The organism is Streptomyces sp. NPDC003248 (assembly GCF_055563235.1).
This window is the reverse complement of record NZ_JBVHDT010000015.1, coordinates 113,326-170,826: the sequence shown is the minus strand read 5'-3', so window position 1 is coordinate 170,826 and position 57,501 is coordinate 113,326. Positions and strand designations below refer to the sequence as shown.

Below are 57,501 nucleotides of genomic sequence, written 5' to 3'. Positions count from 1 at the left end.
CTGCTCGGTGAGGGCGGCCTCGTCGGGGCCGAGCCGCCAGGCGCTGGGGTGCACCTTGACGGTGGCACCGTGCTCGGCGAACGCCTCGCAGGCGACGGTGACCGCGTCGGGGCCGAGGAGTCCGCCGCGCCGCTGGTGCTCGTTGAAGGCGGCGGCGATCTCGTCGTCCAGGGGGTCGTGCGGGGTCAGTTCGACGCGGCCGGCGACCGACAGGGTCAGCAGGGCGGGGCAGCCGGCACCCGCGCAGGCCGCGGCGAGGGTCTCGACCTCGTCGCGGGTGAGGACGTCGAGCAGTGCCGAGGCGGTGACCAGCGAGGCGCCGACCAGGGCGTCCGGGGTGAGCCGGGCGACGTCGCCGCGGCGCGTCTCGACGGTGACGCGGCTGCCGTCGGCGGCGGCGCGCGGGGAGGCGACGGCCGCGAAGTGCAGCAGGTAGGGGTCGCGGTCGTGGAGGATCCAGTGCTGGGCGCCGTCGAGGCGGGGCGCCAGCCAGCGTCCCATGGAGCCGGTGCCGCAGCCCAGGTCGTGGACGGCGAGTCCGCCGCAGCGGCCGGGCAGGTTGGCGAGCCGGATCCGCAGCGGGTCCAGCAGGTCCACCGACCGCGCGGCGGCGTCGGCGGGCTCGCGCAACTGGAGCCATTCGGGGGCGTAGCGGGGCGGCTCGTCGGCGTCGTCGTCCCCGCGCAGCCGTACGGTGGGCCGCTCGCCGGGGCGGGCCACGGGCCCGGCGCCCTCGATGACGGCAGACGGGCCGGCGCCCTCGCCCACAGCCGACGAGCCGGCATCCTCGACGACAGCCGACGGCCCAGAGCCCTTCCCCACGGCCGGGGGCCCGGCGTCCCGGGTGTCGTTCCTCGGGCCGGTGTCGTTCCTCGGGCCGGTGTCGTTCCTCGGGCCGGGCTGGGCCGGGATGTGTCCCACCACGCGCGCCACGTCCGCCGGGGTCGCCGTCGTCTTCCTCATGCCGCCCTCCGGGGTTCGCCGGGAAGCCGGCCGAGGACGCCGGCCAGGCTCTGGGCGGTGGACGCCCAGCCGTTGAGGGCCGCCCGGCGGCCGCGTGCGGCGGCCTTCAGCCGGCGCCGTACGTCGGCCTCGCCGAACCAGCCGCGCAGTTCGGCCGCGAGGGCGGCCGGGTCCTCCGGCGGGACGAGGATGCCGGGGACACCGCCGTCGGGGGCGCGGCCGACCGCCTCGGGCAGCCCGCCGACGTCCGTCGCGAGGACGGGGATGCCGCGCGCGAGGGCCTCGGTGACCGCCATGCCGTAGGTCTCGGCGTAGGAGGTGAGGACCATCAGGTCGGCGTCGGCGTAGGCGGCGTCGAGTGCGGCGCCGGTCTTGGGGCCCGCCAGCTCCAGCCGGTCCTGGAGGCCGTAGCGCTCGATGAGCGCGCGCAGACGGGCGACGTACGCGGGGTCCTGCCCGAGACCGCCGACGCACACGCAGCTCCACGGCAGGTCGGTCACCGCGGCCAGGGCCTCCACCAGCCGGTGCTGGCCCTTGCGCGGGGTGACGGAGGCCACGCACAGCAGACGGGAGACGCCGTCGGTGCCGGAGGCGAGCGGGGCGATGTCGGCGCCGGGGGCGGCGACGTGGACCGTCTGCGGGGCGAGGCCGTGGTGGGAGACGAGGCGGCGGACCGCCCAGTCGCTGGTGGCGATCACGGCGGGGACGGCGCGCAGCACTTCGCGTTCCCTGGCGTCGAGTTCGGCCGCCACCTCGGGGGCGAGGCCCCGCTCGTCGCCCAGCGGGAGGTGGACGAGGACGGCGAGCCGCAGGCGCTGCGCCTCGGGCACGACGACCTCGGGGACGCCGCAGGCGACGAGCCCGTCCATGAGGACCACGGTGCCGTCGGGCAACGCGGCCAGGGTGCGGGCGAGTTCGGTGCGGGCGGCGGCCCGGGGGCGGGGCCACTCACCGGTCACGAGGTGCTTGTGGACCTGCCAGCCGAAGCCGGGCAGGTCCAGGCAGACACGCCGGTCGTAGGCGTTGCCGCCGCTGGGGTTCGCCGGGTCGTCGACGCCGCCCGGCATGACGAAGTGCACGGAACGCAGGGACATGGGGATGATCCCGCCGATCTGGGGGACCGCCGCCCGTGCGGGCGCGGTCTGCGCGGGCACGTACGCGAGCGGGGTCTGAGTCTGCGGCACGGTCTGCACGGTCTGCACGGCTTTCTCCAGGGTCACGTCGGTCACAGGGCACGCTCGTAACTCGCCCAGGCGACGTGCGACTCGTGCAGGGTGACGGAGAGGGAGGCGATGCCCCGGGCGCCCTCGCCGAGCGCGCCCTGGTGGATCCGCTCGGCGAGCCGGTCGGCGATCACCCGGGCGAGGAACTCGGTGGAGGTGTTGATCCCGGCGAAGTCGGGCTCGTTGTCCAGGTTCCGGTAGTTCAGCTCGCCGGTCACGGCGCCGAGTTCCCGGGTGGCCAGTCCGATGTCGACGACGATGTTGTCGTCGTCCAGCTGCTCGCGACGGAAGGTGGCGTCCACCAGGAACGTCGCTCCGTGCAGGCGCTGCGCGGGTCCGAAGACCTCGCCGCGGAAGCTGTGGGCGACCATGATGTGATCGCGGACGGTGACACTGAACAACGGACGACCCTCCAGGTGCGGCGCGTCTGGTCCCCCGGCCGTCTGCCGCCGGAGGATGCCGTGTAGTACGGCTCTTCGCTTCCCCGTGTTCAGACGGCTCGCACTCTTTTCTCAGGTCAGGCGCTCCACCGCGGGGAGGGTGACCGGTTCGCGGGCCACGGGACGGTGGCCGGGTCAGTGGGCCGCAGGGACGGTGGCCGGTCAGTGGGCCGCGAGGACGGTGACCGGTCAGTGGGCCACGGGGACCGCGACCGGTCAGTGGGTCTCGGGCGCGTACCGGACGCGATGGCAGAGCGCGGGCAGCTCACCGGAGGTCAGCTTCGGCATCACCTCGGGGAGTTCCTCGAACGCGCTCTCCCCGGTGACGAGGGCGTCGAGCGCCGGATCGGCGAGCAGGTCGAGGGCGAGGGCGAGCCGGTCGGCGTACGTGCGGTGGGCGCGGGCCGGGGAGACGGTGCCGACCTGGCTGCCGCGGATGACCAGGCGCCGGGAGTGGAAGGCCTCGCCGAGCGGCAGGGAGACCCGCCGGTCGCCGTACCAGCTCAGTTCGACGACGGTGCCCTCGGCGGTGAGGAGTTCCAGGGAGCGGGCGAGTCCCTGCTCGGTGGCGCTGGCGTGCACGACGAGGTCGCAGCCGCCCGACGCCTCCTCGGGGCCGGCGAATCCGACGCCGAGCGCCGCGGCGACCTCCGCCCGCGCCGGGTCGGCGTCGACCAGCTGCACCCGTACGCCGGGGAAGCGGGCGAGCAGCGCGGCGACCGAGCAGCCGACCATGCCGCCGCCGACCACCGCGATCCGGTCGCCGACCAGCGGTGCCGCGTCCCACAGGGCGTTGACGGCGGTCTCCACCGTGCCGGCCAGGACGGCCCGTCCGGCGGGCACGGCGTCCGGGACGACCGTCACGGCGGAGGCCGGGACGACGAAGCGGGTCTGGTGCGGGAAGAGGGAGAACACCGTACGGCCGGCCAGCGCGTCCGGGCCCTCCTCCACGACGCCGACGTTGAGGTAGCCGTACTTCACCGGCGCCGGGAAGTCGCCCTCCTGGAACGGCGCGCGCATCGCCGTGTGCTGGCTGACGGGCACTCCGCCGCGGAAGACGAGGGTCTCCGTGCCGCGGCTGATGCCGGAGTACAGCGAGCGGACGACGACCTCGTCGCCGGCGGGGTCCGGCAGGGTGACGTCGCGGATCTCGCCGTGACCGGGCGCACCGATCCAGAACGCACGTGCGGCGCGGTTCATCGGCCTCCTCCTGAACGATCGGGGAACTGCTCACGTACCGAGGTGCACAGGCCGCGCACAGTACGCGGCACTGATCGACTCTGTCACCAGGCCGGAGGATGTGCGGTGGCCCTGAACGACTTTCACGACGCTCACGACGCGAGGCCGGTCCAGCAGGAGACCGCTGTGGGAGCGGGCGTGCAGATCCTGGTGCTGGCCCTGCTCGGCACGGCGATCGGCATGGGGCCGGCGGGCTGGGTGACCGGGCTCGTCTTCGCCGTCGCCCTGTGGGCGGTGCTCGCGCGGGCGCTGCACCGCTCCGGGCTGCGGTCCTTCGGTCCGGCCAACCGGGTCACCCTCGGCCGGGCCACCCTGGTCGGCGGGGTGACGGCGCTGGTCGCGGACTCCTTCGCGAGCGCGCCGCCGGTCTCGCTGCTGGTCGGCCTGACGGCGGTGGCGCTGCTGCTCGACGGTGTCGACGGCAAGGTCGCCCGCCGCACGGGCACGTCGACGGCGCTGGGCGCGCGCTTCGACATGGAGGTGGACGCGTTCCTGATCCTGGTGCTCAGCGTGTACGTGTCGACGGCGCTGGGCCCGTGGGTCCTGCTGATCGGCTCCATGCGGTACGCCTTCGTCGCGGCGGCCCGTGTCGCCCCCTGGCTGAACGCGCCGCTGCGGCCCAGCACCGCCCGCAAGACGGTCGCCGCGCTCCAGGGCGTCTGCCTGCTCGTCGCGGGCGCGGACCTGCTGCCGTACGCGGCGAACGCCGGCGTCGTGCTGTTCGCCCTGGCCCTGCTGGTGTGGTCCTTCGGCCGGGACGTCCTGTGGCTGTGGCGGACCTCGCGGACCGGAACGCGGCCGGCGCCGGTGGCACCGGTGCCGGCACTGGAGCTGGAGCTGGCGGGCCGCTGACCCTGACTCCGGGGCGGGACGAGCGGGTTCAGGAACGGCGGTCGGCTCGGCTGCCGACCCCGGGACAGGCGGGCTCGGGGACGGCGGTCGGCACGGCTACCGGCCCCAGGACAGGCGGGTTCAGGGACTGCGGTCGGCACGGCCACCGGCCCCGGGACGGGCAGGTTCAGGGAACGGCCCTCGGCTTGGCCGCCGGCCGGGACGGTCCGTCCGCCGGTCCGCCGGTCCGCCGCCCGCCGGACCAGCCGCCGGTCCGCCCACCGGTCCGCCCGGCATCTGAGCCGCCAGCTCAGCCGCCAGCTCAGCCGCCGGCTGGGCCGCCGGTCGGGCCGTACGCTGCCATGGCCGCCCCGGCCGCCCCGGCCACCACGGGCGTCACGGCCGCCACGGCCCCTTCCGGACCGCCGGCCGCGGGGACCCCCACCGCCCGGCGCCCGCCGCGGAGACGGCGAGGGCGCCGAGCAGGGCGAGGACGGCGGCCGGGGCCAGGACGGCCCAGGGGGCGCGTTCGGCGTAGGGCTGGTTCTCGGAGAGCAGCAGGCCCCACTCGGGGGAGGGCGGCTGGGCGCCGAGGCCGAGGAAGCCGAGGGAGGCCAGGGCGAGGGCGACGCCGGGCAGCCGCACCAGGGCGTGGCGGGTGACGGGCGGGAGGACGGCGGGCAGCAGTTCGTTCCTGAGCAGGTACCAGGGGCCGGCGCCCAGCGCGCGGGTCGCGGTGAGGTGGACGGTGGCGCGTTCCTGCCGCAGCAGCGCGGAGGTGTGCGCGGCGAGCGGCGCCCAGGCCACGACGGCGACGGCGACGACGGGCGTGGCGGTGCCGCTGCCGAGGACGGCGGTGACGAGGAGGGCGGCGAGGACGGGCGGAACGGCGTTGACGGTGTCCACGAGCGGGCCGGACAGCCGGGGCAGGCATCCGAGCAGCACCCCGGCGGCCAGGGCGGTCGCGCTGATGGCGAGGGCGAGCAGCAGGGTGTCGAGGGCGCCGTGCGCGACCCGGGCGAGCACGTCCCGGCCGAGCGCGTCGGTCCCGAAGGGGTGCGCGGTGGACGGCGGGCGCAGGCGGGCGCCGGTGTCGAGGGCGAGCGGGTCGCGGGGCAGGCCGAGGGCGATCACCGCGCACAGCAGGAAGGCGTGGACGCAGGGGGCGATGGTGCGGGCGGGCGGCGTGGGCCGGTGCAGCGTGTGCAGGGCGCCGTCGCGCAGGGCGGGGCCGATGAGGCGGCGGGCCGTGAGGCGGGCGGCGCCCGTGGCGACGGCGGCGAGCGCGACGAGGAGGAGGGTGCCGGCCTGGAGGACGGGCAGGTCCTGGGCGATCGCGGCCTGGAGGGTGGTGCGGCCCAGGCCGGGGATGTCGTAGATCTGCTCGACGGCGACGGAGCTGCCGGTGAGTCCGACGACGAACAGCCCCAGGTTGGGCAGCAGTCCGGGCACGCAGCGCCGCAGCGCCTGGCGGGCGACGCGGCGGCCGGTGAGTCCGCGGGCGGCGGCGGCCCGCGCCCAGGGTTCGGCGAACGCGCCGGGCAGCTGGTCGTCGAGGAGCCGCCCGAGGACCGCGCCCGCGGGCAGCCCGAGGGCGAGCGCGGGCAGCACGATCCACTGGGGGCCGTACCAGCCGAGCGCGGGCAACCAGCCCAGGTGCACACCGACGACGGTGGCGAGGACGGAGGCGGTGAGGAACTCGGGCAGCGCGGCGAGCACGGCCGAGCCCGAACCGCCGGCGGGCCGGTCGCCCAGGCGTCGGCGGGCGCCGAGGTACAGGGTGCGGGCGCACACGGCGGCGGCCGTGCCGGCGGCGACGACGAGCGCGACCGCCATCAGCAGCAGGGAGACGCCGAGGGCTTGGAGGACGGCGGGCGCGACCTCGGTGCCGGAGAGCCACGACCGTCCGGCGTCCCCGCGCGGCAGCCTGGCGAGCCACTGCCCGAGCAGGTGCAGGGGGCCGTCGTCCAGGCCGAGTCCGGCCCGGATGTCGGCGAGCACCTCCGGCGTCGGATCACGGTCGGCGGACCGGGACTTGAGGACGGTGAGCGCCGGGTCGGTGTGCGAGAGCCACGGCAGCAGCCCGGTCCCGCACACCAGCAGCGCGGCCAGTCCGGCACGCCACAGCAGCGCGCCCACCCTGCGACCCATGGATCAGCGCCGTGTCCCGGTGCCGACGAGGGTGCGCTCGTAGGGGTCGAGCGGCACGCCGTCGACGGAGGCCGCGACGCCGGTGACGACCCGCTGGTGGACCAGGGGTACGACGGCGTCGGTGCCGAGGATCGCGGCCTCGGCGGCCATGGCGGCGTCCTGCCGCCCGTCGGTGTCGGCCACCGCCTGGGCCTCGGCGACGGCCCGGTCGACTCCCTTGTCGCACAGCAGGGCGAGGTTGTAGCCGCCGTCGCAGGTGAAGTCGCTCGCGAGGAGGGAGACGGGGTCACCGGTGTCGAGGAGGCTGTTGCGGGCGCCGATGAAGGCGTCGAACCGTCCGGCCAGCGCGTCGCTCTCCAGCCGCGCGTACTCGCGCACCTCCAGTGTCACCTCGAACCCGGCCTTCTCCAGCTGCTGCTCCACCACCTGGGCGACCTCGGGGAGTTCGGGCCGGTTGTCGTAGGTGGCGAGGGTGATCGAGGCGCCGTCGGGCTTCCCGGCCCTCGCCCGCCCGGTGGGCTGGACGCGCTTGCCGTCGGCCCAGGTGACGGCCGGTCCGTAGATACCGGTGCCGGCGTCGGCGTGTCCCTCGTAGACGCCCTCGGCGAGGGCGGAGGTGTCGAGGGCGGCGCGGGCGGCGGCGCGCAGGGAGGCGTCCTTGAAGGCGCCGGACCCGGTGTTGAGGAGCAGGCTGGTGGTGCGGGTGGTGGCGGTCTCGCGGCGGATGCCGGCGTCGAGGGATGCGGCCTGGGAGACCGGGATCGCCTCGGCGATGTCGACCTCGCCGGTGCGCAGGGCGTTGGCGCGGGCGGTGCCGTCGGAGACGAAGCGGGCGTCGATGCCGGAGGCCTGGGCGCGGCCGCCCCAGTAGTCGTCGAAGCGGTCCAGGCCGGCGCTGGTGGTGCCGTCGACCTCGGTGAGTTCGAAGGGCCCGGTGGCGGTGCCGACCGGATCGACGGCGTCCTTCTTCTCGTACGCCTTCGGGGAGAGGACGGCGAGGCTCGGGCTGGACAGGCGCAGCGGCAGGACGGGGTCGGGCGCGCCGGTCGTGATCCGGACGCCGGTGCCGCCCTCCGCCGTCGCGGTGAGGGTGACGCCGGAGAGGGCGGCCGGGGCGGGCTCGGCCTCGGTGGCGTGGGTGAGGGCGGCGGCGACCGCCGCCGGGGTGACGTCCGTGCCGTCCTGGAACTCGGCCTCCCGCAGGGTGAACAGCCAGGTCCGGTCGTCCTCGCGGCGCCAGGAGGAGGCGAGCGCGGGGGTGGCGGCGCCGTTGGCGTCCAGGGCGGTCAGGCCCTCGGTGACACCGAGACGGCTGAGGAGGGTGGCGTCGGCGCCGTACGGGGAGAGGTTCTCGGCGGGCGGGAAGGCGAGGGCGACCCGCAGCCGCGAGCCGTTCTCGGCGTCGGCCGTCCCGCCGCTGTCGCCGCCGGAGGCGAAGCAGCCGGCGAGCAGCGGGGTCAGCAGGAGGGCGGGAAGGAGCCGCGGACGGCGGAGGAAGGGCATGGGGGGCTTACCGGCCTATGAGGTGGGGGGAGACGGCGGAGGGGAGGAAGGCGTCGAGCGGGACGTCGAAGTGCACGACCCCGATCCCCTGCCCGCCGCCGGGATCGTCGCGCTCGTCGTGCACGACGGTGCCGACCGACCGCCAGAACCCCTCGGCGCCCTCCACGGCGGGGTCGGTGTGCAGGTACACGGCCCGGTATCCGCCGTCCGCGACGGCGAACGCGAGCAGTTCGGCGACCAGCCGCCGGGCGATCCCGCGCCGGCGATGGGCGGGGCGGACGTAGATCCGGCGCAGTTGCGCGGTCGCACCGGAAGGGTAACGCTCGGCCACGTGTCGCGGGTTGGGCGGGTGCAGCGGACCCCGCGAGTCCAGCGCCCCGGTCCCGACCACCTCACCGTCCTCGTCGACCGCGACCAGCAGCGTGTGCCGCTCCGGCACCAGGTACGCGGCGGCCGGATCGATGATGTCCCCGTGCCAACGGGGCACGTATCCGGTGCCGAAGTCGTGGTAGACGGTGTCCAGCATGACGGCGCGGGCGGCGTCGAGGTCGTGGGGGCGGGCGGGCCTTACCCGATACTCGCGATACTCATGCACCTGCACATCATATGCATTAAGCCGACTGCCTTGATCACCTCCGTTGCGCCCGCGGATATGACGGTGACCACACCTCGTCTCACCCATGTAAGCGGCCGGCCGGCCACCCGATCGAGTGACGACGCCGTTCGCGGGCGGCCCCGGCCTGGCTAGCGTGGTCCCGTTCCGGACGCCGAGGACACGCCAGGAGGCACGCACGTGGGCTGGGATCCGCAGGAACTGGCAGAGGGGTGGCTCGCGTCGGTCACGTACCCCGAGCGCGTGCGCGGCGCGTACCGCGCGAGCACGTCCGACTGGCTGCGGACCTGCCGTCACACGCGTCTCGCATGGGACAAGGTGGCCGCCCAGCACATCGCCCTGTGGGCCCACCGCCCGGGGGCACCGCACAGCGCCACCGCGCGCCGCGTCTCCGCCGTGCGCTCCTTCTACGCGTACGCCCTGGCCCACGACGCGGTCGTCTACAACCCCGCCGCCCGCCGCCCCCGCCTCACCAACGCCGCCCAGCTCACCCCCAGCGGCCTGGACCCCTGGCAGACGGCCGTCCTCCTGGCCGCGGTGGACCGACGGACGAGCCAGGACCGCGCCTGCGGCTACCTGCAACTCGGCCTGGGACTGCGTTCCGGCATGCTCGTCACGCTCACCCTGGACGACCTCGTCTCCGACCGGGACGTCGCCCACGGCCCCGACACCCTGCGCCTGCCGGAACCGGGGGGCGGCCACCGCCTGGTCCCCCTCCCGCCCGTCGTCCGTGACGCCGTCGCCACCTACCTGACACGCCGCCACCCGCCCCGCGACAGCGCCCGAGGCGGCCCGCTCTTCACGGCCCGCGCCGGGACCAGGGTGCCGCGGCGGTATTTTTCGGATCTGCTGCGGGGGGTGGCTGAGGAGACGGGGGTGCTGCGGACGGCCATCACCACGTGGCCACACCGAGGAACCGATGTGATGTGTGATCGGTGACCGGGCGGGTTCCCGACCGCACAGCCACCGGTGGGGTGGGCAGTGGATGCCGGCGCCCGTGGCGGCCGACTCACCAACCGGGGTAGCGACTCCACCAGTGCGGGTCCCAGCCCGGGACGTACTCGCTGCCGCTGGGCGAATCGGTCAGCTCGGTCAGCAGGTCGCGGGCCAGGGTGTCCAGCACCCACGCCAGTTCGTGGCGGCTCACCAGGCCGACGGGCAGTGCGTCGGCCCCGTGGAGGGCGCCCAGCAGCGCGCCGGTCACACAGGCGACGGAGTCGCCGTCCGGGGCGGCCGCCGCGAAGTGCAGCGCGGCACCGATGTCCGCGCGGGCGGGGAAGGAAGCGGCGGTGTAGAGGCCGCCGAGCACCGCCGAGGGCGCGGTGGGGTCCGGTGCGAGCCGTGCGAGCCGGGTCAGGTCCGCGGGCCGCTCGACGGCGTCCCGGAACGCCGCCGCCAGACGGGCGAGACCGTCGCCGTCGTCCGTCCCGCCACCGGACGGCAGCCTGGCGATGCCCGCTTGCAGTACCGCCGTCGTGGACGGCTCAAGAGCACCCGGGCGGTCACCCTCCTCGGGGGTGTGGGTGAGGCAGTGGTGGAGCAGCGTCGTCGCGTGAACGGTGGCGGACCGCGCGGCCGGATCGCCGTGCGTGAGGCCGGCGATCTCGCCGGCCTGCGCGATCGCTCCCGGCCCGACCGCGGCGAGCGGCAGGGACCGGGTCAGCGCGTGGCAGCCCCTGCTCCCGGTGGCCATACGCTCCTGGCCTTCCTCGATACGGGACAGGGCCGCGACCGTCGCCGGTGCGCTGCCGCGCCGCTCGGCCAGCGCGGGCACCCCCGACAGCCAGCCGTCCGGCCACGCCTTGTCGGCGGCGCCGACGGTCCAGCGGCGGCGCATCCTCTCCGTCTCGATGCCCTGCAGTGCCGCCCAGCGGCAGTAGGCGTGCAGGAGCACCGAGGGCGGATGGCAGATTCCCTTGTGGCTTCCGCGTACGATCGCGCGGATGCTGCCCTCGACGGTGAAGCAGGCCAATTGGGTGCTGACCCCGGCCCTCAACGGGCCGTCGGCGGGCACCTTGCCCCCAGCCGTTCCCAGGGTGTCCCCGATCGCCAGACCGAGCAGCATCCCGCGCACCCGGGACTGCCGCGTGAGGAATCTCCTCTGACGATCCTTTTCGGGGGGCAAGGCAACCGCCTCTCTCGTCGGGACTTGCCAGAGACAAGCGCCAGAGAAACCGGAACACGTTCTGTGCAAGGGTATCCGGAGCCGGCCGACCGGTTCGCTCGTGAGACGTCGGCGGTCGGCAAGCCGCGGGCCTCCCTGGGGCCACCGTCAGACGCCGCGCATCAGTTCCGCGTTGACCGCGTCCACCCGTGCGTACAGGGGTCCTTCGGTGACGATGCCCTCACCCGTTCCCCGGCGCCACGCATCCACCTCGATGACGGTCACGAGCGCGTTGCCCAGCCCGACCACCACCCACCAGTGCCGCTCGTCCGCCCGCACTCGCCAGGTCGACTTCACCCACCTGCCGGTGTCGGTGCGCACCTCGGCCGACACCAGTTCCCAGCTCGCCGGGTCGAAGCGGGTCAACGCGTCCAGCGGCGCGCCCCGTTCCCGCAGCCGCTCGGTCACGTGCTTGCCGTGCGCCTTCAACTGCACCGGTTGGCGCAGGATGTAGCGGACTCTGGTGAAGAGAGCGTCCGGGCCCGACTGGACGTGGAAGCGGGCGGTCTCGAAGCGGGGTGACACGGTGAACTCCTCGAAGTGGTCCGGAGGCAGCCGGAGGGTACGTGATCAGCGGTGTCGTCGGCCTTGGGGGACCGCACCGGCGAGGCCGGCCCGCCACTCGGGGGCGTCCGGCTCCTCGTGGAACTCCAGAAGGTGCTGCCCCGCGTGACGGGCGAGGGCGTCGCGGACCTGGACCGGGGTGACGTGGAAGAACTCGCGCCGGGCGTTGATCCGGTTGACCCGCCGGTCCTCGAACTCCTGGTGCAGGGCGCGTTCCAGACCGACGGCGTCGTCACTGTAGATCAGGGCGTGCACGTCGAAGCGGAACGGCACGGAGGCGTCGCCGAGTTCGTTGACGCGGTCCATGGGGTCGAGGCGGCGGGTGAGGCCGATCTTGACCATGGACTCGCCGAAGGCGCCGATGTTGGAGATGACGTACACGTATCCCGCGCGGCGGTTGGCCTCGCGCCGGTCGATGGCCTCCTCCTCCGCGTCGATCTCCCGGAGCTTGCCCTCCAGTTCCGCGATCTGGGCCGGGTCCGCCTGCCCGGCGGCGCGGGCCCGGTCCAGGGCCAGGACGAGGCGGTTGCGCTCCTTGTCGAGGCGGGCGCGTTCGCGGGCGATCTCCCGTTCCAGGCGCTCCTCCTCGCGCTGCCGCGCCCGCTCTTCGCGGCGCCGCTCCTTCTCCTCCTCGATCTTGGCCAGGTGGTCGGCGGTCAGCTCCAGTTCGCGCACCCGCAGCCGGTGGTACTCGTCGGTGACGCGGATCTGCATGGTCTTGCCGAGCCTCGCGATGGTCTCCCGTGACTTCGCCAGCCGGTCGACGAGGGAGGCCAGGCGGTGCGGCTTCATGCCCCGTACGGCGGCGTCGGCCTCGGCGTTGTAGGCGCGCAGCATCAGCTTGGAGAAGTCGCGCACCATGCGGCGTCCCTCGGCTGCGGAGCCGTTGACCGTCCACTCGGTGACCCCGACGACCGCCCGCCCGTTCTTGGTGAGCGTCTTGGCCTGGTCCTTCAGGCGGTCGAGTTCGGCCTTGTAGGCCACGGCGTCCGCGAGCGGGTGGCGGTACTCGTAGATGCCCGCCTCCTGCAACAGTGCCAGGTCGTCGGTGACGACCAGCCCGCTCCTGGCGGCGGCCAGCCGGCGCTCGGCCTCCTGCGCCTGCACCTCCATGGCGTGCAGTCGCTGTCGGGTGCCGCTGAGCTCGGTCTCGGCGCGTTCGGCGGCCGCCTCCACCTTCGCGTCGAGGACGGTGTCGATGCGCTGCACCTCGGCCAGGTGCTCGGCGTGGGTGCGGCGCAGGCGTTCGGTCTCCTGGACCAGGCGGGCCGCGTCCGCGCCGGCGAGAGCGGTCAGTTCGGCGAGCAGGCGCTGGTTCTCCGCCCGCAGAGCCTCGGCGTCCGCGGCCCTGGCGTGCAGTTCCTCGCTCAGCCGGGCGGCTTCGGCCTCCGTCTCCCTCCGGCGGCGGCCGAAGAGTCCTCCTCCGCCGGAGGAGGACGGGGCCGAGGGCTGCGGCGCGGGGGCGGGGGCGGGCAACGGCTGCGCGGGAACGGGGGCGTGACCGGCGAACGGCTGCGTCGGGACGGGAGCATGACCGGGCAACGGCTGCGTCGGGACGGGGGTGTGGCCGGTGAACGGCTGCCCTGTGGCGGGTGCGGGTCCGGCGAGGGGCTGCCCTGATCCGGGGTGAGCGGCCTGGCCCGTCTGCTGCGCGTACCACTGGCGCCAATGCTGCAAGCGGTCGGCGAGGGCTTGGCCGTCACGTTTGTCCATGTTCTTGAACTCGGCCGCCCACCCCGCGACGGACAACGTGAGGGTTCCCTGGCCGAGCCCGCCCGTCCAGCGCAGGTCGGTGATCTCGCCGAGGGCGTGCGACACGAGCCGTTGGCCGGCCCAGCCCTGCGCGCGGAACAGTGCGCGGCGGTCGGTGAGCACGAGCACGCCCAGGACGCCGTCGTGATGGGCGACGGCGAGGGCCTGCACGGTTTCGTCGGGGCTCAGCACCTCGGGAAGGCTCTTCACCGTACCCTTGACCGGGAACCAGATGCCCTTGAGCGCAGTGGCTGCCGCGTCCACGTCGGGTCGGGCGGAGTGTACGGACAAGGAAGTTCCCTTTCTGTCGATCGTGGTCGTGCTCACGGGGACGAGCGCCTCAGGCCCCGCTCCGGACGAAGGCGTGCGGGGCTACGGGCACGCTGGGGCTGTAGCGAGGCAGCGGGGCCGTGAGGGCCGGATCCGGGTCCGAGCTCCGGAATCCGGGACGGATTTCGCGGACCAGGTCCACGATCCTCCGCACTGCGGCGGAGACCTTCTGCGTCCGGCCCATGAACACCCCCTCCCCTGCACTGCTTCCGGCAGGCCCCCCGTCACCGCACCGCTCCGGCGCTCTACCCCCAGGGAACCCCACAGCAACTGCACATACCTGTGGTAGCGGCGATGATATCCGCATCCAACGGACGAAAAACCGGCATCCTGTCGGATATGCGGGCGCCCGGCATGGGGCGGCGGCTCAGTCCACCTTCTTCCATTCCTGGCACCGGTTGGTCTTGAAGTACTCGCCCTTGCCGAGGGTCACCCGTCCCGGCCCGTTGAGGTTGTTGTTGGCGATGATCGAGTCGAACTCGCCGCTGGCGTCCGTGGCCCGCTCCCAGTAGCAGCCGAACTCGTCCTCGGGACCGGCCGTCTTGTACGTCCCGGCCTTGATGTCCTCTCCGACGAGGTACTCGCCCTCGCCCGAGAACGTGGTGGCGGGACCGGCCGGCTCGGTCTTCTTCGGCTGAGCGGTGACCGTTTCGGTGACCGTGGGAGCGGGGGCCGCCTCACTCCTCGCCGCCTCGGTGACGGTCACCGTCGGGCGGGGTCCCGCCTTGGCGGCGGTGGCACCGTCGGCCTCCGACTCGCCTCCACCGGCACCGATTCCGATGCCGACGAACAGGGCGACGGCGGCGGTGGCACCGTACTTGATCCGCTGCTTGTGGCGGACCGGCGGCTTGGGCGCGGACTGCGGGAACGGCGGTGTCGGGCCCCAGGCGTTCTGCGGGGCGTGGCCGTGCCGCGGGTCAGGGGTCGGCGTCGTCATGAGGTACTCCGTTCGGTGATGCCCGTCCGCACCCGGTGGTCCGGGCCGAGGCGGTGAGGTGTGTGGGTGGGCGCGATGCCATGGGGGGCTGTCCGTCGTCGGCGGGCGTGCTCCGCGCCCCCGTGCGCCGCCGGGGTCACGGAGCGCCCGCTCAGGCCGACAGGCCCCGGATCTTCCGTCCGGCCTCGGTGGCCGGGTAGAGGATCGCGTCGGCGACGCGGCCGCCGGAGTCCTTGACGCCGCCGCTGAAGTTGAGGCGGCCGGAGGTGCCTGCCTTGGCGGCGACGCCGTCCCAGTAGGCAACCTCGCGCTCCCAGCGGATGCCGTCGAGCAGCCGGTCCAGGTCCTCGACGCCGATGCGGGAGGCCGCTTCGCTCCACGGCGTGGCGTGGTGGGCGGCGATGCCGACGCCCGCGAGCACGGCGGGCGCGGTGAGGGCGCTGCGCGCGGCGAAGGCGGGGAACCGCTCGGAGATCAGCCGTGCCAGCAGCGGCACGACCACGGCCTCGGCCTCCTCCGCCGGCACCCCGGCGGGCAACTCGTCCTCGTGCACCGACTCGGCGGAGCGGGCGAGGCCGGCCCTGCCGTAGAGGGTGGTGACGACGAGGGCGCGCAGCGCGGAGAGGGTGACGACCTCGCGGTCGCCGGCCGAGACCTGCCGCTTGCTGGAGTTGACCAGCCTGCCGAACGGCATCCGCTGCCCGTCGACCTCGACCTTCACGGAGTCGGCGACGACGTGCGCGAGCCGGGTGCCGAAGTCCCGCTGGTCCATGGACATGGCCAGGTTCTTGGCGACGGCCACGCCCTGGACGTTGCGGTCGTAGAAGATCTGCCGGGCGTCCGCCGGGGCGAGGTCGACGTACAGCTCGAAGGGGACGCGCACGCGGGCGAGTTCGGGGTACGTCAGGCCGTAGGTCTCGGGGTCGTCGTACAGGTCGTGCCAGGCGGTGGCCTGGGTCTCGCCGTCGATGGCGACGACCATCGTGCCCGGCGCGACCGTGAGGGTGCGCAGGCCGCTGCCCGGGACGAGTTCGTCGCTGATCGCGGCGAGGGGTCCGGCGTGCCACAGGGTGATCGGCGGCGTGGACCAGGCGGCGCCCAGCTCGCCCTTGAGGCCGGCGGCGATGTACTCGGCGTACGGCCCGACGTTCCTGCCCTTCTGCGACGACTTCAGCGTCCGCTGCACGGTGGCACGCAGCTCGGCGTGGCGGCGCACCAGGCCCGAGGCGGCCTTCAGCTTCCTCGGGTCCTCCTCGGCGCGCGGTGACGGCACGAGCTGGACGAGCGCGGGCACGGACATCGTTCCGACGACGGCGTCGTCACGGAACGGCATGACGGTGAGCTGGGTTCCCTCGACGACGCCGGTCGGCATGGTGAGGCGCATGGGACTCCCCCCGGAGTGTGTTCTGAACGATCACGGACGGCGCTCGCGGCGGTTCACCGGAGGCCGGGAAGGCGCGGCGGAGCGGTACGGCACGGCTCGACGGCGCACCCCCGGCCACAGACCTATGGGACGGCCGCTTCCCGCCGGAAGCACCAACAGATAAGCACGAGACTGAAAGCATCGTCAAACGGCTCGACGGATTTGACGCCTGCTGTAAGTTGTTGACGTCCGCTGTCGAGAGGCCCAGGATTCCGCCCATGCCACCCTCATCCGCTCAGGTGACCGCCGCCGAGATCTCCCGTATCGCCGGGGTCACGCGCGCCACGGTCAGCAACTGGCGCCGTCGGCACGAGGACTTTCCCGCGCCGTCCGGTGGCACGGACAGCAGTCCGCTGTACGACCTGGAGTCCGTACGAGCCTGGCTCGCCTCGCGCGGTCACAGCTCGGCCTCGAGCCCGTCGGAAGAGCTGCGCACGACGCTGCGCCTGCACGCGCAGGGCGGCGGCACGTCGGATCTGCTGCTCCTCGTCCTCGCGGCGGCGGCCTGCGCGCCGGAGGAGTTGACGGCCGCCACCCGGCTGCCGGACGCGGACCTCGTCGCCCGCGCGCAGCGTGAGGCGTCCGCCGCGGCCGACGTCGTGCCGGGCGCGGACGCCGTCCGTTTCGGGACCGGGGACGCGGCGGTGCTGCGCGCGCTGTACACGTGTGTACGTGACGAGGGCGGGCAGGCCGCGCTTGGCGTGCTCGCGGAGCGGGAGCTGGAGGACAGTGCCGCGTCCGGCGCGTACCGGACGCCCCCGCAGCTGGCGGATCTTCTCGCGGCCCTGGTCCCCGGCTCCCCGGCCCGTGTCCTCGACCCGGCCTGCGGCAGCGGCACCCTCCTGGCGGCCGCCGCCCGCCGGGGCGCCCGCGAGCTGTACGGCCAGGACACGCTTCCGGTGCAGGCCCGGCGCAGTGCCGTGAGCCTGATGCTGACGACTCCGGAGGCCACGGTGACCGTGCGCGCCGCCGACAGCCTGCGCGCGGACGCCTTCCCCGACCTGCTCGCCGACGCGGTGCTGTGCAACCCGCCGTTCGGCGTCCGCGACTGGGGGCACGACGAGCTCGCGTACGACCCGCGCTGGGCGTACGGCGTCCCGCCCCGCGCCGAGTCGGAACTGGCGTGGGTGCAGCACGCGCTCGCCCACCTGACCTCCGGCGGCTACACGGCCCTGATCCTGCCGCCGGCCACGGCGGGCCGCGCGTCGGGGCGCCGGGTACGGGCGGAGCTCGTCCGCAGCGGGGCCCTGCGCGCGGTGATCGCGCTGCCGGTCGGCGCGTCGGTGCCGTTGCACGTCGGTCTTCAGATCTGGGTGCTGCAACGGCCCGAGCCGGGCGGTCCGGAGCGCAAGTCGGTGCTGTTCGTGGACACGGCCGAGACGCCGACGGCGACTGCCGGACGCGGCGGCGCCGCCCACACCCGGGGCGCCGGACGGTCCGCGTCCCTGGACTGGGCCGGGCTCACGGCGCGGGTCCTCGGCGCGTGGCAGGCGTTCACGGAGAACCCGGACACGTTCGAGGGCGAGCCCGGTGTCGCGCACGCGGTCGGTGTGGTGGACCTGCTGGACGACATGGTGGACCTGACCCCGGCCCGGCTGGTACGGGCGTCACGGGCCGAGGTCGATCCGGCGGAACTGGCGACGGAGGTCGACGCCGCCCGCCGCGACCTCGTCGAGGCCGCGGAGTCCCTCGCTCGGACGGCCGCCCACGAGAACTGGAGCGCCGCGGGAGCCACGGCACGCGAGTGGCGGACGGCGACGGTGGCCGACCTCTCGCGCGGCGGGGCGCTCACCCTGCTGCGAACGGTGCCGGAGGGTGCGCGGGCCCGCGCGGAGGGCGAGGCAGAGGAGACCGGGGGCCGCCCGGTCCTCACCGGCGCGGACATCGCGCGCGGGTCGGGTCCCACGGGCGACCCGGCGGAGCTGCGCAGCGTCGTGGCCCCTCTGATCGCCGCCGGGGACGTCCTCGTCCGAGCGGTCGCGAGCGGGTCCGGCCCCATGGCCCGGGTCGCGGGCGATGAGGACGCCGGCGCATTGCTCGGCCCCCACGTCCACCTCTTCCGGCCGGACCCGAAGCGCCTGGACGCCTGGTTCCTGGCCGGTTTCATGGGCGCGGAGGACAACATCGCGGGCGCGTCGACGGGCAGCACGGTCCTCACGGTGAACCCGGGCAGGCTGCGCGTTCCCCTGCTGCCACTGGAGGATCAGCGGCGCTACGGGGAGGCGTTCCGGCACGTGCACGAACTCCGGGCGGAGGCGCGACGAGCGACACGGCTGGCGGAGGAGACGGCGCGGTTGCTGGCGGGCGGGCTGACCGGGGGCCAGCTACTGCCCTCACGGGAGACAACGGAGGCGCGTGGCCGGGGTGACGATTCGCCCCATTAGGCACGCAGGCCTTCACGCATAGACCACACTTGTCGGACCGCCCCGGCCTGCCGAATCGGCTCGGGCGGTGGGGTTGGGACATTTCGGAAGGAACCTGGGGATCCAGTTGAACAGCAGTAAGCACACGGAGTTGGCGAACCACGCGTGGTCCGTCGCCGACCTCCTGCGGGGGGACTACAAGCAGTCCGACTACGGCAAGGTCATCCTGCCGTTCACGGTGCTGCGGCGCCTGGAGTGCGTGCTCGAACCGACGCGCGAGAAGGTCGCGGAGATCGCGGAGCAGCATAAGGACACCGGGATCGACCCGGACCGCTTCCTGCGGCGGGCCTCGGGCCACTCCTTCTACAACAAGTCCGGCCTGACCCTGAAGAAGATCGCGGACGACCCGCAGAACGCGGCGCAGAACCTTCAGGTGTACGTGGGGGCGTTCTCCGACAACGCGCGGGGCGTGCTGGAACGCTTCGAGTTCGCCCAGCAGATCAAGCGGCTGGACAGCGCGGGGCTCCTCTACAAGGTCATCGGTAAGTTCACGGACCTGGACCTGCGCCCCGAGGTCGTGCCCAACCACAACATGGGCTACATCTTCGAGGAACTGATCCGCCGCTTCGCGGAGCAGTCCAACGAGACGGCCGGTGAGCACTTCACGCCGCGCGAGGTCATCCAGCTGATGGTGCGGCTGCTCGTCGCCCCGGACGGTGACGCGCTCCAGCTTCCCGGTACGGTGCGCACGGTCCTCGACCCGGCCTGCGGCACGGGCGGCATGCTCTCCGCGATGGACGACCTCATCACCGAGTTCAACGAGGACGCCACGGTGGAGGTGTACGGGCAGGAACTCAACCCCGAGTCGTGGGCGATCTGCCGTTCCGACCTCATGATCAAGGGCCAGAACCCGGAGAACATCGCCTTCGGCAACTCCTTCTCCGACGACGGCCACGCACGCAAGACCTTCGACTACATGCTGGCCAACCCGCCGTTCGGCGTGGAGTGGAAGAAGGTCAAGGACGAGGTCGAGCACGAGCACAAGGCGCTGGGCGAGGCCGGCCGCTTCGGGGCGGGGCTGCCGCGCATCAACGACGGCTCGCTGCTGTTCCTCCAGCACATGATCTCGAAGATGAAGCCGGTGGACGTGAACGGCGGGGGCGGCTCGCGCATCGCGATCGTCTTCAACGGCTCGCCGCTCTTCACGGGCGCGGCCGGCTCGGGCGAGTCGGAGATCCGCCGCTGGATCCTGGAGAACGACTGGCTGGAGGGCATCGTCGCCCTGCCGGACCAGCTCTTCTACAACACCGGCATCTCGACGTACTTCTGGATTTTGACCAACCGGAAGAGCCCGGACCACAAGGGCAGGGTCGTGCTGCTGGACGCGCGTGAACAGTGGCAGAAGATGCGGAAGTCGCTGGGCGACAAGCGCAAGGAGCTGGGCAAGGACCACATCGCGACGGTGGTCAAGCTGTACGGCGAGGCGCTGGCGGTGGCGGGGGATTCGGAGCATCCGCTGCACGGCAAGGTGAAGGTCTTCCCGAACGAGGACTTCGGATACCAGCGGATCACGGTCGAGCGCCCGCTGAAGCTGCGGTTCGAGATCACGGAGGAGACGCTGGCGGCGCTGGAGGCGTCCAAGGCCATCCAGAAGCTGCCGCAGGCTTCGGCTCTGGCGGACGCGTTCAAGTCCCTGATGGGCACGGGCTGGGCCACGAAGCAGGAGGCTTGGCTGGCGTTGAAGGACGCGGTGGTGCAGGCCGGTGGGACGTGGCCGACGGGGGCGCCGTTCAACAAGGCACTGCGTGAGGTGGTCGGGGTGCGGGACCCGGAGGGCGAGGTCCAACTCGTCAAGGGGCAGCCCGAGCCGGACGCGGAGCTGCGGGACTACGAGAACGTTCCGTTGGGCGAGGACGTCGAGGAGTACTTGACGCGGGAGGTCCACCCGCACGTGCCGGACGCGTGGATCGACCACAGCAAGACGAAGATCGGGTACGAGATTCCGTTCACGCGGCATTTTTACGTGTACGAGCCGCCGCGGCCGTTGGCGGAGGTCGACGCGGAGTTGAAGGCACTGGAGGCGGAGATTCAAGGATTGTTGAGGGAGGTGACCAAGTGAGGCTTCAGGCTGCAACACTTCCACTCCGATATGTTCTTCGCCCGGTAGAGAGGACAGGCTTTCTGGACTCCCAGGTACTCTCCGTTTATCGGGAGCACGGTGTAATCCCGAAGAACTCAAGGAGCGACAACTACAACAAGACCCCCGCAGACCTTTCCCGCTACCAACTGGTCCGGGCGGGAGATCTGGTTGTCAACAAGATGAAGGCGTGGCAAGGCTCCCTCGGCGTATCCAGCCACGATGGGATCGTTAGCCCTGACTACCTAGTGTGCGAGATTGGCACGCAGGCACACCCCCCTTACCTGCATCATCTATTGAGGTCTGCGCCATTTATCGGCGACTTCAAGTCCCGCTCCAAGGGAATCCGCCCAGCACAATGGCGCCTCTACTGGGAAGACTTGGCTCAAGTGCGGGTCATCCTCCCTCAGCTGGATGAGCAGCGCCGCATCGCCGAATTCCTCGACACCGAGACCGCCCGCATCGACCGCGTCGGTGAGGCACGAGAAGCCCAAGGCGCACTGCTCGGCCTTATGTTGGGCCAACTCGTGGACGGGGCTACCGCCGGCGATGCCGAAACTCTCAATAAGCTCGGGGTCGACTCCGATAGTGCGGACTGGGGGCTCGGAAAGGTGAGCCGCCTATGTCAGGTCATTCCGGGTTACGCCTTCCCCAGCGAAGGATTTCTACACCACGGCGGCACACGACTTCTTCGCGGCATCAATATCTCCGTGGATAAGACGTCATGGGACGAAACCGTTTCATGGGACGAAGACAACACGCCCACACCCCAGCGATTCCATCTGCGTGATGGAGATCTGGTCGTGGGCATGGATCGCCCCTGGATCTCTAGCGGCATGCGCATGACCTTCATCTCGGAGAGCGATCTACCTGCGCTCCTACTCCAACGCGTTGCGTGTCTTCGACCCAAGTCCGCTGAGGTGGACATGAGGTATGTCTACTGGAGTCTTCGATCTTCGAGGTTCCGCCAAACCGTGGAGGGGGAGCTGACCGGTGTCTCGGTTCCGCATCTCAGCGGTGACCAGATCGGGGGGGTTACGTTCCTTCTTCCGCCTCTTTCCACGCAGCGGGACATCTCGGACCGGCTCTCTGCTCACTCAGCGCGCATCCGTAAGCTGCGGTCAACGATGAACCGTCAGGCCGAGCTGCTAAACGAACGCCGCCAAGCCCTCATCACCGCCGCCGTAACCGGCCAGTTCGACGTATCCACCGCCAGCGGCCGCAACGTCACCGAAGGAGTAGCCGTATGAGCCCCGTGCACGACGAGTCCTCCTTCGGGTCCGCGATAGTCGCCGCCCTCTGCGAGCGAGGCTGGCGGGAGGCGAACCCGGAGGACTACAAGGCCGACCTCGGGCTCGACACCGACGAGCTGTACGAGTTCGTCCGCGAGACCCAGCCCGACGAGTGGAGCGAGCTCCTCACCGTCTACGGCGGCAACTCCGACGAGGCCGAGCGCGGCTTTGCCCAGCGGCTCGACCGGGCCATCTCCGACGACGGACTGCTCCACGTCCTCCGCAACGGCGTCAAGGACCGCGGCGTCCGTCTCCGTGTCGCCTACTTCAAGCCCAACCTCATCTCCGCCGACTCCGTCCTCGACGGCTACAGGGCCAACCGCCTGACCGTCGTCCGGGAACTGCGGTACGCCACCAAGCAGGCCGACTGGGGCCACGAGCTCGACCTCACCCTGTTTCTCAACGGCATCCCGGTCGCCACGGCCGAGTTGAAGAACCCGCTCACCGGTCAGGGCGTCGAGCAGGCCAAGGAGCAGTACCGGACGGACCGCGACCCGACCGAGCTGATCTTCACGCGACGCGTCCTCGCGAACTTCGCCGTCGACCCGGACCTGGTCTTCGTCGCCACCCAACTGCGCGGTAAGGCAACCCGGTTCCTCCCCTTTAACACCGGCTCGAACGGCCCCGGCCAGCCCGGCGGGGCGGGAAACCCGGCGCCCACGGCCCACGGCACGTACGCCACCTCATACCTGTGGGAACAGGTCTGGCAGCGGGACAACTGGCTCGACCTCCTCCAGCGATTCGTGCATCAGCAGAAGCACAAGACGCCCGGCGGCGGCACGACGAAGTCGACGATCTTCCCCCGCTTCCACCAGTGGGACGTGGTCCGGAAGCTCACCGCACACGCGTCCGTCCACGGTGCCGGCCAGAACTACCTGGTCATGGCCTCCGCCGGCTCCGGCAAGTCGAACACCATCGGCTGGCTGGCCCACCGCCTCAGCGACCTGCACGCCCGCCACGATCCGCACGTTCTCAACCCCGATGCCCTCGCCGACGGCCGCATCAAGCCCGGCGAGCCCGTCTTCGACAAGGTCATCGTCATCACGGACCGCCGCGCGCTGGACGCACAGCTCTCGGCGACGGTCGGCAGCTTCTCGCAAACCGACGGCCTGGTCGTGAAGATCGACGAGAAGCACGGGGCGAAGAGCGAGCAGCTCGCCCGCGCCCTCTCCCGGGACACCGGGAAGATCGTCACCGTCACCCTTCACTCGTTCCCGGCGCTGCTGGACTACATCAAGCGCAACCCCACCGAGATCAAGGGCACCCGCTTCGCGATCATCGTGGACGAGGCGCACTCCTCGCAGTCCGGCGACGCCGCCACCGCCGTGAAGTCCGCCCTGCGCGACCTCGGCCTGGACGCCGACTCGGACGACGAGGGTGCGACCACGCTCACCGTGGACGACAAGCTGAAGGCGAAGGCGGTGGAACGCTCCCGCGCCGCCAACCTCTCCTACTTCGCCTTCACCGCCACGCCCAAGTCCAAGACGCTCGAACTCTTCGGCACGGAAGGCGTGGAGAACGGCAAGACTGTCTACCGCCCCTTCCACACCTACTCCATGCGCCAGGCCATCGAGGAAGGCTTCATCCTCGACCCGCTGCGCAACTACGTCACCTACAACACGTACTGGAAGCTGGCGAACCTCAACCACGACGAGAAGGAGGTCGACCCCTCCAAGGCGAACAGCCTGCTCGCCCGGTTCGCGCTCATGCACGAGCACACGGTGTCGCAGCACGCCCAGGTGATCGTCGAGCACTTCGTCGCCCACACCCGCGGCCGGCTCGGCGGGCGTGCCAAGGCCATGGTGGTCACGGCGTCCCGCCATTCCGCCGTGCAGATGGCCCGCGCCATCCGCAGCTACATTGCCGACCGCGAGTACGACACCAAGTACCCGGACCTCGGTGTCCTGGTCGCCTTCTCCGGGTCCCTCACCATCGACGGCGAGGAGACCACCGAGAGCAAGGAGAACGGCGGTCTCTCGGAGAGCGCGCTGCCGAAGGCCTTCGGCTACACCCGCGCCGACGACAAGGCCGCGAAGGCCGGCGGCAAGGGGCAGCAGGAGTACCGGATCCTGGTCGTCGCCGAGAAGTACCAGACCGGCTTCGACCAGCCGCTCCTCACGACGATGTACGTCAACAAGACGCTGACCGGCATCGCCGCCGTGCAGACGCTCTCGCGCCTCAACCGCACCGCGGAACGCAAGTCCCAGGCCGACCTCGCCGTCCTGGACTTCGTCAACGAGGCAGAGGACATCCAGGACGCCTTCCGCCCGTACTTCGAGGAGGCGCACACCCTGCCCTCCGATCCGAACCTGCTCTACACGGCCCAGAGCCGCGTCATGTCCGCCCCGGTCATCTCCGAGCAGGACATGGACGAGTTCGTCGCCGCGTACCTGGCGGCGCAGGAGAAGGCCGCCGGCTCCCAGTCCAAGTGGGAGAAGCTGCACGCCGAGCTGTACCGACTCCTCTCCCCCGCCGTCACCCGCTTCACCGCCCTCCTGGAGAGCGAGGAGGAGGACGACGTCGAGACCGCCGAGGACTTCCGCGCCAACCTCAACGACTACGTCCGCAAGTACGGCTTCCTCGCGCAGATCGTCCCATACCAGGACGCCGAGCTGGAACGCCTGTATCTCTACGGGCGCTACCTGCTCAACCGGCTCCCCCGTCTCGCCGACGGCGGAGTCGACATAGGCGAGGTGGATCTCAGTCATCTGCGGGTGGAGAAGACCGGCGAACACGACGTCTCCCTCAACCCCGAGGGCGCGGCCGAGCTCAAGGGCTTCGGCGACGGCGTCGGCGGCGCCAAGGACGCCGAGAAGTCACTGCTGTCCGAGCTGATCGAGAGGTTCAACGCCAAGTTCGGCACGGAGTTCAGCGAGGAGGACGTCCTCCCGGCCTTCAACGCCACCAAGGAGGACCCGAAGGTCCGGGCCGCCGCCCTCGTCAACGACGAGGAGAACTTCGGCATCGTCTGGGACAAGAAGTTCGAGGAGAACATGATGGATCACGTATCCACCATCGACACCCTCGGCAAGCGGTACTTCGGCGCCGACCGGGACTTCAAGTCCAACCTCGACCGCAGCGCCCGCCGGGCCGCCTGGCGGATGATCCGCCGGGAAGAAGGGCTGGAGGGCTTCTGAGGAGATCGGGCCCGGTACGACGTGCGTACCGGGCCCGATCTCCTCACGTCCGCCCGTTCAGTGCTCGGCAGCCATCCGCACGAAGCCGCCCCATGCTTCGAGGCTGAAGGACAGCCTGGCTTCTGCGGGACGCTTGGAGTCACGAACCCAGACGGCTTCGCCGGTCCCGGCGACCTCGACGCACTCGCCGCCCTCCGCGCCGCTGTAGCTGCTCTTGATCCAAGCGACTTCGACGCACTCGCCGCCATTGCCTGTGCTGTAGCTGCTCTTGCGCCACGACTCACCCGTGTTCATAGCTCTCCCAGCACCTTCTCTACGAATCCCAGGGACTCTCGCGGAGCGAGAGCCTGGCTTCGGATGATCCCATAACGCGCTGAGATGGACCGCACTTCGTTCCGGTCAGTGACCAGGATGCTGCGACCTTGTACCTCCAGGTACGCGATCTGTTCGCCCTTCTTCGGGGTGATCAGCGTGAACGGGCCGTCAACACCGGCGTTGTCCTCTTGGTCGTTCGCCATGACCTGGATCTCGACGTTGCGTCGGTGCCCGATCAAGAGGATGTTCTCAAGCACTCCGCGCAGTACGGCCCGGCCGCCGAACGGCTTGCGCAACACGGCCTCTTCGATGACGAAGCTCACCAGTGGTGCCGGCCAACGAGCGAAGGTCTCCTGCCGCGACAGTCGCGCTGAGACACGCTGTTCAATCGTGTCCTCATCCAGCAACGGTCGCCGCATGGCGAGCAGGGCCCGTGTGTATTCCTCGGTCTGGAGAAGCCCCGGGACCGCCTGGACCGCGTAGAGAAAGAGCTCGTGAGCCTCCGACTCAAGCCGCGCCGCGTCCCTGAAGAAGGCCGGGTACTGGGCCTTCGCCACCTCCTCCTTCAGCGCTGTGAGCACCCCACCGGCCCCCAACACCTCATCCGCCTGCTCGATGAACTGAGGCTGCGGAATCCGCCGCCCCTGCTCGATGGACGCCACCGTGTCCGCCGAGTACCCGAGCCTCCTGCCGAACTCGGCGCGCTCCAACCCTGCCCGCGTCCGCAGCAGCTTCAACTGCCGCCCGAACGCGGTCACGACACCCGACCCCGGATCGTCCTCCGGCCGCTGCTGCTGCCGCTGCCCCGCTTCTTCGCCCCGTACAGTCATCGTCTTGCCGCCTCTCCCCTGCGTACCGCCACGTACAGCGCCCGCACACGCGCCGTACGAAGGATCAACGTCAGCGCGTCACCACTGGTCACGCTACGCCACGAGGCGCCACCGTGAGTGCATGACCGCAACACAACCACCCTCCACCACCCACCGGTTCACGATGCGCTTCAGCTCCACTCCGCGCGGCGCCCGCCTGGCCCGTCGGCTGTGCGGGCACCGGCTCGACGCCTGGGGCGTCCGGTACGGCAGTGACGCGCACGACGCCGTCACCCTCATCGCCGCGGAGCTGTGCGCGAACGCCGTACGGCACGGGCACGTGGCCGGCCGGGACTTCCACGTCCTCCTCACCGCCGACCCGGCCACCGGCACCGTACGGATCGAAGTCGGCGACACCCGCGGTGAACGCCTCCCCCGCGTCCCCTCCGCCGCACCGGAGCACGGCGCTCCCGGAGACAGCGGCCGCGGGCTGCTGCTCGTCGAGGCGCTCGCCGACCGCTGGGGCTGCGCGGCACGCGCCGAGGACGGTCCGGGCAAGACGGTCTGGGCGGAGTACACCGCTCCCGGCCTGGTCTGACGCCACGGGCCGCCCGCGAGCTGTCTGGACGCGCCGAACTCCCACCCGCGACACTGGTCCCCGAACACATCGAAGACCACTTCGGACACTCGACGGGGGCGGGGGCCAGGTGCCGGACGTACGGCGGATCGCGGGACGGTACGAACTGCTGGAGCAGTTCGGCCACGGGGGCATGGGGGACGTGTGGCGGGGTTACGACGCCGTCCTGGACCGGCCGGTGGCCGTGAAGCTGATCCGTCCGCAGGCGGTGACGTCACCGCACCTGGCCGAGGAGTTCGCGAAGCGGTTCCGGCGCGAGGCGCGGATCACGGCGCGGATCCAGCACCCGGGCGTGCCGCAGGTGTACGACGCGGTGCTCGACGAGTCGTACGAGCATCTGTACCTGGTGATGGAGCTGGTCGACGGGGTACCGCTGAGCGCGTACGTGCACCCGGAGCGGCCGCTCCCCCTCAGCTGGGCGGTGGCCGTGGCGGCGCAGGTCGCGACCGTGCTGTCGTACGCGCACGACGTGCCCGTGGTGCACCGCGACCTGAAGCCGGGCAACATCCTCATCGCGCGCGACGGCACGGTGAAGGTGCTCGACTTCGGCATCGCGGCCATCCTCCAGACGGATGTCACGAAGCTGACCGCGACCGGCAGTCCGATCGGGACGCACCAGTACATGGCGCCGGAGCAGGTGCGCGGCGGGCGGGTGACACCGCGCACCGACCTGTACGCGCTGGGGTGCGTGCTGCACGAACTGCTGTGCGGAAGTGTTCTGTTCAGCGGGGACGGCGAGTTCCACCTGATGATGCAGCACGTCAACGCGGCACCGACGCCGCTGCGGCAGCTGCGGGCCGACGTACCGGAGGAGCTGGAGGAGCTCGTCCTGCACCTGCTCCGCAAGGCGCCCGAGGCGCGTCCGGCGGACGTGCAGGAGGTGTACGAGCGGCTGCGGCCCTTCCTGCCGGCGCCGGGCGAGGAGGCCGTGCCGGAGGGGGCGGGGCCCGCCGGGGCACCCGATCCGACCGGTGTCTTCCGCCGCCCCTACGCGCCCCGCTCGCGTGCCGGTGCCGCGGGCGCACGGCCCGCCGCACCCACCCCCGGGGCCGCGGCGCCGCCCGTCGTCCCCGAGGCCGAGCGGGAGGCGTTGCGGGAACAGATCCGCGAGGTCCACGAACACTACCGGGCGTTGATGGAGGAGGAGCGGTACGCGCAGGCGGCCGAGGTGGTGGACGAGGTGATCGAGCCGGCCGCGCGCGCCCTGGGGTCGGAGAACAAGGCGGTCCTCCGACTGCGCATGTTCCGGGCGGTCAGCCGTCAGCTGGGCGGTGACCACCGTGCCGCACTGCCCGAGTTCGAGGCGCTCGCCGACGCGTACGGACGCGTCAGCGGCCCGAGCAGCGAGGACGCCCGGGAGAGCCGCGCCCAGGCGGCCCGCTGCCGCGGTGAACTCGGCCAGGTCACCGAGGCGCTCGCCGGCCTGCACAGCGTCCTCGACGTCGTCAGCTCCGTCGACGGCGACGTGAGCGAGGAGGCCGTCGAACTGCGCCGCGACATCGGCATGCTGCTGCTCGCGCAGGGGCGGGCGGCGGACGCGCTCGACGTCCTGGACCCGCTGCACGCCGACCTGTGCGTGGTGTGGGGGCCGGACGACGAACTCACGGCCGAGGTGGCCGAGACGCTGGCGGTGATCCGTCTGGATCTCGACGGCGGCCCTGCCGGTTCGCGCACCTGACCTGGCTCTTCCTCTCCGCCGCACCCCGCCCGGCCCTTAGGATCCCTTCATGCCGCAGCTCGCCTTCGACATCGGTTTCTTCGCCGAACTCCCCAAGCTCCAGCCGCCGGTCAGGAAGGGCGTCCTGGAGGCCTGGGAGAAGTTCGACCGGCTCACCCTCGATCAGCTCTTCAAGGATCCGGGGCTGAAGCTGGAGAGTCTGACGAACGCGCAGGACAAGCAGATCCGGACGATCCGCATCGGACAGTTCTGGCGCGGTGTCGTCCTCGCCCCGGCCTCCGGGGACACGTTCCTCCTGCTGCGGGTCATGCCCCACGACAAGGCCATCGCCTGGGCGAAGAAGCAGAAGGCCAGCATCAACGAGGTGACGCGGGCCGTCGAGATCCGGGACGCGGCGACCCTGGACGAGATCACGCCGGCGTACGAGCAGGTGGCGCAGGCCTCGCCGAAGGAGCGGTTGTTCGCGAAGTTCTCCGACGGCGACCTGACCGCCCTCGGCATCGACGCCGAGACGCTGCGGCAGGCCCGGTCGCTCGTCGACAAGGAGCAGCTCGAAGTCTTCGCGCCGCTGCTTCCGCAGGACCAGCGGGAGGTGTTGCAGTACCTCGCGGAGGGCTGCACGGTCGAGGAGGTCTGGCAGGACATCGTCGCGCCGGCCCTTCAGGCGTCGTCGCAGCCCGTGGACACCCAGGACTACGACACGGCGATCCGGCACAGCCTGGCCCGCATCGCGCTGGTCACGGCATCCGAGGAGCTGCGGGAAATCCTGGAGAAGCCCTTCGCGGCCTGGCGGGTCTTCCTGCACCCCTCGCAGCGGAAAGTGGCCTACCGGGCGTCCTACTCCGGGCCCGCCCAGGTCACCGGCGGGCCGGGCACCGGCAAGACCGTCGTCGCGCTGCACCGGGTCAAACATCTGCTCGGGCACCTGCGCGACGGGGACCGCATCCTCCTCACGACGTACACGAACGCACTCGTCAACGCTCTCCGCTCCGGTCTGGAGTCCCTCGTGGAGGATCCGGAGCTGCGCGGACGCGTGGACATCTCCACGGTGGACGGCTTCGCCAGCCGTGTCGTCGCGGAGGCACCGGGCGCGGTGACGTTGCGGCCGCTGATGAACAACGAGGAGGAGAGCCGCTGGGGCAAGGCCGCGAAGGCCACGGGCTTCACCGGCAGCCCGCAGTTCCTCGCCCAGGAGTACCGGCACGTCATCCTGGCCCAGGGCATCAGGAGCCTGGCCGAGTACGAGGCGGCGGACCGGCGCGGCCGCGGAAGCCGGCTGACGGCGGCACAACGGCCCCTGGTGTGGGAGACGGTCGAGCGATTCAAAACCGCCCTGGCCGAGGACGGGGCCCGCACCTGGCTGCAGACATGCGCGGAGGCGGCCCGGCTGCTGGAGGAGAAGGGCCCGCCGTACCGGCACGTCGTGGTGGACGAGGCGCAGGACCTGCATCCGGCGCAGTGGCGTCTGCTGCGCGCGGCCGTACCCGCCCGCCCGGACGACCTGTTCATCGCGGGTGACCCGCACCAGCGCATCTACGACGCGAAGGTGTCGCTGAAGTCGCTCGGCATCAAGGTGACCGGGCGGTCGGTGAAGCTGCGCAAGAACTACCGCAGCACCCAGGAGATCCTGCGCTGGTCCACGGCCCTGCTCGTCGGCCGCCCCATCGCCCAGCTCGAGGACGAGGGCCGCGACGACACGCTGCTCGGGTACCGCTCCGCGCTCCACGGTGACGGGCCCACCGTGCACACGGCGGCGACCGAGGAAGCCGAACTCGACGCGCTCGTCGCTCGGATACGGACGTGGCTGGAGGCAGGCGTCGGCGCCGGGGAGATAGGGGTCAGCACCCGCTTCAACAAGACGTGTGCGAAGACGGTGGCGCACCTCAAGGCCGCCGGCCTCCCCGCCGTACCGCTGCGGACAGCCGATCCCGCGAAGGACGCTGAAGCCGTCCGGGTCGGAACCATGCACTCCTTCAAGGGGCTGGAGTTCCGCTGCGTCGCCGTGGTCGGCGTCAACGAGGACGCACTGCCGTTCGCGAAGGCCGTCACGCCCGCCGACGTGGATGCGCAGCAGCACGAGACGGACATGATGTCCGAACGCTGCCTGCTGTTCGTCGCCTGCACGAGGGCCCGCGACGGACTGCACGTCTCCTGGTCCGGCAAGCCCAGCCCGTTCCTCGTGGAGGCGGGTGTGTGAGGTCGGAGCACCGCGTGCACGGCCACGGGCAGACGGCCGTGGCCGTCCGCGAGTGGCAGGCAGTGGTCATCGGTGTGTGACGTCGGCAGGAGGGCAGCTCATGAGGGCTCAGGGGTCAGCGCTGCAAGGGGCAAAGATACTTGAACGCACCCCGGACCGCTTCGGCTGGACGCTGCTGCGCCTCGCCGCACCCATCTCTTTCGTCTGCGGGATCTGTCACCGGACGACGGTGGCCGCCGAGGTCGCCGTCGGGACCGTGGACATGGGCACCACCGTGGTGTACTGCTCGGGTTGCCTCAGCCGGCAGGCCGCCGGTGATACGGACGCCTCCGAAGCACGCGCCACCGCGCCAGTCGTCGTGTCCGTGTCCCAGGGCAGCCCGAGCGAGGACGAGCCTGCCGCCGGCCCAGGTCGGACAGTGGTGATCCGGCAGCCCGACCCTGGTGAGCCGCACGACGTGATCGAGACGAAGTCCCAGATCCAGTGGACGTTCGTGCTCCGCAGCCGCCATCTCGACGACGGCCTGTGTCCGATGCCTTCGCGAGCCGCGGGGCGCGTGCGAAGAGCGAAGGTGGTGCAGCTCCACGACGGCCGCGCGTTCCCGACGGTGCTGCTGGCTTCTCTGCACAAGAAGACCGCCAAGGAGCATGTCCGCGGTATTCGATGGCCACGGACGCAGATCATGCCGGGCACACGGGTCACGGCCACGTTGAGCAACGGACAACTGAGGCTCTGTCTGCACCCGTTGCCACGTCCGGTCCTGATCGCGAGGAGGAGGTTCCTTTTCGAGTACGACCCTCGGGTCGTCGTCCGTGACCTCCCCGCGAGTCAGGCGCGGTCCCGGACCGGTGACGTCACCTCGCTCGACGGGTTGGTGCAGGAGACGGTTCGCAAGCTCGGCTACCTCGACGAGCACGGCCGCGCGCTCCTGCCGTTGGACAACCTGATCAGCAACGTCCGCAGGCTTCCGGGCTCCGGACAGCACACGAGCGATGCCGTCCGGGCAACCGTGAACAGACTCATGGGCAGTAAGCGGCTCACCTGGGAAACAGGCAGCTACGGGTCGAGCGGCATCCTCAACTTCCCAGCTCGGCCGGGCGAGAAGAGAATCAGACTCGTCTGCTATAGGCCCTTCGCGCTGCCCAAGCACGAGAACGGGCCCCAGCGGGTGGTGCATCTGCCCAGCGCCTCCTCTCGGCATGGAGTGGCCGGGCACCTGATGAGGATCGACCACTTGGGCAAGCAGGCCAGTGACACGGCGCAGACCGCGTACTCGGAGGCACACCGCAGGGCCGGCCTGGCCGGGGCCCACAAACTCCCGGAAGGCCACACCTACGTCAGGCCCCACCAGCGTGGCGGCAAGTAGCCGGAGGCGCAGTACAAGGTTGTACGACCATCCGTTGCGATGCGGATCGACACATGTCCCGGTCGCGGCCTTCTCCTCGTCACTCGCCCTCGCCGACGATCGGGGCGTCACCGACCGCCGCTCCGGCCCCGCAAGTCCGTGTGGGCGGTGGTGGGCACCGCGTCGAGTGATCCGCCGGGCGCCCCTCGGTGAGCACCCGGCGGATCACCCTGCCCTCGGTCACGGTGCGGAACAGGGCGAAGAGCCACCATCGCGTCGAGGTATCGGGCAACCTGCCCCCACTCACCAGGTGAATGCGAGCGCGCCTACGCCTACGCGGGCAGCGCGGGGAACACGACCACCGAGCCGTCCTTGCCGCGGGCGATCTCGATCGCCACGTCCGTCGCGCGGCTGTCGGCCATGACGCCGTCGCCAAGCCTGTGGATCCGGTTCGCCGCGCGCATCAGGCGATCGACCTCACCGGTTGTGAAGACGGGCCGCAGACCCTGCGGGCGTGCCAGCTCCAGCGCCGACAGGCGTCCCAGGACAGTGGCGATGTCCGACTCCAGTTTGTCGAGGCGCTGCTGGTCGGCCTTGAGTGCGCGCACGAAGTTCTCGAACAGGTTGCCGGCGTCGGTCTGGGCATGCTCGACCGCCTGCAGAACGATGACCCGCCGCTTCAGCGCGATGGCCAAGGCGGCGAGTTCGAGGTGGGTGCGGAACGTGCCGCCGTCCTCGTCGACGCCGGGGAACGCCTTGGTCAGCGTGCCGATCTCGACGGCCTTGTCGTCGGGCAGCTTGTCGAGTGCGCTCTGCCATTGGGCGAGGCGGCGGTCGGCGGCGGCCAGCGCCTTGCTGATGGCATGCACTGCCGAGTCCAGCCCCAGTGAGACACCGATCTTGCCCTGGTCGAGCAGGATGGCGGTGGCTTTGTCGATGGCGTCGCGGCAGCCGTCGAGTTCACTGCGCTCGTCGTCGAGCTTCTCGTCGTGCAGTTGCTCCAGCAGTTCCGTGATGTGTTCGATGGCCTGCTGGCGCTTGTGGTCGGCGTGCGCGCTCACCCCCACCGCCACGGCCATGAGCACGAGCGGCGCGGCCACCGTGAGCGCCGCGCTGCCGGCGGCCGCGACGCCGGCTGTCGCACCGGCTCCACCGACCGCGCCCGCTGTTGCCGCTCTACCGACCGGCACGAACGCCGCGCCGGCGGCGATACGGCCTGTCGGTTGCACAAATGCACCGCGGATGCCACCGGCCACCCCCTTCGCCGCCATCGGGCGAACGACGCCCTGCCCGAACTGGGCGGCGACCTTCGCCGGAACCACCATGCGGTACAGGCCTTCGCCTGCGGCGGTCGCCGTGGCCGCAGCAGAGGAACTCCGCGCCGATTGCGTGATGAGCTGCGACAGGTGCTGAGCCAGGGGGCTCACGGCGTCGAGCGGGATACCTCGGCCGCGGTCGAGCTCGTCGGGCAACGGATGTACCTCAAGTGTGGCGATGGGCTCGTCGGCCAGGGCCGCCAGCACACTGCGCAGCTCAGCCAGGCGCTCAGCCGTCATCGGCTCGTCTCCGGCCAGTGCGGGCACCCGGACGTCGCCGGTCGCCAGCGTCCACACCGGAACGATTGCCTTGCGGTCGTCAGTCATCGTCTCCCCTTGTTCTCCGACGACAGCCTACGGCTGACGTCCGACAGGCCTCCTGTGCCGTCGAGGCAGACGTTCGACGCCTCGCCCCTCCGGATCGGCCCCCGCATGAGTCGGTGCACGGAGTGCCTGGCCCGCTGTCCCGCTACCGGATGCTCTGCAAGAGATTGCCGGTGGCGGTGACCGTCCAGAACGACCATCCGTTGCGGTTCGGATTGACGTGCGGATTGAGGGCGTGCACCACGCCTACTGCCGCCCCGCTCGGACTCTCGTACTCGCCGCGGCCGGGCCCGGAGGGAATCGTCACCGTGCGGGACGAGGGGTCGTAGTAGGCGGTGATGCGACGGCCTTCGTAGACCGCGTGAATCTCGACGCCCAGTTCCGTGCGCAGTTCTCGCACGCCGTCGCCGACCAGCGTGGGCGCGGCCGGACCCTCCGCGATCACCTCCTCGTCAGCGGGCAACTCCTCGGTGTCACGGTGGCCGGTCCGACCGTCGTAGGCCGGGAGTCCCAGCAGATCATTGAGGACGTTGGCCAGCAGGCGCCTGCGTGCGGCCAGGAAGTCGGGGAAGCGGTCCATGGACCGCAGCTCCGGGTCATCTGGAATCCACTGCTCGGCCAGGCGCTCCGGAGCGATGCCGGACATGTAGTCGTCGGGCAGCCTGGAAGAGATCATCTTGTTGGTCTGGCCGGTGACGAAGGCCAGGTTGGCGAGGCTGTTCCACTCCTCCTTCGCGTACGTTCCCTGGACCCGTGCGCGGGGGAACACGTGGTGGAATTCGATCTTGGCGCCGCTGTTCATCGGCTGGTCGCTGATGGCGATGTTGGTCGCCCAGTCCCGCGCCGTACCCCGCAGCGCAGCGATGTAGAGCAGTTTGAAGAAGGGATGTGTGGAGTACTTCTGCTCCAGGTCCCTCGGGTGGAGAGCACTGTCCAGGGATCGGGTACCGGACGCCCTGCGAATGAGTTCGGCGAACAGGTCCTCTCCCGCACGGGACTTGATCAGTCTGGCCTCCGCGTCGAGCTTGCCCTCGACCTGCAAGGAGTAGTGGCTGAAGGCCATCGCCGTGTACACCCAGCGGCGCAGTAGCTGGGTCTCTCCCGGCCGCAGCTTGCCGTCCCGGTGGTGGAGCAGCAGAGCGGGCACGATGGTGACGTTCGGCGACGAGAGGATCTCGGACCGGGGGATGGAGCACTCGCCCTTCAGGAAGTCGATGGCGAAGCGCAGAGCCCTCTCGGTGGCCTGCCAGGCCTCCTTCAGTGCGGCCTCGTCCACGTCCGCCCCGATGAGCTTGATGTGATGGGCGCCGGTTCCGGCGAGGAGGCTCATGAGGCGCAGGACGGCTTCCCTGTTCAGAGCGAAGTTACTGTCCTGCAGTTCCTGGTGGAAGGAGTCCATGGTGTCCAGGCCGTCGGACCAGCGGGCCGCGATGGCGCTGTACACGAGATCGCCCTTCGACAGCCGTCGGCCGCCCTTGTTCAGCCGGGCGAAGAGCTCGGCGACCTCCTCGTAGTCATCGGACTCGTAGGTGATCACGGCGATCTGGTGCTGCCGGATGTTGTTCACCTTCTGCAACCGCTGAATCCACGAGTCGAAGTTCGGGTCGTCGATCGACACTCCCGCCTTGCGCAGAACCTGGTAGAACTGCACGTTCTCCTGCAGCAGCGTCGACACCGGGATCAGCAGCAGGTCCTTCCGCTGCACAGCGCTCGGATTGACGAACTCCTCGGTGCGCACGTCGAAGCGCAGGTCGATGAGCCGGCCGTCGGCCTTTGACTCCGGGCGGTACACCCAGGCGAGGGAGGTCAACCGCTGCTGCCCGTCCAGCAGATAGAGGGGTTGGTGCGCCGACTTCGCGGCTTGGACGACGGCAGCCGTCTTGAAGGGGACGGTGAGACCGGTCTTCCACAGCAGGAGAGCGCCGACCGGGTAACCCCGGTAGAGGGAGTCGAAGAGATCACGGACATCGGGCCTCATCCAGACGAAATCTCGTTGGATGGAAGGAATGACGACCCTGCCCTGCAGCAGGTCCTCGACCTGAGAAATGATCTTTTCGTTTGCCAGCCCCATGCCGCCCCCAGCGTGCGAGTGATCTACCGCACACACGATAGTCATGGGGCGAACGGGGCGCGCCCACCCTTCACACATCCGCCTCCCGGGCCTCTGCCGCAACGGCGATGTCAGGACGATGGCGTTCACGGGTCAGACGCACGAGGCAACCCGCCCCCAGAAGAAAATGAAAGCATTGGTTAACTCCTTTGCGCAGGAGAGGAGTCGTATACACTCACGGGGCGCGGTCGGGCGGCGCAGCCACCCTGTCCGACCGACCAGGCGGGAGGCGCGCATGCCCCCCGACGTACGATCCACAGCAACGCGCAGCAAGGACATCCCAGATGAACGACGCGTCATCCTCCTTCCAGCTCCTCCCCGGAGCCCCCGACTCCCCCGTGATCCTCCACGTCCCGCACTCCTCGCGGGCGATACCGGCGACGGTGCGGCAGGGCATCGTGCTCGACGACGTGGCGCTGGAGCGGGAGTTGGACCACATCACCGACTCGCACACGGCGGAGATCGCGGCGGTGGCCGCGGCCCGTTGCTCCGTCGCGCCCTGGCGGTTCGTCAACCGGTTGTCCCGGCTGGTCGTGGATCCCGAGCGGTTCCCGGACGAGCGGGAGGAGATGCTGTCGGTCGGCATGGGCGCGGTGTACACGCGGACCACGCACAAGGGGGAGTTGCGTCCGGCCGGTTTCGACGGGCGGCCGCTCGTCGGGGAGTACTTCGAGCCGTACGCCGCCGCCATGACCGACGCGGTCGCCGAGCGGCTGGCGGCCGTGGGGCGGGCGGTGGTCGTCGACGTGCACTCGTATCCGACCGAGCGTCTGCCGTACGAACTGCACGGTGACGGTCCCCGTCCGCCGATCTGCCTGGGCAGCGACGGCTTCCACACCCCGGCGGAGCTGCTGGCCCGCGCCGAGCGGGCGTTCGCCGGCTTCGGCGGCACGGGGGTGGACAGCCCCTTCGCCGGGGCGTACGTACCGCTGGAGTACTACGGGAAGGATCCCCGGGTCAGCGCCCTGATGATCGAGATCCGGCGCGACGTCTACATGACCGAGCCGGGTGGCCCCGCCGACGAATCCGGGCTGGGCGCGCTCGCCGGTGCGCTCGCGGAGCTGGTGGACGCACTCGGCTCGGTGTGACGGGCCCCGGCCGGCAGGCGGTGTCGCGGCCCGCCGGCCTCGGTGCGTCACGTCTCGCGGGACGCACCGCGCGTCCCCGCACCACCCCGCGCCCTTTTGCCACGGGCCCGCTCCCGCCACACTGGTGCCGCTCGGCACCGGTTCCCGCCCGTACCCGGGTGGGAGGGGGCGACTGGGGGGAGTGAGTGCCGTCGTGGCAGCAGAGGATCCGTCCGACGAGGAGGTGCGTGCGGCGATCGGCGCGTACCTGGCGCGCTCCGGCCGGGGGAAGCGCCCCGCCCCTGACCTGGAGAACCTCCTCCTTACCCGCTCGCACCTGCTCGAGGGCACGGTCACCCATCACATCGAGTACCGCACCGAGGAGACTCGGCACCGGCCCGGCGCCGTCTCCCTCGCGGAGCGGCCGACCTACGACGTGCTGCGGGACTACAAGCTCGGTCCCCACGAGGTGCCCCGCGACCAGACGCTCCACCTGGTCAGACGCGGCTCGGTGCACCTCGGGTCGTGCGACTGCGGCAACGGCCGGCGGCAGTGCGCCGACTGCGCGGGCATGACGTACCGCCCCTGTGAGCCCGCGCAGGTGTGCGCCGTCTGCCAGGGCGTCACCGCGTGCACGCAGTACCTCAAGCACGGCGGCCTGCCCAGCACCCCGCCCCGGCCTCCGAAGCAGGGCGGCGCCGACCGCCCCGACGAACGGGTGACCTGCGAGGGGTGCCACACGCCCGACAGCGCGTGCCCCGGCTGCCGGGGCTGGGGGAAGGTCAGGTGCGCGGAGTGCGAGGCGACCGGGCGCATCCCCTGCGCGCCGTGCGGGCGCAGGGGCACCACCGAGTGCACCACCTGCAAGGGGCACGGGAGTCTGACGTCCTGGACGGCGGGGCGGATCGAGTGGACCCGGCGGTCCGACGTCGTGCCACCGCCCGTCCCACGGCCCCGGCGGATCGGGTCGGACCTGGACGCGGGCGGCTGGCGGGAGGATCTCCTCGGCCTGGACGACCCTCTTCCCGGCGACCTCTCCCCCGACCACCGCACGGCCGTCGAGCCGTACCTGCGGCGCCGCAAGGACGAGAAGGAACGGCAGGTCGTCCTCCGGCGTCTGACGGTCGTCAAGGCCAGGTCGCCCGGCTCTGCCTTCCTGGAGTTCTACGTCTTCCGGGGCACCGATGGACACCTCAGAACCGTGCCGCGGCTGTCGGACGAGGGCAGATGGAAGGTCGCGCTGATCGCGGCGGCCGTCGTCGCCCTCGTGATCCTGGTCCTGGTCCTGGTCCGGTGACCGGACGCGGGTAGGACCGGTGGGGAGGTCGGGCCTCCCCACCGGTCACTGCGCCTCGTCCACGGCGTCACAGCCGGCTACGGCGTCACAGCCGGCTACGGCGTCTCGACCGTCTACGGCGTCTCGACCCTCTACGACGTCCCGACCGCCGCCGCCTGCGGTGCCGGCGCGTACCCCGTCGGCCGGGCCGTGAAGGTGCCCCGGCCCTGGGTGCGGCTGCGCAGGCGGGTCGCGTAGCCGAACAGTTCGGCCAGTGGCACGGTGGCGGTCACCACCGCCGCGCCGCCGCGCACCGCCGAGCCGGTGACCCGTCCGCGGCGGGCCGCGAGGTCGCCGAGGACCGTGCCGACGGCGTCCTCGGGCACGGTCACCGTGACCTCGGCGACCGGCTCCAGCAGGGTCATCGCGCAGGCCCGCAGGGCCTCCCGCAGTCCCAGCCGGCCCGCCGTGCGGAAGGCCGCCTCCGAGGAGTCCTTCACATGGGTAGCCCCGTCGGTCAGGGTGACGCGCAGTCCGGTGACCGGGTGCCCGCCGAGGGGGCCCTCGGCGAGGGCGTCCCGGCAGCCGGCCTCGACGGCCCGTACGTACTCCTGCGGCACCCGCCCGCCGACCACGGCGGACCGGAACGCGAACCCGTCCTCCTCCGACGGTTCCACGTCCAGGACGACGTGGGCGAACTGACCGGCCCCGCCGTCCTGTTTGACGTGCCGGAAGACCAGCCCGGACACTCCGCGCGCCACCGTCTCGCGGTAGGTGACGCGGGGGCGGCCGACGTCGACCTCCAGCCCGAGGGTGCGGCGGATCTTCTCCACCGCGACCTCCAGGTGCAGTTCGCCCATGCCGGACAGCACCGTCTGGCCGGTCTCGGGGTCGGTCCGGACGGTCAGCGACGGGTCCTCCTCGGCCAGCCGGGCGAGTGCGGACACCAGCCGTTCGGCGTCGGCGCCGCGGCGCGGCTCGACCGCGACGGACACGACCGGCTCGGCGACACCGGGCGGTTCGAGCACGATCGGGGCGTCGGGCGCGCACAGGGTCGAACCGGCGCGGGCCGACTTCAGGCCCACCACGGCGACGATGTCCCCGGCGACGGCGCGGTCCAGCGGGGCGTGCCGGTCGGCCTGCACCCGCAGGATGCGGCCGATCCGCTCCGTGCGGCGCGCGGTCGCGTCCCACACCGTGTCTCCCTTCCCGACCGTTCCGGAGTACACCCGCAGGTAGGTGAGCCGGCCGGTGGCGGTGGCGTTGACCTTGAACGCGAGGGCGGCGAACGGGGCGGCCGGGTCGGCGGGACGCCGCTCGCCCTCCTCGCCGGGCACCGCCCGCGTGCCGCGTACGGCCGGGACGTCCAGGGGTGACGGCAGACAGTCCACCACCGCGTCGAGGAGCGGCTCGATGCCCCGGTTGCGGTAGGCGGAGCCGCACAGCACGACCACACCGTCACCGCTGAGCGTCAGGTCGCGCAGCGCGGTGGTGAGGGTCTCGGCGGACAGCGTCTCCCCGTCGCAGAACTCCTCCAGCGCCGCCGGGTGACGCTCCGCCACGGCCTCCTCCAGCAGCCGGCGCCGGCGCAGCGCCTCCTGGCGCAACTCCCCCACAACGGGCCTCTCTACGGCGGTCTCGGCATCGCCTTCCCAGGTCAGCGCCCTCATGCGGACCAGGTCGACGACGCCGGTGAAGGTGTCCTCCGCGCCGATCGGCAGCTGGACGACCAGCGGGACCGGGTGGAGCCGGTCCCGGATCGACGCCACGGCCGCGTCGAGATCGGCGCCCGCCCGGTCCATCTTGTTGACGAACGCGATCCTCGGCACGCCGTGCCGGTCGGCCTGCCGCCACACGGACTCGCTCTGCGGTTCCACACCCGCCACGGCGTCGAACACGGCGACCGCCCCGTCGAGCACCCGCAGCGCGCGCTCCACCTCGTCGGCGAAGTCGACGTGGCCGGGGGTGTCGATCAGGTTGACGCGGTGGCCGTTCCAGGCACAGCTGACGGCCGCGGCGAAGATGGTGATGCCACGGTCGCGCTCCTGGGGGTCGAAGTCGGTGACGGTGGTGCCGTCGTGGACCTCACCGCGCTTGTGCGTGGTCCCGGTGGCGTACAGGATCCGCTCGGTGACGGTGGTCTTGCCGGCGTCGACGTGGGCGAGGATGCCCAGGTTGCGCACGGCGGCGAGGTGGCGGTCGGGGGTGTGGAGGTCGTTGCGCACGGCCCTTGGCCTTTCGGGGTGTCTCTTTCGTGAACGGGCGGCGCGATGGAAGGCGAGCGGCGGTACCGGCGCGGCGGCGTCCCGCGCTCGACGACGGGTCGAGGCGGTGGGACGCCGGCCGCGGTGCCGGTCAGCTGGATGCGGTCCAGGGTGACTGTGGTGCCGGACCGCGGTTCCGGAAGCTGGTGACAGACGGCTCGTCAGATCATCCGGTGCCGGCCGCGCAGCGGACACCGGAAGGACGAGGACACGAGGATCACCTCGTAGCGGGAACGGGGAGCGGCGGCAGCGGTGTGGTCACGCATGGCGGGCTCCCCTCGTCGTTCGTCGCGGTGCCGCGCTGCCCCCGTGTCGTGGGCGGCGCAGGTCGTGTCATGAGTGTAGGGAGGCCGGGCGGGGAACGGCACGGGGTTTTTCCTCCGCGCCGTAGAAGTGCCGCCGCACCCGCCGCAGCCACGCGTCGGCGGCCGTCTCGTCGGGCCGCTCCGGCAGCACACTGCGGGTCCGCGCGAACGCCTCCTCGACCCGGCGCAGCAGCGGCAGCGCGGCCTCGGGGTCCGCGGCCACCTCCTCGCCGAACCGGTGGTAGCCGTCCGGGTCGTCGAGCCGGACGGTCAGCGTGCCCGTCGCGTACAGCTGGTAGCCCTGGTCGCACAGCCGCTTGAGGTGACGGGCGTGTTTGGCGGTGCGCCTGCGCACGTCGGCGGAGAAGGTGCCGTCGCCGCGGCTGCGCAGCTTCCTGAACTGCTGGGTGGCGTAGCCGAGATAGGCGTCGCGGACCCGATGGGCGCTCAGGAACGTGGTGCGGATGTCGAGGAGTTCCTGGCCGAGCGGGGTGCGCACCTCGTACAGGTCGTCGGGGAGCCAGACGAGTTCCGTCACGGTGGGGTTGCCGCCGAGGGCGAGCCGGCACCACTTCGCGGCCTCGTGCAGGGTGCGGTCCGGCGCCGTGCTGACGTGGGACTCCTTCGGCGGGTGGAGGCCGTGCAGCGACTCGGTGGGTGCCGCGAACAGGCCGAGGCGGTCGATGTCGGAGTGCGCGTGCGCGAGCCCGTAGGCGGTCGAGCCGACGATCCCCGACAGCAGGATGTTCTGGACGGTGACGGTCACAGGAGCCCCCGGTGGTGGTCTGCCGCCGCCGCGGGCGGGCGGCGGAACCGTCATGATGCCCCGGCCTCCGGACCGGTCACCTCGCATTTTCGGCCCCTGGGGCACCTCGGGCGCCGCCTGCGGAGCGGTCGCCCGCATCACCCGTACGGCCCCTTGCACTGGTCGCGCGAGCGGGCCGGTGGTGCGGTGGAAGGGCAGGGGGGCAGCAGCCCGGGGCACGCACGCGCCGGGGATCCGTCCCGTCCGTCCCGTCCTCAGGAGGCACTCGTGAGCACCGCCCGCCCGTCCCACTCCCAGTCATCCCACTCCCACTCCCAGTCCCAGTCCCAGTCCCACCATGGCCCCGCGACGGCCACGGCCCGTACGGCACGGACGACGCACAGGGCGCGCGCCTCGCGTACGGCGCGCACGGCGCGTTCGGCGCGTACGGCCGCCCGCGCGGCGCGCCCCGCCCGTGTCCTGGCCGCCGCCGTGGCCACCGGGACGCTGCTCGCCACCGCGGCCTGCGCCGGGGGGAACGACTCCGCGACGGTCTCGACGGACGCGGCCACGACCGTCGCCGAACGGCCCGTCGCCGAACGGCAGCCCACCGCGCCCACCCTTTCCCCCACCACCACCCCGACGGCGTCCCCGAGCCTGACCGAGGCCGGCGCGAAGACCGCGCTGATCACCGAGGCGGACCTGGAGGACGACTGGAACCAGGTGGACGACGCGGCGAGCTGGCGGGACTCGCTGCTCATCGGGCAGGTGGACACGGCCGACTTCCTCACGGGCAAGACGCAGTCGGCGGACTGCCAGCGCCTCCTCGACGCGCTCTACGACGACACGCTGCTGGGCGAGCCGTCCGGGACGTCGGCGCTCACCGGGTTCGAGGAGGGCGAGTCCCGGCTGCTCTACCAGGTCGCCGCCTACCAGAAGTCCGATCTGGACGAGTCCTGGGACTGGATGGAGTCGCTGCCCGACGCGTGCGACCAGTTCACCGTGACCGGCGGCGACAGCGGCGAGAGGACCGTCCAGGTCGTCGAGGCCTCGCTGCCCGAGTCGGGCGACGCCCGGCAGGGCGTGACGGTGACGGTGAAGGGCACCACGGGCGGCGATCCGGTGACGCTCACCCTGGACGTCGCCGCCGTACGCGTCGGCGCGGACGCGATCACGGTGACCAACGGCGGACTCGACGGCGCCGACCACGACAGCACCAAAACGGCCGTGGAGCAGGGGACTTCGCGGCTGGAGGACGTACTGGCCGGGCGGTCCCCGAAGGCCACCCCCACCGGAATGAACTGAGCCCTTCCGCACGCGTCGGCTCACCGGCTCACGGCCCCGCGCCCGCGCGCCCACCCCGCCTGTGATCTTTGTCGCTGGTTGGACGGAGTTCCGGTTGGGCAGGCACTGCGCGTGTCCGGTAAAGATGATGTCTCACCTGTGGGGGAAACCGTGAGTGTGTGTCTCATCGGTGCGGGCCTGTCGGGTTTGGCCACGGCACACGCCCTCAAGACCGCGGGCATCGACTTCGTCTGCCTGGAGCAGGCACCGGACGTCGGCGGCATCTGGCGCCGGCCGCAGGCCGGTGAGCGCGGCCCGGGATACCTCTCCCTCCACCTCAACACCACCAAGCAGCTCACCGGTTACACCGACCATCCGATGCCGGCCTCGTACCCGGTCTATCCCCGGCACAGCCAGATGGCGTCCTACCTCCGCGAGTTCGCCGAGTGGGCCGGGATCCTCGACCACGTCGAGCTGGGGACGTCCGTCGAGTCCGTGCGGCGGGAGCCCGACGGTTCCTGGACGGTCGTCAGCGTGGACGCCGGCGGGCGGCGCTCCTCCCGCGGCTTCGCCCACGTGATCGTGGCCTCGGGGCACAACACGGAGCCCTCCCTCCCGGCGCCGCCGGCCGGTTCCGAGACGTTCACCGGGACGGCCCTGCACGCCATCGACTACCGCGACGGCAGCGACCACGCCGGGCGGAACGTCGTCGTCGTCGGGCTCGGCGCCTCCGCCGTGGACATCGCCGTGGACGTCTCCCGGTACGCCGCGCGGACCTACCTGTCCGTGCGGCGAGGGCTGCACGTCCTGCCCAAGCAGCTCTTCGGCATGCCGCTCGACGAGGTCGCCGAGGCGCCGTGGTGGACGAGCATGTCCCTGGAGGAGCAGCGCCGTCTGATCGAGCAGTCCCTGCTCGTCGCCCGGGGCAGGCTCTCGGACTACGGCCTGCCCGAACCGGACCACCGGGTCTTCTCCTCGGCCGTGACCATCTCGGACGAGATCCTCAGCCGTATCCGCCACGGCGGGGTCACGCCCAAGCCCGCGATCGACTTCCTCGACGGCGGCCGGGTGGCCTTCACCGACGGCACCTCCGTGCCCGCGGACACGATCGTCTACTGCACCGGGTACCGCATGTCGTTCCCGTTCCTGCCCCCCGGCTGCCCGATCGGCCCGCGGGGTTCGGTCGAGCTGTACAAGCGGGTCGTCGCGGCGGACCACCCCGGCCTGTACTTCGTCGGTCTGGTCCGCCCGCACGGTTCCATCACCCGCCTCGTGGAGGCGCAGGCACGCTGGATCACCCGGATCGTCACGGGTGCGGCGGTCCTGCCGGAGCCCGAGGTCATGCGCAAGGAGATAGCCGGGTACCTGGGCGGCATCGCGGGCCAGTACGGGCAGGCGGAGAGCGCGTCGATCCAGGTGAACGTGGCGCCCTACCTCCAGGAACTCGACGCGGCCTGAGGCCTCGCGCGGCTGATGCCGGCTCAGGCGGTCCGGTGCGGGGGGTGCGGAGCGGGGGAGCAGTCCGGCGTCGTCGGCGTACGGCTCCCCGGGCCTGTCCTGGGCCCGCGCCCCTATCCGGCGTTCGCGGCCACGGCGGGCAGCAGGCCCGCGGGGGGACGCACCTGGTACGCCTCCGAGGAGATGTACGTGGTCACGCGGGGCGGACGGCCCCGCTGGTGGGCGAGCGCCAGGTAGGCGATGAGTCCCACGCCGTCCTCCGGCCGCCGTGAGGTCACCGCGGCCAGGGCGCGCTCGAGGGGGGCGGAGTCCAGTCCCTGGCGGTCGAGCAGGGCCACGGCGCGGGCCAGGGCCTCGCCGTCGTGCCGGACGTGGTCGCGGACCGGGACGTAGAGGGTGAAGCCGCTGGGCAGGCCGGTCGCGGTCTCGGTGAAGGCGTGGCAGGACTGGACGGGCCGGCGGACCGGCGTCGGGCCGTCCACGGCACCGGCCACGTCGTCGTGGCCGGCGCCTGGGGCGGCGTCCTGGCCGGCCGCGACGCGGAAGAACGCCTCGGTCTGCGCGGCGCCGAGGTCGTCGCCGGTCCGGGACAGCGCCCCGGCCTGCGCCGCCGTGAGGTCGTGGTGCGCCAGGTAGACCTTCACCCTGGGCTCCTCCCAGTCGCCCAGGTCCAGCGCGAAGAACAGGTGGCGGTCGCTCGGCGGCAGCGCGTCGAACGCCTGCCGGTGCCCGAGCCGGCGCAGTGCCTCCCGTACGGTGTCGGCGGCACGTCGCTGCCCGGAGGCCGCCGGGTTCAGGTACACCTTGACCCGGGGGACGCCGCCGGGGAGCAGTTCCAGCGCGCACCACAGGGCCAGCGGGCCCTCGGGCTCGGCCGGGAAGAAGAGGTCCTCCAGCTCGTCCAGCCGGTCCGTCGGGATGCCCCAGCGCCCCGCCGCCTCCCGGACGGTCCGCAGTCCGGCGCGCCCGCTCCGGGCCAGGCCGCCGGCGCCGCACCCCGGCTCCAGCAGGACCCGCAGGGTCGGTGCCGCGCCCGGGACGAAGGCGAGCGAGAACTCCACCGGGGTGTGGTCGTCGGACAGGAACGTCGGTGTCACGGGCGGCAGGTCCAGCGGCCGCGCGGCCACGCCGCCCAGCATGTCGGTCAGGGTACGCGCGTAGAGGTCGGCGTCCGCGCCGTCCAGTCCGGCGACGTCGCAGAGCCTGAGCAGCTGGCGCGCCGTGAGGCCGCCCACCGTGTCGGTGCCGAGGCCGTCCGGGGAGCCGGTCCGGCGGGCGGTCACCGGCCCTCCCGCCGCGGGGCGGAGCGGGCAAGAAGATACCCGCCGGCGAGGGCGGGTATCGGGAGGGTCAACACGGTGGGGTGTTGTATGAAGACGGCGTCGGTGGACATGAGGTCCACGGCACCTCCTTAGGCTCGTGAGCAACACGGGTTACCGCATGGCTCACTACCCCTGAGGTCGAACACTCATACAGGTGAACGAAGTTGGCTGGTGTTGTGATGATCACCTCGTCAGCCAGTTGAGGAACTGGCTCCACATACCGCGTTCGGGCTTGCGGCCCGCCTGCCGGTCGTCCTCGGGCCGCGCGGCCGTCTCGGCGGGGGCCGGGGCGGCGGGCCGGCGCGCGGTCTGCACGGGCGTGAAGCGGGCGGGCAGCGCGACGAGACCCCGGTTGAAGGGGCCGGGCCGCCAGGTCAGGCTGTCCTCGGGCACGGCGAGTTCGACGTCGGGCAGCTTGTTGAGCAGGTTCTCGACGGCGGTCACCGTGATCTGCCGGGCCGGGTCCTTGGAGGGGCACGCGTGCGGGCCGGCGCTCCACGCGAGGTGGGCGCGGTTGCTGCCCGCCTTGCGCGCGGCCGTGAGCGCCGGGCCGGTGTTGGCGGCCGCGAAGCTGACCAGCACCAGGTCGCCCGCCTGGAGCTTCTGGCCGGCGAAGTCCATGTCGGACGCCGGGTAGTGCGGGGCGAGGTTCTGCATGGGCGGGTTCTCCCACAGCGTGTCGTCGATCGCCTCGTCGATCAGACCGCCCTGGTTCGCGTACGCGTCGTGGGTGAGGAGCCGGTGCAGGGTGTTGCCGATGAGGTTGCGCAGCGGTTCGTTGCCGGCCACCAGCAGCAGAGCCAGCTGGTGCACCATCTCCTCGTCGGTCAGCGCCGCCTGGTGCTGCATCAGCCAGCTGGTGACGTCGTCGCCGGGCTTGGCCCGCTTGAGCGCCACCAGTTCGCCGACCGCCCCGAACAGCACCTCGACCGCCCGCTCGGCGTTGACGCCGTCGAACATGCCGGTGATGCCGTAGACGACCCGGTCGCCGATGTCGGCGGGGCAGCCGAAGAGTTCGTTGAACACGAACAGCGGCAGCTGCTTGGCGTAGTCGCCGAGGAGGTCGGCCGAGCCGCGCGCGCCGAACTGGGCGATGAGGTAGTCGGAGACCTGCTCGGTGCTCTGGCTCAGCTTGCGCGAGTCGACGCGGGCCATGCTGTCGGTGACCGCCTGCCGCAGGCGCAGGTGCTCGGCGCCGTCGCTGAACATGCAGTTGGGCCGGTAGGCGAGGACGGGCGCGATCGGGCTGTCGGCGGGTATCCGGCCCTCGTTGAAGTCCCGCCAGCGGCGGGCGTCCTTGCGGAACGAGGCGGAGTCCTGGAGGAGTTGCAGCGCGGTGGCGTAGTCGGTGACGAGGGTGGCCTCGACCCCGGGGGAGAGTTCGACGGGCGCGGTGGGCCCGTAGTGGCGCAGGTAGCTGTAGTAGGCCTGCGGGTCGGCCGCGAACTCCGGGCCGTACAGCGGCACGCGGCCGCCGGTGTGGTGCGCCGGGCACCCGGGCGGGGGCACGGGAGCCGTGGGTCGTTCCATGTCTAGCTCCTAGTGGGCACGGTCCTGCAAGTGGCGGACGAGGGTGATGAGCGCTGCGGCCGACGACTGCTCGTCCCGCGCGTCGCAGGTGACGACGGGGGTGTCGTCGAGCAGGTCGAGTGCCTCGCGCAGGGCCCTCTCGTCCCGCAGGGGGGTGCCGTCGAAGTGGTTGACGGCGATGGCGTAGTCGAGCCCGTACTGCTCGATCAGGTCGATCACGGCGAAGGAGTCCGCGAGCCGCTCGGGGTCGACGAGGACCAGGGCGCCGAGCGCGCCGCGGGCCATGTCCTCCCACATCTGCACGAAGCGCTGCTGGCCGGGGGTGCCGAACAGGTACAGCACGACGCGGTCGCTGATGGTGAGGCGGCCGAAGTCCATGGCGACCGTGGTGGTGGTCTTGCCCTGGACGCCCTTGAGGTCGTCGACGGACTCCGCGGCGCGGGTCATCGTCTCCTCGGTGGACAGCGGCTGGATCTCGGAGATTGCCCCGATGAACGTGGTCTTGCCCACGGCGAAGTGACCGACGACGAGGATCTTCACGGCGGTCTGCGTCGCACCGCCGCGGACGTAGTCCTGCTCATCCAAACTTGGCCCTGAGACCATTCAGCACCTCCTCCAGGATCTCCCGGTCGGCGAGGGGGGCCCGCTGTACGGGCGGGCGGGTGATGAGGTAGCCGCCCTCGGTGAGGGCGGCGAGAAGGATCTTCACCACACCGAGGGGCAGCTGGGTGTGCCCCGCGATCTCGGCGACCGACAGGTAGCCGGCCGAGCACAGGTCGAGCAGGCTCTGTTCCTCGGGGGACAGCCGGGTGGGCCGCTGCTGGGTGTCGGCGGACGCCGTGACCAGCGTGATGAGGGAGAGCTGCTGCTCGTCGGGGAGTCCGCGGCCCTTGGTGATGACGTACGGTCGCACTAACTCCGGTGTCTGCGGCTCCAGTTCGTCGTAGCCGGTCATGACCGTACGCCGAGGTTCTCGCGCGGCGGGGTGGTCAGGGCCTTGCCGAGCTGGCCGACGAGCTGCTGCATCCGGAAGGTGATGTCCTGCATGTCGACGTCGGGCGCGGCGGAGACGCCGAGGTAGGCGCCGTCACCGGCGGAGATCAGGAAGACCCAGCCGCCGTCGAACTCCACGACCGTCTGCCGCCACCGCTGGCTCGCGTCCTCGCAGAAGAAGGCGAGGGAGCGGCTGAGTGACTGCACACCGCTCATCGCGGCGGCCACGCGGTCGGCGTCGTCCTTCTCGAAGTCCTGCGTACGGGCCATCAGCAGGCCGTCCGCGGAGATCAGGACGGCGTGCAGGGCCCCGGGAATCTCCAGGGCGCTGTCCAGCATCCATGACAGATCGTCGTTCACGAGATCTCATGCCCTTCGCTGCTTGCACCACGTGTGCTGCTCGACTGTTCCGCGGGGTCCGCATGCGTGGCCCGGCCCGACCGGGTGCCCCGCTGGAAGGCGCCCATGATCGCCGCCGTCTCCGCGCCGGTGCGGGCGGGGGCGGGGGCGTTCGACGCGCTGCCGGGCACGATGGCCATCGGCCGCTTGCGGCGCCGCCTGGGCAGGCCGTCGGCGGTGGTGGTGGCCGCCACCGGCGCGGGCTCGGGGCCGCCGTGGACCGGGGTGGCGTGGGTGACCACCGGGGCGGCGGGTTCCTTCTGCTCGGGCGCGTTGGTGAGCAGGTCGTGCGGGAGCAGGAGGACCGACCGCACACCGCCGTAGGGCGAGGAGGAGTCCACGGACACCTCGAAGCCGAAACGCTCGGCCAGCACGCCGATCACCGCGAAACCGAACTGCGGCGGGTTGCCGAGTCCGGAGACGCCGGAGACGCGTTCGCTGGAGAGGAGTTTCTCGGCGCGGGCCCGCTCCTCGTCGTTCATTCCGACACCGGCGTCGTCGACGACGATGCAGATGCCCTTGGGCACGGTACGGATGTTGATCTCGACGACGGTGTCCGGGCTGGAATAGCTGGTGGCGTTGTCGAGGAGTTCGGCGAGGGCCAGCGCCACCGGTTCGACGGCGCGGCTCGTGATGCCGAAGTCCACCTGCGAAAGAATTTCCACCCGCCGGTAATGGCGGATTCGGCCCTGTGCGCTGCGGACCACGTCGTAGACGGAGGCCACATCGCGCTGGCGGCCCAGCCAGCCGTCGCAGAGCACGGCGATGGACTGGGCACGGCGACCGAACTGGGAGTTCGTGTGGTCGATCTCCAGAAGGTCCTGGAGAATGACCGACTCGCCGTACTTGTTCTGGAGCCGGGAGACAATCAACTGCTGCTCCGCGGCGAGACCCTGAAGCGTCCGCATGGCGGATTTCAGGACTGTTTTCGTTGCCTCTTCGGCTCTTTCCTGAGCTGCCTCGACGGATTTCGCGTACCCGTTCTCCAGCTCGGTGTGCCGATTCCGGAGATCTGCGAACTCCTGCCTTAACGTCCGCGTCGCCCTGCGCTGACGAACAATGAGGGCGACTGCGACGAACACGGCGACGAGGAGAGCCCAGAGTACCGGGTTCTGTATGTAATCAGTCATAAGACTCTCTTCAGGCGACTGACGGCCAGTTGCTGCATTCCCGTCAATGCGGGTGGACCGGCGGACGCCCGCACCGGGGTCACCGCCCGGACCGTCCCCGTAGTCGGGGATGTCCTGCACCCATCCGCCCGCTCTACAAGCGCGGTGATCGTATCACCACACCATGACGCCACCGATCGCCAACATAGGTGTGAAAGATGAACATTGACGGCCTGTCAGTACGCGTGTCGACAGGGGGCACGACGGTCGCCGGCGGGGCAACCGATAAACGCGCTTCCGCGACATTCGGGGGGCAACCGAGACGTACGGACTCTTCTCAGGAAATGCAGAGGACATACAGAGGGGGCGGATACGACAGAACCCGTATCCGGTAATCCCGGATACGGGTCGCGTCCACCAGTCGGCATCGCGCTCACCGAGCGGAATCCGCTGGATACGGTGAGTGATGAGTGTCCGAGGGGGGACTTGAACCCCCACGCCCGATAAAGGGCACTAGCACCTCAAGCTAGCGCGTCTGCCATTCCGCCACCCGGACCAGGTGTCTACCGCCGTTCGGGTGTTCCCCGCGGCGACATGGACAACAATACCAAGCTTTGGGAGTGCCTTTCACCTGCGTATCCGCCGCCCCGGCGGCCCGCCCCGGTACCCGCCCCGGACACGCCGCCCCCGGGGGCGGGGTGCCGGGGGCGGGGCCGCCCGGGCGGTCAGGGCATCGACCGGTACTCCGGGAAGTTGCCCGGCAGCCGCTCCCCCGCCGGCCCCCGGGTGACCGCCCGCACCAGCAGTTCGCCGCCGACGAAGGCGCCGCGCCAGGACGCGCCGAGGCCGCCGAAGAGCTCGTCGCGGTCGCCGCGGGAGCGGGGGGTGCCGTGGCCGACCTTGAAGGCGCGGATCTGCGGGGCCAGCCGGTCGTAGGTGGCGCGGTCGTCGGTGGAGAGGGTGGCGACGAGGGCGCCGTTGGACGCGTTCATGGCGGCCAGCAGTTCCGCCTCGGTGTCGACCAGGACGATGGTGTCGACCGGGCCGAAGGGTTCCGCGTGGTGCAGCGGGGAGGACGGCGGCGGATCGAGGAGCGTGACGGGCTGGACGTAGGCCGAGGTGTCCTGGCCGGGCAGGAACCGGGCTCCGTCGGGTTTCCCGCGGTAGAGCGGGACGGCGCCGCGGTCGACGGCCTCGGCGACCTGGTCGCGCAGTTCCTTCGCCTTGGCCGCGTTGATGAGCGGCCCGAAGTCCAGCCGCGGGAAGGGGTCGTCCGGCCGCTCGACCGCCAGGGGGTGTCCGACCGTCAGCGTGCGCACCGCCGGGAGGTAGGCCGCGAGGAAGGAGTCGAACAGCTCGCGCTGGACGACGAAGCGCGGGTACGCCGTGCAGCGCTGCTTGCCGTAGTCGAAGAGCTGGGGGACGACCGCGGCGAGGGCGTCGAAGTCCGAGACGTTCCAGACGCCCCAGGTGTTGAGTCCCTCCTGTTCGAGGATGTGGCGCTTGCCGAGGTCGGCCACGGCCGTGGCCACCGCGGCGCCGGTGTCGCGGCCGCCGACGAAGGACACGCAGCCGATCTCGGGCGCCCGCACCAGCGCCTCCGACAGCTCGCCCCCGCCGCCGCTGACCAGGCTGACGGGGACGCCCTCGCGGGCGGCGAGGGCACAGGCCAGGGTCAGGCAGGCGACACCGCCGTCGGTCGGGGTCTTGGCGATGGCCGCGTTGCCCGCCAGCGCCTGGACCAGTACCGCGTGCACGAGCACGCTCATCGGGTAGTTCCAGCTGGCGATGTTGGACACCGGCCCGTCCAGCGGGGCCCGTCCGGCGAGCATCTCCTCGATGCCGTCGAGGTACCAGCGCACCCCGTCGACGGCCCGGTCGACGTCGGCCCGCGCGAGCCGCCAGGGCTTGCCGATCTCCCAGACGAGCAGGAGCGCGAGGAGTTCGCGGTGGGCGGCGAGGGCGTCCAGGGTGGCCGCGATGCGGGCGCGGCGTTCGGCGAGGGGGAGGTGCCGCCAGGCGCGGTGCTGGTCCAGGGAGGCCCGGACCGCCCGGTGGGCGGTGGCCGCGTCCAGGCGGGGCGGGCCGGCCACGGGGCGTCCGTCGACCGGGCTGGTGGCCGGCAGTGCCCGGCCGTCCGCCTGCCAGGTGCCGTCCCAGAGGTTGAGGACCCGGTCGTCGCGGAATGCCTCGGGGGCCGCGGCGAGGCAGCGGCGCCAGGCGTCGGCCCAGGACGTGCCGTATTTGAGGATGGGCGTGGTGGCCATGGGGATGCTCCGCTCTCGGTGCACGGTCGAGAGGACGTCGAGAGGACGTCGAGAGGACGTCGAGAGGACAAGGGCGCCGGCCGGCCGGTGCGACGACGGACGGCCAGGGCGCCGGCGGGCGTCCGGGGGCCGGCGGTGGGCCGACCGGGTGTCACGCGCGCGGGGACGTCTCCGCCGCCAGTGCGGCGAGGACGAGCCGGGCGGTCTCCGTCGGTGTGCCGCCCACGCGCACGCCGGCCGCCTCCAGCGCCTCCTTCTTCGCCCGCGCCGTCCCCGAGGACCCGGAGACGATCGCGCCGGCGTGGCCCATCGTCCGGCCCTCGGGCGCGGTGAAGCCCGCGATGTAGCCGACGACCGGCTTGGTGACGTGGTCGCGGACGTACGCGGCGGCCCGTTCCTCGGCGTCGCCGCCGATCTCGCCGATGAGCACGATCAGCTCGGTGTCGGGGTCGTCCTGGAAGGCGGCCAGGCAGTCGATGTGGCTGGTGCCGACGACCGGGTCGCCGCCGATCCCGACGCACGTGGAGAAGCCGACGTCCCGCAGTTCGTACATGAGCTGGTAGGTGAGCGTGCCGGACTTGGAGACCAGTCCGATCCGCCCCGGCTTGGCGATGTCGGCCGGGATGATGCCGGCGCCGGACTGGCCCGGGCTGATCAGGCCGGGGCAGTTGGGGCCGATGACCCGGGTACCGCGCGCCGTGGCGTACGCCGTGAAGGCGACGGAGTCGTGGACCGGGACGCCCTCGGTGATGACGACGGCGAGCCCGATCCCGGCGTCGGCGGCCTCGGTGACGGCCGGCCGGACGAAGGCGGGCGGGACGAAGACGACGCTCACGTCCGCGCCGGTCGCCTCGATGCCCTCGGCGACCGATCCGAAGACGGGGACCGTCCGCTCGTCGAAGCCGACGGTGCGGCCCGCCTTGCGCGGGTTGACCCCGCCGACCACGTCGGTGCCGGCCGCGAGCATCCGCCGGGTGTGCTTCATGCCCTCGCCGCCGGTCATGCCCTGGACGAGGACCTTGCTCTCCTTGGTGAGGTAGATGGCCATGGTGTGCGGTCTCCTCAGGCTGCGGTGGCGAGGTGGGCGGCACGGCGGGCGGCGCCGTCCATGGTGGTGGCCTGCTCGACGAGCGGGTGCCGGTGGGCGTCGAGGATCGCCCGCCCCTCGGCCGCGTTGTTGCCGTCGAGCCGCACGACGAGCGGCCGGGTCAGCCGTACGGTGTCCAGGGCGCGCACGATGCCCTCGGCGACGGCGTCGCAGGCGGTGATGCCGCCGAAGACGTTGACGAGGACCGACTTCACGGCCGGGTCCGACAGGACGACCGAGAGTCCGTCGGCCATGATCCGGGCGGACGCCCCGCCGCCGATGTCGAGGAAGTTCGCGGGGCGGGCGCCGCAGCCGGCGACCACGTCGAGGGTCGACATCACCAGGCCGGCGCCGTTGCCGATGACGCCGACCTCGCCGTCGAGCCTGACGTAGTGGAGCCCCTTGGCGGCGGCCGCGGCCTCCAGCGGATCCGTGGGCCCGGTGCTGTCGCCGCCCCAGCGAGCGTGCCGGAAGGCCGCGTTGTCGTCGAGGGTGACCTTGCCGTCCAGGGCGACGAGCTGCCCCCGCGGGGTGCGCACGAGCGGGTTGACCTCCACGAGGAGGGCGTCCTCGCGCACCAGCACCTGCCAGAGCCGGACCAGGACGTCGACGGCCTGCGGCGGCAGGCCCCCCGCGGCGGCGATCTCGGCCGCCTTCGCCGAGGTCACGCCCTCCGCCGGATCGATCGGCACCCGGGCGACGGCCTCGGGCCGGGCCGCGGCGACCTCCTCGATCTCCGTGCCGCCCTCGGCGGAGGCGATGGCGAGGAAGCGGCCGGCCGCGCGGTCCAGGACGTAGGAGACGTAGAACTCGCCGTCGATGTCGACGGGCCGGGCCAGCATCACCGTGCCGACCGTGTGCCCTTTGATGTCCATGCCCAGGATGTGGCGGGCGGTGAGTTCGGCGGCGGCCGGGTCGGCGGCGAGCTTGACTCCGCCCGCCTTGCCGCGCCCCCCGGTCCTGACCTGCGCCTTGACGACGACGCGGCCGCCGAGCCGGCGGGCGATCTCGCGCGCCCGGCGGGGCGAGTCGGTCACCTCGGCCGCCGGCACCACGATGCCGTGCCGCTCGAAGAGGTCCCTTGCCTGGTGTTCGTAGAGGTCCATCCCGGCTCCCGTCTGCGAGGTCAAAGCCGATGCCGAAGCTGATGCCGAAGCTGATGCCGAAGCGCCGATGCCGACGCCGGAACCGACAGCGAAGCCGGCAGCGAAGCCGGCAGCGAAGCCGGCAGCGAAGCCGAGCCGAAGCGCTGCCGAAGCCCGATGTCAAAGCCGGAGTCAAGCCGACCGAAAGTGCCGCGCACCCCCTGGACACCACCCATCGGATGCGGGATAACGAGATTCATACAGTATTCGTCGACTGTATGCAATGTACCAACGTACCGCGTGAGCCCTCCAACCCCTACGAAGGGACGGGACTTCGTCATGCCCGACGACACCCAGGACGTGATCTCCGGTGGTCATCTCGTTGCCAAGGCGCTCAAGGCCGAGGGGGTCGACCGCATCTACACCCTCTGCGGCGGCCACATCATCGACATCTACGACGGCTGCGTCGACGAGGGCATAGAAGTCGTCGACGTCCGCCACGAGCAGGTCGCCGCCCACGCCGCCGACGGCTACGCGCGCATCACCGGCAGGCCGGGCTGCGCGGTCGTCACGGCCGGTCCCGGCACCACCGACGCCGTCACCGGCGTCGCCAACGCCTTCCGCGCGGAGTCCCCCATGCTGCTGATCGGCGGTCAGGGGGCGCTCACCCAGCACAAGATGGGGTCGCTCCAGGACCTGCCGCACGTCGACATGATGGCGCCCATCACCAAGTTCTCGGCGACCGTGCCGGACACGGCGCGCGCGGCGGACATGGTGTCCATGGCGTTCCGCGAGTGCTACCACGGCGCGCCCGGCCCCTCCTTCCTGGAGATCCCGCGCGACGTGCTCGACGCCAAGGTGCCGGCGGCGAAGGCACGCGTGCCGCGGCCGGGCGCCTACCGCGCCTCCACCCGCTCGGCCGGCGACCCCGAGGCGGTCGAGAGGCTCGCCGACCTGCTGGTGCACGCCGAGAAACCGGCGATCCTGCTGGGCAGCCAGGTGTGGACGACCCGCGGCACCGAGGCGGCCGTCGAGCTGGTCCGCACGCTGAACATCCCCGCGTACATGAACGGCGCCGGACGCGGCACGCTGCCCCCGGGCGACCCGCACCACTTCCAGCTCTCCCGGCGGTACGCCTTCTCGAACGCCGACGTCATCGTGGTCGTCGGCACGCCCTTCGACTTCCGCATGGGTTACGGCAAACGGCTGTCGCCGGACGCGACCGTCGTCCAGATCGACCTCGACTACCGCACCGTCGGCAAGAACCGCGACATCGGCCTCGGCATCGTCGGCGACGCGGGCCTGGTGCTGAAGTCGGTGACCGAGGCGGCCTCCGGGCGGCTCGACGGGGGCGCGTCGCAGCGCAAGGAGTGGCTCGACGAGCTGCGCGCGGCCGAGCAGAGCGCGCTCGACAAGCGGCTGCCGCAGCTGCGGTCGGACGCCTCCCCCATCCACCCGTACCGCCTGGTGAGCGAGATCAACGACTTCCTCACCGAGGACTCGGTGTACATCGGCGACGGCGGCGACATCGTCACCTTCTCCGGGCAGGTCGTGCAGCCCAAGTCGCCGGGCCACTGGATGGACCCGGGCCCGCTGGGCACCCTCGGCGTCGGCGTCCCCTTCGTGCTCGCCGCCAAGCAGGCGCGGCCCGACAAGGAGGTCGTCGCCCTCTTCGGCGACGGCGCCTTCTCCCTGACCGGCTGGGACTTCGAGACCCTCGTCCGCTACGACCTGCCGTTCGTCGGCGTCGTCGGCAACAACTCCTCGATGAACCAGATCCGTTACGGCCAGGCCGCCAAGTACGGCAAGGAGCGCGAGCGGGTCGGCAACACCCTCGGCGACGTCCCCTACGACCAGTTCGCGCGGATGCTGGGCGGCCACGGCGAGGAGGTCCGCGACCCGGCCGACATCGGCCCCGCGCTGCGGCGGGCCCGCGAGTCCGGGAAGCCCTCGCTGATCAACGTCTGGGTCGACCCCGACGCGTACGCCCCCGGAACCATGAACCAGACCATGTACAAGTGAGGAGCGCCGGTCATGACCAAGGCCCTCGAAGGCATCCGCGTCCTGGACATGACGCACGTCCAGTCCGGGCCGTCGGCGACGCAGCTGCTCGCCTGGCTCGGCGCGGACGTCGTCAAGCTGGAGGCGCCCTCCGGTGACATCACGCGCAAGCAGTTGCGCGACCTCCCGGGCGTCGACTCCCTCTACTTCACGATGCTCAACTGCAACAAGCGGAGCATCACCCTCAACACCAAGACCGAGCGCGGCAAGGAGATCCTCACCGAGCTGATCCGGCGCTCGGACGTGATGGTGGAGAACTTCGGTCCGGGCGCGGTCGACCGGATGGGCTTCACCTGGGACCGCATCCGCGAGATCAACCCGCGGATCGTCTACGCCTCCATCAAGGGGTTCGGCGAGGGCCCGTACACCGACTTCAAGGCGTACGAGGTCGTCGCGCAGGCCATGGGCGGGTCGATGGCGACCACCGGCTTCGAGGACGGGCCGCCGCTGGCGACGGGGGCGCAGATCGGTGACTCGGGCACGGGTGTGCACGCCGTGGCGGGGATCCTCGCGGCGCTGTTCCAGCGCGAGCGCACCGGGCGCGGCCAGCGGGTCAACGTGGCCATGCAGCACGCCGTGCTCAACCTCTGCCGGGTGAAGCTGCGCGACCAGCAGCGCCTGGCCCACGGCCCGCTCGCCGAGTACCCCAACGACGACTTCGGCGACGAGGTCCCCCGGTCCGGGAACGCCTCCGGCGGCGGCCAGCCCGGCTGGGCGGTCAAGTGCGCGCCGGGCGGCCCGAACGACTACGTGTACGTCATCGTGCAGCCGGTCGGCTGGCGGCCGCTCAGCGAGCTCATCGGCCGGCCCGAACTGGCCGACGACCCCGAGTGGGCGACGCCGGAGGCCCGGCTGCCCCAGCTGAACAAGATGTTCCAGCTGATCGAGGAGTGGTCCTCGACGCTGCCCAAGTGGGAGGTGCTGGAGCGGCTCAACGCCCACAACATCCCGTGCGGGCCGATCCTGTCCACCAAGGAGATCATCGAGGACGCGTCGCTGGCCGCCAACGAGATGGTGGTGCGCGTCCCGCACCCCGAGCGGGGCGAGTTCGTGACGGTCGGCAGCCCGCTCAAGCTCTCCGACTCCCCCGTCGAGGTGAGCGGTTCGCCACTGCTGGGCGAGCACAACGAAGAGGTCTACGTCGGCGAACTCGGCCTCGGGGACGAGGAACTGCGCCTGCTCAAGTCGAACGGGGTGATCTGACGTGATGGCCGAGGACCGGGTGCTGCGGGTGCGCGCGCTGCTCGACGCGGTGCGCGCCGAGGGGCGGACCGCGCTGACCGCGCCCGAGGGCAAGGTGGTCGCGGACGCGTACGGGATCGCCGTACCGGGCGAGGAGCTGGCGCGGGACGTCGAGGAGGCCGTGGCGTCCGCGGCGCGCTTCGGCGGACCCGTGGTGATGAAGATCGTCTCGCCGGACATCCTGCACAAGACCGACGCGGGCGGTGTGGTCGTC

46 protein-coding genes and 1 tRNA gene (2 of these 47 cut by a window edge) are annotated in these 57,501 nt (G+C 71.7%); 17 read left to right on the top strand and 30 right to left on the bottom strand.

From position 1 onward, the window contains the following. The 4 genes from ACZ3KJ_RS29090 to ACZ3KJ_RS29075 all read right to left on the bottom strand — a co-directional run. On the bottom strand, window positions 1-963 hold the 5' portion of the coding sequence (locus ACZ3KJ_RS29090) for a trans-aconitate methyltransferase (protein ID WP_467531298.1). Its footprint begins 168 nt before the window's first position; only the first 963 of its 1,131 coding nucleotides appear in the window; the start codon lies at window positions 961-963; its stop codon lies beyond the left edge, outside the window. Next, a complete protein-coding gene (locus tag ACZ3KJ_RS29085) occupies window positions 960-2,192 on the bottom strand; it encodes a glycosyltransferase family 4 protein (protein WP_467531297.1) in 1,233 nt (410 codons plus the stop codon). Before ACZ3KJ_RS29085 ends, ACZ3KJ_RS29090 begins: the two co-directional genes overlap by 4 nt. Continuing rightward, entirely contained in the window at window positions 2,189-2,587 is a 399-nt protein-coding gene (locus ACZ3KJ_RS29080) for a 6-pyruvoyl trahydropterin synthase family protein (RefSeq protein WP_467531295.1), read from the bottom strand. The genes ACZ3KJ_RS29085 and ACZ3KJ_RS29080 overlap by 4 nt, the downstream gene beginning before the upstream one ends. Window positions 2,588-2,842: 255 nt before the next feature. Then, window positions 2,843-3,826 carry a zinc-dependent alcohol dehydrogenase gene (locus ACZ3KJ_RS29075; protein ID WP_467531294.1) on the bottom strand — a complete coding sequence of 328 codons (984 nt, stop codon included), beginning with the start codon at window positions 3,824-3,826 and terminating at the stop codon, window positions 2,843-2,845. Between the two features lie 105 nt (window positions 3,827-3,931). Here ACZ3KJ_RS29075 and ACZ3KJ_RS29070 point away from each other — a divergent pair, with 105 nt between their 5' ends. Next, window positions 3,932-4,717 carry a CDP-alcohol phosphatidyltransferase family protein gene (locus tag ACZ3KJ_RS29070; protein ID WP_467531293.1) on the top strand — a complete coding sequence of 262 codons (786 nt, stop codon included), beginning with the start codon at window positions 3,932-3,934 and terminating at the stop codon, window positions 4,715-4,717. A 375-nt stretch (window positions 4,718-5,092) separates the two neighbouring features. Here the strand turns inward: ACZ3KJ_RS29070 and ACZ3KJ_RS29065 are convergent, their stop codons facing one another. From ACZ3KJ_RS29065 to ACZ3KJ_RS29055, 3 genes are read right to left on the bottom strand one after another with little or no spacing between them, the layout of a single operon-like run. Beyond that, window positions 5,093-6,847 carry an ABC transporter permease subunit gene (locus tag ACZ3KJ_RS29065; protein WP_467531291.1) on the bottom strand — a complete coding sequence of 585 codons (1,755 nt, stop codon included), beginning with the start codon at window positions 6,845-6,847 and terminating at the stop codon, window positions 5,093-5,095. Between the two features lie 3 nt (window positions 6,848-6,850). Then, window positions 6,851-8,350, bottom strand: coding sequence for an ABC transporter substrate-binding protein (locus ACZ3KJ_RS29060; protein ID WP_467531290.1), 1,500 nt, complete (start codon window positions 8,348-8,350; stop codon window positions 6,851-6,853). Between the two features lie 7 nt (window positions 8,351-8,357). Next, complete coding sequence (locus tag ACZ3KJ_RS29055; RefSeq protein ID WP_467531321.1) at window positions 8,358-8,876, bottom strand: GNAT family N-acetyltransferase; 519 nt, start codon at window positions 8,874-8,876, stop codon at window positions 8,358-8,360. Between the two features lie 267 nt (window positions 8,877-9,143). Between ACZ3KJ_RS29055 and ACZ3KJ_RS29050 the strand changes: the two genes are divergently transcribed. Beyond that, window positions 9,144-9,902, top strand: a complete 759-nt coding sequence (locus ACZ3KJ_RS29050) for a tyrosine-type recombinase/integrase (RefSeq protein ID WP_467531288.1) — start codon at window positions 9,144-9,146, stop codon at window positions 9,900-9,902. Between the two features lie 70 nt (window positions 9,903-9,972). Here the strand turns inward: ACZ3KJ_RS29050 and ACZ3KJ_RS29045 are convergent, their stop codons facing one another. The 5 genes from ACZ3KJ_RS29045 to ACZ3KJ_RS29025 form a co-directional block, all read right to left on the bottom strand. Further along, window positions 9,973-11,028, bottom strand: coding sequence for an ADP-ribosylglycohydrolase family protein (locus ACZ3KJ_RS29045; RefSeq protein ID WP_467531287.1), 1,056 nt, complete (start codon window positions 11,026-11,028; stop codon window positions 9,973-9,975). Window positions 11,029-11,235: 207 nt separating this feature from the next. Then, window positions 11,236-11,652: a hypothetical protein gene (locus tag ACZ3KJ_RS29040; protein WP_467531285.1), complete on the bottom strand. Its 417-nt coding sequence runs from the start codon at window positions 11,650-11,652 to the stop codon at window positions 11,236-11,238. A 45-nt stretch (window positions 11,653-11,697) separates the two neighbouring features. Next, window positions 11,698-13,734, bottom strand: coding sequence for an SNIPE associated domain-containing protein (locus ACZ3KJ_RS29035; RefSeq protein WP_467531283.1), 2,037 nt, complete (start codon window positions 13,732-13,734; stop codon window positions 11,698-11,700). 406 nt (window positions 13,735-14,140) lie between these two features. Further along, a complete protein-coding gene (locus ACZ3KJ_RS29030; RefSeq protein ID WP_467531281.1) occupies window positions 14,141-14,710 on the bottom strand; it encodes a hypothetical protein in 570 nt (189 codons plus the stop codon). A gap of 151 nt (window positions 14,711-14,861) precedes the next feature. Then, window positions 14,862-16,094 carry a ParB N-terminal domain-containing protein gene (locus tag ACZ3KJ_RS29025; protein WP_467531280.1) on the bottom strand — a complete coding sequence of 411 codons (1,233 nt, stop codon included), beginning with the start codon at window positions 16,092-16,094 and terminating at the stop codon, window positions 14,862-14,864. 257 nt (window positions 16,095-16,351) lie between these two features. On the opposite strand from ACZ3KJ_RS29025, the gene ACZ3KJ_RS29020 reads away from it, so the two are divergent. The 4 genes from ACZ3KJ_RS29020 (at window position 16,352) to ACZ3KJ_RS29005 (ending at window position 25,062) form a co-directional block, all read left to right on the top strand. Next, window positions 16,352-18,517: an N-6 DNA methylase gene (locus tag ACZ3KJ_RS29020; RefSeq protein WP_467531278.1), complete on the top strand. Its 2,166-nt coding sequence runs from the start codon at window positions 16,352-16,354 to the stop codon at window positions 18,515-18,517. A 106-nt stretch (window positions 18,518-18,623) separates the two neighbouring features. Continuing rightward, window positions 18,624-20,615: a type I restriction-modification system subunit M gene (locus ACZ3KJ_RS29015; protein WP_467531276.1), complete on the top strand. Its 1,992-nt coding sequence runs from the start codon at window positions 18,624-18,626 to the stop codon at window positions 20,613-20,615. Beyond that, window positions 20,612-21,883 (top strand): hypothetical protein, encoded by a 1,272-nt coding sequence (locus ACZ3KJ_RS29010; protein WP_467531275.1) that lies wholly within the window; start codon window positions 20,612-20,614, stop codon window positions 21,881-21,883. The genes ACZ3KJ_RS29015 and ACZ3KJ_RS29010 overlap by 4 nt, the downstream gene beginning before the upstream one ends. Next, window positions 21,880-25,062 (top strand): type I restriction endonuclease subunit R, encoded by a 3,183-nt coding sequence (locus tag ACZ3KJ_RS29005; RefSeq protein ID WP_467531274.1) that lies wholly within the window; start codon window positions 21,880-21,882, stop codon window positions 25,060-25,062. The genes ACZ3KJ_RS29010 and ACZ3KJ_RS29005 overlap by 4 nt, the downstream gene beginning before the upstream one ends. A 57-nt stretch (window positions 25,063-25,119) precedes the next feature. Here ACZ3KJ_RS29005 and ACZ3KJ_RS29000 read toward each other — a convergent pair whose 3' ends face one another. Together ACZ3KJ_RS29000 and ACZ3KJ_RS28995 are read right to left on the bottom strand one after the other, a co-directional pair. Continuing rightward, window positions 25,120-25,356 carry a DUF397 domain-containing protein gene (locus ACZ3KJ_RS29000; protein WP_467531272.1) on the bottom strand — a complete coding sequence of 79 codons (237 nt, stop codon included), beginning with the start codon at window positions 25,354-25,356 and terminating at the stop codon, window positions 25,120-25,122. Further along, window positions 25,353-26,207 (bottom strand): helix-turn-helix domain-containing protein, encoded by an 855-nt coding sequence (locus tag ACZ3KJ_RS28995; protein ID WP_467531271.1) that lies wholly within the window; start codon window positions 26,205-26,207, stop codon window positions 25,353-25,355. The genes ACZ3KJ_RS29000 and ACZ3KJ_RS28995 overlap by 4 nt, the downstream gene beginning before the upstream one ends. A gap of 121 nt (window positions 26,208-26,328) precedes the next feature. On the opposite strand from ACZ3KJ_RS28995, the gene ACZ3KJ_RS28990 reads away from it, so the two are divergent. The 4 genes from ACZ3KJ_RS28990 to ACZ3KJ_RS28975 all read left to right on the top strand — a co-directional run bounded on the left by ACZ3KJ_RS28990 (window position 26,329) and on the right by ACZ3KJ_RS28975 (window position 32,064). Continuing rightward, window positions 26,329-26,784 carry an ATP-binding protein gene (locus tag ACZ3KJ_RS28990; RefSeq protein WP_467531269.1) on the top strand — a complete coding sequence of 152 codons (456 nt, stop codon included), beginning with the start codon at window positions 26,329-26,331 and terminating at the stop codon, window positions 26,782-26,784. A 109-nt stretch (window positions 26,785-26,893) separates the two neighbouring features. After that, on the top strand, window positions 26,894-28,501 hold the full coding sequence (locus tag ACZ3KJ_RS28985) for a serine/threonine-protein kinase (protein ID WP_467531267.1): 1,608 nt from the start codon (window positions 26,894-26,896) through the stop codon (window positions 28,499-28,501). 49 nt (window positions 28,502-28,550) lie between these two features. Beyond that, window positions 28,551-30,698 carry a UvrD-helicase domain-containing protein gene (locus ACZ3KJ_RS28980; protein WP_467531265.1) on the top strand — a complete coding sequence of 716 codons (2,148 nt, stop codon included), beginning with the start codon at window positions 28,551-28,553 and terminating at the stop codon, window positions 30,696-30,698. Window positions 30,699-30,798: 100 nt separating this feature from the next. Continuing rightward, the gene (locus tag ACZ3KJ_RS28975; RefSeq protein WP_467531264.1) at window positions 30,799-32,064 is read left to right on the top strand and encodes a hypothetical protein; all 1,266 of its coding nucleotides are present in this window, start codon (window positions 30,799-30,801) and stop codon (window positions 32,062-32,064) included. A 311-nt stretch (window positions 32,065-32,375) separates the two neighbouring features. Here ACZ3KJ_RS28975 and ACZ3KJ_RS28970 read toward each other — a convergent pair whose 3' ends face one another. After that, entirely contained in the window at window positions 32,376-33,686 is a 1,311-nt protein-coding gene (locus ACZ3KJ_RS28970; RefSeq protein WP_467531262.1) for a hypothetical protein, read from the bottom strand. A 142-nt stretch (window positions 33,687-33,828) separates the two neighbouring features. After that, window positions 33,829-35,754, bottom strand: a complete 1,926-nt coding sequence (locus ACZ3KJ_RS28965; RefSeq protein WP_467531260.1) for a GmrSD restriction endonuclease domain-containing protein — start codon at window positions 35,752-35,754, stop codon at window positions 33,829-33,831. A 323-nt stretch (window positions 35,755-36,077) separates the two neighbouring features. Between ACZ3KJ_RS28965 and ACZ3KJ_RS28960 the strand changes: the two genes are divergently transcribed. Continuing rightward, complete coding sequence (locus tag ACZ3KJ_RS28960; protein WP_467531258.1) at window positions 36,078-36,881, top strand: N-formylglutamate amidohydrolase; 804 nt, start codon at window positions 36,078-36,080, stop codon at window positions 36,879-36,881. A 193-nt stretch (window positions 36,882-37,074) separates the two neighbouring features. Continuing rightward, complete coding sequence (locus ACZ3KJ_RS28955) at window positions 37,075-38,157, top strand: hypothetical protein (RefSeq protein WP_467531257.1); 1,083 nt, start codon at window positions 37,075-37,077, stop codon at window positions 38,155-38,157. 131 nt (window positions 38,158-38,288) lie between these two features. Here the strand turns inward: ACZ3KJ_RS28955 and fusA are convergent, their stop codons facing one another. From fusA to ACZ3KJ_RS28940, 3 genes are all read right to left on the bottom strand, one after another. Then, window positions 38,289-40,361: an elongation factor G gene (fusA, locus tag ACZ3KJ_RS28950; protein WP_467531256.1), complete on the bottom strand. Its 2,073-nt coding sequence runs from the start codon at window positions 40,359-40,361 to the stop codon at window positions 38,289-38,291. Between the two features lie 372 nt (window positions 40,362-40,733). Beyond that, window positions 40,734-41,471 (bottom strand): nucleotidyltransferase domain-containing protein, encoded by a 738-nt coding sequence (locus ACZ3KJ_RS28945; RefSeq protein WP_467531254.1) that lies wholly within the window; start codon window positions 41,469-41,471, stop codon window positions 40,734-40,736. Window positions 41,472-41,725: 254 nt separating this feature from the next. Further along, a complete protein-coding gene (locus ACZ3KJ_RS28940) occupies window positions 41,726-41,950 on the bottom strand; it encodes a hypothetical protein (RefSeq protein ID WP_467531253.1) in 225 nt (74 codons plus the stop codon). Here ACZ3KJ_RS28940 and ACZ3KJ_RS28935 point away from each other — a divergent pair. Both ACZ3KJ_RS28935 and ACZ3KJ_RS28930 read left to right on the top strand, forming a co-directional pair. Continuing rightward, on the top strand, window positions 41,943-42,755 hold the full coding sequence (locus ACZ3KJ_RS28935) for a hypothetical protein (protein WP_467531252.1): 813 nt from the start codon (window positions 41,943-41,945) through the stop codon (window positions 42,753-42,755). The two genes, ACZ3KJ_RS28940 and ACZ3KJ_RS28935, sit on opposite strands and share 8 nt — an antisense overlap. Before the next feature lie 150 nt (window positions 42,756-42,905). Next, window positions 42,906-44,192, top strand: a complete 1,287-nt coding sequence (locus ACZ3KJ_RS28930; protein ID WP_467531250.1) for a flavin-containing monooxygenase — start codon at window positions 42,906-42,908, stop codon at window positions 44,190-44,192. 113 nt (window positions 44,193-44,305) lie between these two features. On the opposite strand, the gene ACZ3KJ_RS28925 is transcribed toward ACZ3KJ_RS28930, so the two are convergent. From ACZ3KJ_RS28925 to ACZ3KJ_RS28875, 11 genes are all read right to left on the bottom strand, one after another. Further along, entirely contained in the window at window positions 44,306-45,475 is a 1,170-nt protein-coding gene (locus ACZ3KJ_RS28925; protein WP_467531249.1) for a tryptophan dimethylallyltransferase family protein, read from the bottom strand. A gap of 222 nt (window positions 45,476-45,697) precedes the next feature. After that, the gene (locus ACZ3KJ_RS28920; RefSeq protein ID WP_467531247.1) at window positions 45,698-47,044 is read right to left on the bottom strand and encodes a cytochrome P450; all 1,347 of its coding nucleotides are present in this window, start codon (window positions 47,042-47,044) and stop codon (window positions 45,698-45,700) included. A 9-nt stretch (window positions 47,045-47,053) separates the two neighbouring features. After that, window positions 47,054-47,647, bottom strand: coding sequence for a GTP-binding protein (locus ACZ3KJ_RS28915; RefSeq protein ID WP_389514546.1), 594 nt, complete (start codon window positions 47,645-47,647; stop codon window positions 47,054-47,056). Next, the gene (locus ACZ3KJ_RS28910) at window positions 47,622-47,999 is read right to left on the bottom strand and encodes a DUF742 domain-containing protein (RefSeq protein ID WP_385069113.1); all 378 of its coding nucleotides are present in this window, start codon (window positions 47,997-47,999) and stop codon (window positions 47,622-47,624) included. The genes ACZ3KJ_RS28915 and ACZ3KJ_RS28910 overlap by 26 nt, the downstream gene beginning before the upstream one ends. Continuing rightward, window positions 47,996-48,397 carry a roadblock/LC7 domain-containing protein gene (locus ACZ3KJ_RS28905; RefSeq protein WP_389514548.1) on the bottom strand — a complete coding sequence of 134 codons (402 nt, stop codon included), beginning with the start codon at window positions 48,395-48,397 and terminating at the stop codon, window positions 47,996-47,998. The genes ACZ3KJ_RS28910 and ACZ3KJ_RS28905 overlap by 4 nt, the downstream gene beginning before the upstream one ends. Continuing rightward, a complete protein-coding gene (locus ACZ3KJ_RS28900) occupies window positions 48,394-49,566 on the bottom strand; it encodes an ATP-binding protein (protein WP_467531245.1) in 1,173 nt (390 codons plus the stop codon). Before ACZ3KJ_RS28900 ends, ACZ3KJ_RS28905 begins: the two co-directional genes overlap by 4 nt. A gap of 450 nt (window positions 49,567-50,016) precedes the next feature. Continuing rightward, window positions 50,017-50,101, bottom strand: a tRNA-Leu gene (locus tag ACZ3KJ_RS28895). A 169-nt stretch (window positions 50,102-50,270) separates the two neighbouring features. Then, window positions 50,271-51,812: an aldehyde dehydrogenase family protein gene (locus tag ACZ3KJ_RS28890; protein ID WP_467531243.1), complete on the bottom strand. Its 1,542-nt coding sequence runs from the start codon at window positions 51,810-51,812 to the stop codon at window positions 50,271-50,273. 151 nt (window positions 51,813-51,963) lie between these two features. Then, the gene (gene sucD, locus ACZ3KJ_RS28885) at window positions 51,964-52,860 is read right to left on the bottom strand and encodes a succinate--CoA ligase subunit alpha (RefSeq protein ID WP_467531242.1); all 897 of its coding nucleotides are present in this window, start codon (window positions 52,858-52,860) and stop codon (window positions 51,964-51,966) included. A 14-nt stretch (window positions 52,861-52,874) separates the two neighbouring features. Further along, entirely contained in the window at window positions 52,875-54,005 is a 1,131-nt protein-coding gene (gene sucC / locus ACZ3KJ_RS28880; RefSeq protein WP_467531240.1) for an ADP-forming succinate--CoA ligase subunit beta, read from the bottom strand. Window positions 54,006-54,025: 20 nt separating this feature from the next. Further along, window positions 54,026-54,244, bottom strand: coding sequence for a hypothetical protein (locus ACZ3KJ_RS28875; protein ID WP_467531238.1), 219 nt, complete (start codon window positions 54,242-54,244; stop codon window positions 54,026-54,028). 79 nt (window positions 54,245-54,323) lie between these two features. Between ACZ3KJ_RS28875 and ACZ3KJ_RS28870 the strand changes: the two genes are divergently transcribed. The 3 genes in view from ACZ3KJ_RS28870 to ACZ3KJ_RS28860 are tightly spaced (at most 12 nt apart) and all read left to right on the top strand, a layout consistent with a single transcriptional unit that may run on beyond the window. Beyond that, a complete protein-coding gene (locus tag ACZ3KJ_RS28870; RefSeq protein WP_467531236.1) occupies window positions 54,324-56,006 on the top strand; it encodes a thiamine pyrophosphate-binding protein in 1,683 nt (560 codons plus the stop codon). A gap of 12 nt (window positions 56,007-56,018) precedes the next feature. Then, window positions 56,019-57,248 (top strand): formyl-CoA transferase, encoded by a 1,230-nt coding sequence (gene frc / locus ACZ3KJ_RS28865; RefSeq protein WP_467531235.1) that lies wholly within the window; start codon window positions 56,019-56,021, stop codon window positions 57,246-57,248. 4 nt (window positions 57,249-57,252) lie between these two features. After that, window positions 57,253-57,501 carry the 5' portion of an acetate--CoA ligase family protein gene (locus ACZ3KJ_RS28860; RefSeq protein WP_467531234.1) on the top strand. The gene runs 1,896 nt beyond the window's last position, so the window shows 249 of its 2,145 coding nt (coding positions 1-249); it begins with the start codon at window positions 57,253-57,255; its stop codon lies beyond the right edge, outside the window.

Bases quoted from the DNA above. Each gene is read 5' to 3' on its own strand.
- ACZ3KJ_RS29075 (WP_467531294.1), bottom strand. From the start codon at position 3,826: ATGAACCGCGCCGCACGTGCGTTCTGGATCGGTGCGCCCGGTCACGGC.
- ACZ3KJ_RS29065 (WP_467531291.1), bottom strand. From the start codon at position 6,847: ATGGGTCGCAGGGTGGGCGCGCTGCTGTGGCGTGCCGGACTGGCCGCG.
- ACZ3KJ_RS29060 (WP_467531290.1), bottom strand. From the start codon at position 8,350: ATGCCCTTCCTCCGCCGTCCGCGGCTCCTTCCCGCCCTCCTGCTGACC.
- ACZ3KJ_RS29055 (WP_467531321.1), bottom strand. From the start codon at position 8,876: ATGCTGGACACCGTCTACCACGACTTCGGCACCGGATACGTGCCCCGT.
- ACZ3KJ_RS29045 (WP_467531287.1), bottom strand. From the start codon at position 11,028: ATGCTGCTCGGTCTGGCGATCGGGGACACCCTGGGAACGGCTGGGGGC.
- ACZ3KJ_RS29030 (WP_467531281.1), bottom strand. From the start codon at position 14,710: ATGACGACGCCGACCCCTGACCCGCGGCACGGCCACGCCCCGCAGAAC.
- ACZ3KJ_RS29025 (WP_467531280.1), bottom strand. From the start codon at position 16,094: ATGCGCCTCACCATGCCGACCGGCGTCGTCGAGGGAACCCAGCTCACC.
- ACZ3KJ_RS29020 (WP_467531278.1), top strand. From the start codon at position 16,352: ATGCCACCCTCATCCGCTCAGGTGACCGCCGCCGAGATCTCCCGTATC.
- ACZ3KJ_RS29005 (WP_467531274.1), top strand. From the start codon at position 21,880: ATGAGCCCCGTGCACGACGAGTCCTCCTTCGGGTCCGCGATAGTCGCC.
- ACZ3KJ_RS29000 (WP_467531272.1), bottom strand. From the start codon at position 25,356: ATGAACACGGGTGAGTCGTGGCGCAAGAGCAGCTACAGCACAGGCAAT.
- ACZ3KJ_RS28995 (WP_467531271.1), bottom strand. From the start codon at position 26,207: ATGACTGTACGGGGCGAAGAAGCGGGGCAGCGGCAGCAGCAGCGGCCG.
- ACZ3KJ_RS28990 (WP_467531269.1), top strand. From the start codon at position 26,329: ATGACCGCAACACAACCACCCTCCACCACCCACCGGTTCACGATGCGC.
- ACZ3KJ_RS28980 (WP_467531265.1), top strand. From the start codon at position 28,551: ATGCCGCAGCTCGCCTTCGACATCGGTTTCTTCGCCGAACTCCCCAAG.
- ACZ3KJ_RS28975 (WP_467531264.1), top strand. From the start codon at position 30,799: ATGAGGGCTCAGGGGTCAGCGCTGCAAGGGGCAAAGATACTTGAACGC.
- ACZ3KJ_RS28970 (WP_467531262.1), bottom strand. From the start codon at position 33,686: ATGACTGACGACCGCAAGGCAATCGTTCCGGTGTGGACGCTGGCGACC.
- ACZ3KJ_RS28965 (WP_467531260.1), bottom strand. From the start codon at position 35,754: ATGGGGCTGGCAAACGAAAAGATCATTTCTCAGGTCGAGGACCTGCTG.
- ACZ3KJ_RS28960 (WP_467531258.1), top strand. From the start codon at position 36,078: ATGAACGACGCGTCATCCTCCTTCCAGCTCCTCCCCGGAGCCCCCGAC.
- ACZ3KJ_RS28920 (WP_467531247.1), bottom strand. From the start codon at position 47,044: ATGGAACGACCCACGGCTCCCGTGCCCCCGCCCGGGTGCCCGGCGCAC.
- ACZ3KJ_RS28915 (WP_389514546.1), bottom strand. From the start codon at position 47,647: ATGGTCTCAGGGCCAAGTTTGGATGAGCAGGACTACGTCCGCGGCGGT.
- ACZ3KJ_RS28910 (WP_385069113.1), bottom strand. From the start codon at position 47,999: ATGACCGGCTACGACGAACTGGAGCCGCAGACACCGGAGTTAGTGCGA.
- ACZ3KJ_RS28900 (WP_467531245.1), bottom strand. From the start codon at position 49,566: ATGACTGATTACATACAGAACCCGGTACTCTGGGCTCTCCTCGTCGCC.
- ACZ3KJ_RS28890 (WP_467531243.1), bottom strand. From the start codon at position 51,812: ATGGCCACCACGCCCATCCTCAAATACGGCACGTCCTGGGCCGACGCC.
- sucD (WP_467531242.1), bottom strand. From the start codon at position 52,860: ATGGCCATCTACCTCACCAAGGAGAGCAAGGTCCTCGTCCAGGGCATG.
- sucC (WP_467531240.1), bottom strand. From the start codon at position 54,005: ATGGACCTCTACGAACACCAGGCAAGGGACCTCTTCGAGCGGCACGGC.
- ACZ3KJ_RS28875 (WP_467531238.1), bottom strand. From the start codon at position 54,244: ATGAATCTCGTTATCCCGCATCCGATGGGTGGTGTCCAGGGGGTGCGC.
- ACZ3KJ_RS28870 (WP_467531236.1), top strand. From the start codon at position 54,324: ATGCCCGACGACACCCAGGACGTGATCTCCGGTGGTCATCTCGTTGCC.
- frc (WP_467531235.1), top strand. From the start codon at position 56,019: ATGACCAAGGCCCTCGAAGGCATCCGCGTCCTGGACATGACGCACGTC.